40 protein-coding genes (2 of these 40 cut by a window edge) are annotated in these 57,671 nt (G+C 65.4%); 14 read left to right on the top strand and 26 right to left on the bottom strand.

The window, feature by feature from the left end; all coding sequences use genetic code 11:
• Positions 1-450, top strand: partial view of a peptidylprolyl isomerase gene (locus ACQR2C_RS15850; protein WP_315799860.1) — the 3' portion only. 15 nt of this gene lie to the left of the window's left edge; the window shows 450 of its 465 coding nt (coding positions 16-465); the start codon falls outside the window, past its left edge; it ends in the stop codon at positions 448-450.
• A gap of 198 nt (positions 451-648) precedes the next feature.
• Positions 649-1,743, top strand: a complete 1,095-nt coding sequence (gene queA, locus ACQR2C_RS15845) for a tRNA preQ1(34) S-adenosylmethionine ribosyltransferase-isomerase QueA (protein ID WP_316178612.1) — start codon at positions 649-651, stop codon at positions 1,741-1,743.
• A 111-nt stretch (positions 1,744-1,854) separates the two neighbouring features.
• On the opposite strand, the gene ACQR2C_RS15840 is transcribed toward queA, so the two are convergent.
• Positions 1,855-2,880 carry an aspartate-semialdehyde dehydrogenase gene (locus ACQR2C_RS15840; RefSeq protein ID WP_434881581.1) on the bottom strand — a complete coding sequence of 342 codons (1,026 nt, stop codon included), beginning with the start codon at positions 2,878-2,880 and terminating at the stop codon, positions 1,855-1,857.
• A 273-nt stretch (positions 2,881-3,153) separates the two neighbouring features.
• Here ACQR2C_RS15840 and tgt point away from each other — a divergent pair, with 273 nt between their 5' ends.
• Entirely contained in the window at positions 3,154-4,308 is a 1,155-nt protein-coding gene (tgt, locus tag ACQR2C_RS15835) for a tRNA guanosine(34) transglycosylase Tgt (RefSeq protein WP_316178614.1), read from the top strand.
• 174 nt (positions 4,309-4,482) lie between these two features.
• Here tgt and ACQR2C_RS15830 read toward each other — a convergent pair whose 3' ends face one another.
• On the bottom strand, positions 4,483-4,701 hold the full coding sequence (locus ACQR2C_RS15830) for a hypothetical protein (RefSeq protein WP_315711782.1): 219 nt from the start codon (positions 4,699-4,701) through the stop codon (positions 4,483-4,485).
• Between the two features lie 488 nt (positions 4,702-5,189).
• Between ACQR2C_RS15830 and cysK the strand changes: the two genes are divergently transcribed.
• A complete protein-coding gene (gene cysK, locus ACQR2C_RS15825) occupies positions 5,190-6,152 on the top strand; it encodes a cysteine synthase A (protein ID WP_434881580.1) in 963 nt (320 codons plus the stop codon).
• Positions 6,153-6,154: 2 nt separating this feature from the next.
• Positions 6,155-6,394: a BrnA antitoxin family protein gene (locus ACQR2C_RS15820; RefSeq protein ID WP_315799865.1), complete on the top strand. Its 240-nt coding sequence runs from the start codon at positions 6,155-6,157 to the stop codon at positions 6,392-6,394.
• 74 nt (positions 6,395-6,468) lie between these two features.
• Here the strand turns inward: ACQR2C_RS15820 and ACQR2C_RS15815 are convergent, their stop codons facing one another.
• Together ACQR2C_RS15815 and ACQR2C_RS15810 are read right to left on the bottom strand one after the other, a co-directional pair.
• Positions 6,469-7,929, bottom strand: coding sequence for a caspase family protein (locus ACQR2C_RS15815; protein ID WP_315799866.1), 1,461 nt, complete (start codon positions 7,927-7,929; stop codon positions 6,469-6,471).
• Positions 7,930-8,128: 199 nt separating this feature from the next.
• Positions 8,129-9,019, bottom strand: a complete 891-nt coding sequence (locus ACQR2C_RS15810; RefSeq protein ID WP_316178619.1) for a DMT family transporter — start codon at positions 9,017-9,019, stop codon at positions 8,129-8,131.
• 232 nt (positions 9,020-9,251) lie between these two features.
• On the opposite strand from ACQR2C_RS15810, the gene ACQR2C_RS15805 reads away from it, so the two are divergent.
• Entirely contained in the window at positions 9,252-9,482 is a 231-nt protein-coding gene (locus tag ACQR2C_RS15805; RefSeq protein ID WP_315799868.1) for a hypothetical protein, read from the top strand.
• Between the two features lie 6 nt (positions 9,483-9,488).
• Here the strand turns inward: ACQR2C_RS15805 and ACQR2C_RS15800 are convergent, their stop codons facing one another.
• The 9 genes from ACQR2C_RS15800 to ACQR2C_RS15760 form a co-directional block, all read right to left on the bottom strand.
• Complete coding sequence (locus ACQR2C_RS15800; RefSeq protein WP_315799869.1) at positions 9,489-9,956, bottom strand: hypothetical protein; 468 nt, start codon at positions 9,954-9,956, stop codon at positions 9,489-9,491.
• 22 nt (positions 9,957-9,978) lie between these two features.
• Positions 9,979-10,329, bottom strand: a complete 351-nt coding sequence (locus ACQR2C_RS15795) for a hypothetical protein (RefSeq protein WP_315751045.1) — start codon at positions 10,327-10,329, stop codon at positions 9,979-9,981.
• 298 nt (positions 10,330-10,627) lie between these two features.
• Positions 10,628-11,221 (bottom strand): formyltransferase family protein, encoded by a 594-nt coding sequence (locus ACQR2C_RS15790; protein ID WP_315799870.1) that lies wholly within the window; start codon positions 11,219-11,221, stop codon positions 10,628-10,630.
• A gap of 724 nt (positions 11,222-11,945) precedes the next feature.
• On the bottom strand, positions 11,946-16,172 hold the full coding sequence (locus ACQR2C_RS15785) for a sulfotransferase (RefSeq protein ID WP_434881579.1): 4,227 nt from the start codon (positions 16,170-16,172) through the stop codon (positions 11,946-11,948).
• A 227-nt stretch (positions 16,173-16,399) separates the two neighbouring features.
• A complete protein-coding gene (locus ACQR2C_RS15780) occupies positions 16,400-18,238 on the bottom strand; it encodes a hypothetical protein (protein WP_434881578.1) in 1,839 nt (612 codons plus the stop codon).
• 562 nt (positions 18,239-18,800) lie between these two features.
• Complete coding sequence (locus ACQR2C_RS15775; RefSeq protein WP_434881577.1) at positions 18,801-22,067, bottom strand: beta strand repeat-containing protein; 3,267 nt, start codon at positions 22,065-22,067, stop codon at positions 18,801-18,803.
• 552 nt (positions 22,068-22,619) lie between these two features.
• Positions 22,620-24,749 carry an autotransporter strand-loop-strand O-heptosyltransferase gene (locus ACQR2C_RS15770; protein WP_434881576.1) on the bottom strand — a complete coding sequence of 710 codons (2,130 nt, stop codon included), beginning with the start codon at positions 24,747-24,749 and terminating at the stop codon, positions 22,620-22,622.
• Between the two features lie 67 nt (positions 24,750-24,816).
• The gene (locus ACQR2C_RS15765; protein ID WP_316236433.1) at positions 24,817-26,772 is read right to left on the bottom strand and encodes an HlyD family type I secretion periplasmic adaptor subunit; all 1,956 of its coding nucleotides are present in this window, start codon (positions 26,770-26,772) and stop codon (positions 24,817-24,819) included.
• Between the two features lie 3 nt (positions 26,773-26,775).
• On the bottom strand, positions 26,776-28,638 hold the full coding sequence (locus tag ACQR2C_RS15760; RefSeq protein WP_434881575.1) for a type I secretion system permease/ATPase: 1,863 nt from the start codon (positions 28,636-28,638) through the stop codon (positions 26,776-26,778).
• Positions 28,639-29,415: 777 nt separating this feature from the next.
• Between ACQR2C_RS15760 and ACQR2C_RS15755 the strand changes: the two genes are divergently transcribed.
• The 3 genes from ACQR2C_RS15755 to ACQR2C_RS15745 are packed head-to-tail and all read left to right on the top strand — an operon-like array spanning position 29,416 to position 32,560.
• Complete coding sequence (locus tag ACQR2C_RS15755) at positions 29,416-29,598, top strand: hypothetical protein (RefSeq protein ID WP_315799877.1); 183 nt, start codon at positions 29,416-29,418, stop codon at positions 29,596-29,598.
• Positions 29,595-31,526, top strand: a complete 1,932-nt coding sequence (locus tag ACQR2C_RS15750; RefSeq protein WP_434881574.1) for an ethylbenzene dehydrogenase-related protein — start codon at positions 29,595-29,597, stop codon at positions 31,524-31,526. Before ACQR2C_RS15755 ends, ACQR2C_RS15750 begins: the two co-directional genes overlap by 4 nt.
• Entirely contained in the window at positions 31,526-32,560 is a 1,035-nt protein-coding gene (locus tag ACQR2C_RS15745) for a 2Fe-2S iron-sulfur cluster-binding protein (protein ID WP_315799879.1), read from the top strand. Before ACQR2C_RS15750 ends, ACQR2C_RS15745 begins: the two co-directional genes overlap by 1 nt.
• Before the next feature lie 39 nt (positions 32,561-32,599).
• Here ACQR2C_RS15745 and ACQR2C_RS15740 read toward each other — a convergent pair whose 3' ends face one another.
• Positions 32,600-33,457: a VOC family protein gene (locus ACQR2C_RS15740; protein WP_434881573.1), complete on the bottom strand. Its 858-nt coding sequence runs from the start codon at positions 33,455-33,457 to the stop codon at positions 32,600-32,602.
• 150 nt (positions 33,458-33,607) lie between these two features.
• Here ACQR2C_RS15740 and ACQR2C_RS15735 point away from each other — a divergent pair, with 150 nt between their 5' ends.
• Positions 33,608-34,918: an NAD(P)/FAD-dependent oxidoreductase gene (locus tag ACQR2C_RS15735; protein WP_434881572.1), complete on the top strand. Its 1,311-nt coding sequence runs from the start codon at positions 33,608-33,610 to the stop codon at positions 34,916-34,918.
• Here ACQR2C_RS15735 and ACQR2C_RS15730 read toward each other — a convergent pair.
• From ACQR2C_RS15730 to ACQR2C_RS15700, 7 genes are all read right to left on the bottom strand, one after another.
• Positions 34,915-36,543, bottom strand: a complete 1,629-nt coding sequence (locus tag ACQR2C_RS15730) for an ABC transporter ATP-binding protein (RefSeq protein ID WP_434881571.1) — start codon at positions 36,541-36,543, stop codon at positions 34,915-34,917. The two genes, ACQR2C_RS15735 and ACQR2C_RS15730, sit on opposite strands and share 4 nt — an antisense overlap.
• Complete coding sequence (locus ACQR2C_RS15725; RefSeq protein WP_315799883.1) at positions 36,540-37,370, bottom strand: ABC transporter permease; 831 nt, start codon at positions 37,368-37,370, stop codon at positions 36,540-36,542. The genes ACQR2C_RS15730 and ACQR2C_RS15725 overlap by 4 nt, the downstream gene beginning before the upstream one ends.
• Positions 37,371-37,373: 3 nt before the next feature.
• Positions 37,374-38,351, bottom strand: coding sequence for an ABC transporter permease (locus tag ACQR2C_RS15720; protein WP_434881570.1), 978 nt, complete (start codon positions 38,349-38,351; stop codon positions 37,374-37,376).
• Positions 38,352-38,375: 24 nt separating this feature from the next.
• Complete coding sequence (locus tag ACQR2C_RS15715) at positions 38,376-39,992, bottom strand: ABC transporter substrate-binding protein (RefSeq protein ID WP_434881569.1); 1,617 nt, start codon at positions 39,990-39,992, stop codon at positions 38,376-38,378.
• 276 nt (positions 39,993-40,268) lie between these two features.
• Positions 40,269-41,882: a HAMP domain-containing sensor histidine kinase gene (locus ACQR2C_RS15710; protein ID WP_434881568.1), complete on the bottom strand. Its 1,614-nt coding sequence runs from the start codon at positions 41,880-41,882 to the stop codon at positions 40,269-40,271.
• A complete protein-coding gene (locus tag ACQR2C_RS15705) occupies positions 41,879-42,580 on the bottom strand; it encodes a response regulator transcription factor (protein ID WP_315799887.1) in 702 nt (233 codons plus the stop codon). The genes ACQR2C_RS15710 and ACQR2C_RS15705 overlap by 4 nt, the downstream gene beginning before the upstream one ends.
• Before the next feature lie 23 nt (positions 42,581-42,603).
• A complete protein-coding gene (locus tag ACQR2C_RS15700; protein WP_434881567.1) occupies positions 42,604-44,082 on the bottom strand; it encodes a DUF4153 domain-containing protein in 1,479 nt (492 codons plus the stop codon).
• Between the two features lie 213 nt (positions 44,083-44,295).
• Between ACQR2C_RS15700 and ACQR2C_RS15695 the strand changes: the two genes are divergently transcribed.
• Positions 44,296-45,663 (top strand): glycoside hydrolase family 3 N-terminal domain-containing protein, encoded by a 1,368-nt coding sequence (locus tag ACQR2C_RS15695; protein WP_434881566.1) that lies wholly within the window; start codon positions 44,296-44,298, stop codon positions 45,661-45,663.
• A gap of 21 nt (positions 45,664-45,684) precedes the next feature.
• Here ACQR2C_RS15695 and ACQR2C_RS15690 read toward each other — a convergent pair whose 3' ends face one another.
• Together ACQR2C_RS15690 and ACQR2C_RS15685 are read right to left on the bottom strand one after the other, a co-directional pair.
• Entirely contained in the window at positions 45,685-45,972 is a 288-nt protein-coding gene (locus tag ACQR2C_RS15690; protein ID WP_315799890.1) for a hypothetical protein, read from the bottom strand.
• A 131-nt stretch (positions 45,973-46,103) separates the two neighbouring features.
• Positions 46,104-46,295: a DUF3072 domain-containing protein gene (locus ACQR2C_RS15685; RefSeq protein ID WP_315799891.1), complete on the bottom strand. Its 192-nt coding sequence runs from the start codon at positions 46,293-46,295 to the stop codon at positions 46,104-46,106.
• A 95-nt stretch (positions 46,296-46,390) separates the two neighbouring features.
• Here ACQR2C_RS15685 and ACQR2C_RS15680 point away from each other — a divergent pair, with 95 nt between their 5' ends.
• Complete coding sequence (locus ACQR2C_RS15680) at positions 46,391-46,624, top strand: hypothetical protein (protein WP_315799892.1); 234 nt, start codon at positions 46,391-46,393, stop codon at positions 46,622-46,624.
• Positions 46,625-46,704: 80 nt separating this feature from the next.
• Here ACQR2C_RS15680 and ACQR2C_RS15675 read toward each other — a convergent pair whose 3' ends face one another.
• Complete coding sequence (locus tag ACQR2C_RS15675; protein WP_434881596.1) at positions 46,705-47,061, bottom strand: hypothetical protein; 357 nt, start codon at positions 47,059-47,061, stop codon at positions 46,705-46,707.
• 166 nt (positions 47,062-47,227) lie between these two features.
• On the opposite strand from ACQR2C_RS15675, the gene ACQR2C_RS15670 reads away from it, so the two are divergent.
• Both ACQR2C_RS15670 and ACQR2C_RS15665 read left to right on the top strand, forming a co-directional pair.
• On the top strand, positions 47,228-47,788 hold the full coding sequence (locus ACQR2C_RS15670; RefSeq protein WP_434881565.1) for a type 1 glutamine amidotransferase domain-containing protein: 561 nt from the start codon (positions 47,228-47,230) through the stop codon (positions 47,786-47,788).
• 288 nt (positions 47,789-48,076) lie between these two features.
• A complete protein-coding gene (locus ACQR2C_RS15665) occupies positions 48,077-50,359 on the top strand; it encodes an FdhF/YdeP family oxidoreductase (protein ID WP_434881564.1) in 2,283 nt (760 codons plus the stop codon).
• A gap of 14 nt (positions 50,360-50,373) precedes the next feature.
• Here the strand turns inward: ACQR2C_RS15665 and ACQR2C_RS15660 are convergent, their stop codons facing one another.
• A complete protein-coding gene (locus tag ACQR2C_RS15660; RefSeq protein WP_316215912.1) occupies positions 50,374-51,867 on the bottom strand; it encodes an HWE histidine kinase domain-containing protein in 1,494 nt (497 codons plus the stop codon).
• A 13-nt stretch (positions 51,868-51,880) separates the two neighbouring features.
• On the bottom strand, positions 51,881-57,671 hold the 3' portion of the coding sequence (locus ACQR2C_RS15655; protein WP_434881595.1) for a HAMP domain-containing protein. 389 nt of this gene lie beyond the right edge of the window; the window shows 5,791 of its 6,180 coding nt (coding positions 390-6,180); its start codon lies off the right edge, out of view; it ends in the stop codon at positions 51,881-51,883.

Raw genomic sequence — 57,671 nt, 5'->3', positions numbered from 1 at the left:
AATACCTTGATCCTCGAGACCACCCAGGGCCCCGTCACCATCGAGATGCGTCCCGATCTCGCGCCCGGCCATGTCGCGCGCATCAAGGAGCTCGTCCGCGAGGGCTTCTACGACGGCATCGTCTTCCACCGCGTCATCGACGGCTTCATGGCGCAGACCGGCTGCCCGCAGGGCACCGGCACCGGCGGCTCCGGCAAGAAGCTGAAGGCCGAGTTCAACGCCGAGCCGCATGTTCGCGGCACCGCCTCGATGGCGCGTGCGGCCAATCCAGATTCAGGCGACAGCCAGTTCTTCATCTGCTTCGACGACGCCCGCTTCCTGGACAAGCAGTACACGGTCTGGGGCAAGGTCACCGAGGGCATGGAGAATGTCGACAAGATCAAGCGCGGCGAGCCGGTGCAGAACCCGGACAAGATCGTGAAGGCCTACATGGCCGCCGACGCGGCGTAACCAACGACCCTCTCCATGAACACGCCTCTCGGCGTGTTCATGGTCGGTGTGCAGTACCGCCCTCGGCTTTTGACCCTCATGGTGAGGAGCGTGCGCAGCACGCGTCTCGAACCATGAGGCCACAGTCGGGCCTCATCCTTCGAGACGCGCTGACGCGCTCCTCAGGATGAGGTTTTCGACGGTCGTTCCAGAACGACGATGCGCACAGACCTCTTCGACTTTCAGCTGCCCCCCGAAAACATCGCGCTGCGGCCGGCGAGCCCGCGCGAATCCGCGCGCATGCTGGTGGTGCAGGGCGATGGCGTGCTGCGCGACCGCACGGTCGCCGACCTGCCGGACTGGCTGGAGCCGGGCGATCAGCTCGTCGTCAACGACACCAAGGTCATCGCCGCTCAGCTCTCAGGACGCCGCATCAGCCGCGAGACCGAGGCGAAGATCGAGGCGACCCTGATCAAGCGGCTCGACGGCTCGCGCTGGCAGGCGCTGGTGCGGCCCGCCAAGAAGCTCGCGCCAGGCGATACGATCCGTTTCGGCAACGAGGGCAAGGTCTGCCTGCTCGGCCATCTCGACGCCACCGTCGAAGCCAAGGGCGAGGAGGGCGAGCTGACGCTGTCCTTTGTGTTTCATGGGCCCGCGCTCGACCAGGCGATCGCCGATCTCGGCCGGCCGCCGCTGCCGCCCTACATCGCCGGCAGGCGGCCCGCAGACGAGCAGGACGCGACCGATTATCAGACCATGTTCGCGGCCAAGGAGGGCGCGGTGGCGGCCCCCACCGCCGGACTGCATTTCACGCCGACGCTGGAACGGCGGCTGCGCGAGCGCGGCGTCGGGCTGCAGCGCGTCACCCTGCATGTCGGCGCCGGCACCTTCCTGCCCGTGAAGGTCGATGACACCGAAGGCCACCGCATGCATGCGGAGTGGGGCAGTCTGACGCCTGAGACCGCCGCTGCGCTGAACCAGGCCCGCGCCCAAGGCGGCCGCATCGTCGCGGTCGGAACGACGTCGCTGCGGCTGCTCGAGAGCGCGGCGCAGCCCGACGGCACGATCGCACCGTTCGAGGCGGAGACGTCGATCTTCATCACGCCCGGCTATCGCTTTCGCGCGGTCGACATCCTGATGACCAACTTCCATCTGCCGCGCTCGACCCTGTTCATGCTGGTCTCGGCCTTCGCCGGGCTCGAGACGATGCAGGCGGCTTACGCGCATGCGATTCAAAGCGGCTACCGGTTCTATTCCTACGGCGATGCGTGTCTGCTGTTCCGCCAGCCGGACGAGCGGGTCGTCGAGCCGTAGAGCGCAGAAACGTAGGGTGGGCAAGGCGGCGCCGAAGGCGATGCGTGCCCACCGTCTATCACCCGCTTTCGCGGGTGATGACAGTGTTGGTGAGGAGGGTGCGTGGCCGCCTCACGCCATGGCCTGCTCCGGCAAGAGCTCGGCGATCTGCACCGCATTCAGCGCAGCGCCCTTGAGCAGCTGATCGGCGGCGACGAACATCGCGATCGAGTGACCTGACGGATCGGACAGATCCGTCCTGATGCGGCCCACCAGCACGTCGTCCTGGCCGGAGGCGTCGACCGGCATCGGGAAGTAGTTCTTCGCGCGGTCGTCGACCACGCGCACGCCAGGCGCGGTCGCCAGGATGCGGCGGACGTCGTCCTCTGTGATCGGCTTCTCGCATTCGAAGGTGATCGCCTCGCAATGCGCGCGCAGCACCGGCACGCGGACGCAGGTGACGCCGACGGCGATCCCTTCATCCTCGAAGATCTTGCGGGTCTCGTTGATGACCTTGGTCTCTTCGTCGTTGTAGCCGGTGTCGGGATCGATGGCGGTGTTGTGGCTGAACAGGTTGAAGGCGAACGGGTGCGGCATCACCTTGGGCGCATAGACCTGGCCGTTGAGGCTCGCGCGGGTCGACTGCACCAGCTCGTCCATCGCCGCCGCACCGGCGCCGCTGGCGGCCTGGTAGGTCGAGATGATCATGCGCTTGATGCGGTTCTTCTGGTGGATCGGCCACAGCGGCACCAGCGCCGTGATGGCCGCGCAGTTCGGGTTGGCAATGATACCCTTGTGGTCGCGGATGCGGCGGGCGTTGATCTCCGGGATGACCAGCGGAACGTTCGGGTCCATCCGGAAGGCCGAGGAGTTGTCGACCACCACGGCACCGGAGCGGACCGCAATCGGCGCAAACTTCTTGGAGATGCCGCTGCCGGCCGAGAACAGCGCGATGTCGACGCCTTCGAACGAGCGCTCGTTGAGCTCCTCGATCACGATCGTCTGGCCACGGAAGGTGAGGGTCTGCCCGGCCGAGCGGGCGCTTGCCAGCGCCTTGAGCTTGCCGACGCGGGCATTACGGCGGTCCAGGGTGGCGATGAACTCGGCGCCGACGGCGCCGGTGACGCCGACGATGGCAATGGTGGGATCGTGAGGCACGTCTTCAAGTCTCCGGTTGGAATCTGGGCATAAAAAAAGCCCCGGACCTTCATCAGGCGGGGCTTCGGTTCGAAGATGGTCGCAATCGAGTTCGACTACGCGCGCACGCCTCCCGAGGCCCGCAAGGGCTTGGTGGTTTTCGTCGTGCGTTTGGTCGAGGTCGACATGGCGCCGGACCATAGGGGCGGCCGGAACCGCCGTCAACGGCCGAAAGGCACCAAAACAGCGCCATCGCGGTTGAATCGGGGGCGGTCCTGACGCAATAAGCCGGCCATGAGCTCCTCGGTCAGCGACCTTCCCAACCATTTCGAACTGCTCGGCACAGACGGCGCGGCCCGTACCGGCCGGCTGACGACTCCGCACGGCGTGGTGCGCACCCCGGCCTTCATGCCGGTCGGCACCGCCGGCGCCATGAAGGGCATCCACTGGCGCGACGTCCGCGAGGCCGGCGCCGACATCGTGCTGGGCAACACCTATCACCTGATGCTGCGGCCAACGGCAGAGCGCATCGCCGCCCTTGGCGGCCTGCAGCGCTTCACCGGCTGGGGCGGTCCGATGCTGACCGATTCCGGCGGCTTCCAGGTGATGTCGCTGTCGGGCTTGCGCAAGGTGACCGAGCAGGCGGTGACGTTCCGCTCGCACATCGACGGCGCGAAGATCGAGCTGTCACCGGAGCGCGCCATCGAGGTGCAGCGCCTGCTCAACTCCGACATCGCGATGCAGCTCGACGAATGCGTGCGGCTGCCGGCCGAGCGCGACGATATCGAGCGCGCGATGCGGCTGTCGCTGCGCTGGGCCGAACGCTGCCGCCGCGCCTTCGAGAAGGCGCCGGCAGGCTACATGCTGTTCGGCATCGTGCAGGGCGGCGATGTGCCCGCATTGCGCGTCGCCAGCGCGCAGGCGCTGGTCGAGATCGGATTCCACGGCTATGCGATCGGCGGCCTGGCCGTCGGCGAGCCGCAGGCGGTCATGCTCGAGATGATCGAGGCGACCGCGCCGGCGCTGCCGGCCGACCGTCCGCGCTACCTGATGGGCGTCGGCACGCCTGACGATCTCCTGGAGTCGGTCCGGCGCGGCATCGACATGTTCGACTGCGTGCTGCCGACCCGCAACGGCCGCCACGGCGTCGCCTACACGCGCTTCGGGCCGGTGAACCTGCGCAACGCGCGTCATGCCGACGATGACAGGCCGCTGGATGAGGAAAGCCCGTGGCCGGCGGCGCGCAGCTATGCCCGCGCCTATCTGCATCATCTGATCAAGGCGGGCGAGGCGCTCGGCGCGACGCTGCTGTCGGAAATCAACATTGCCTATTTCCAGCAATTGATGGCCGGGATGCGCGAGGCGATTGCACAGGGGCGGTTCACGGAATTCTACGAGCGCACCAAGGCCGATTGGGCGCGCGGCGACATCGCCTCGCGCGCCGGCTGACGGCCGCTTCAGGTGAAGGCCGTCAGCTTGTTGTGAGCCCGGCCTGTGCGCCGGCCCTCATGAAATTGTGCTGATCATGCACTGCCGACCGGCTCGATGGCCGACGGTTGCGTTATCCTCGGCCATCGAACGGCCGTGACATCACGTCGCGGAACTCTCTCGCCCTGGGGCCGTTCAGTTGCAGACGAAGCGGCTTTTCACGGAGTGCTTGGTGACGAAGCCATAGCCGCAGGTGTCGCAGGTCCAGAGATAGCTGATCGCATTGTCAGCCAAATATGCGGACGCCTCCGCGGCAATCATGGAGTCGGCGCAGACCGGGCATGTCGGCAGATCGCAGCCGCGGGGATTCGGGCGGGCGGTTGCGGTCGACACGAGATCAGCGAGTGCTGACATATTGACCTCCTGGACGATCTCTTTGTTGGCGATCTCTGCTTGAACGACGTCAATTTCGAAAAGGTCGATTTCGAACAAGTCGCGTTCGAACGGGTCTATTTCCGACGAGTCCAACTTTCGCGGATATCAAATCCGTCACACAAAGAGTTTTGTCTGGGTGGTCTGTTCTTATATCTATTCTACAACGGCGCTTTCGTTTGGCACGAACGCCCCGATTGTATCACTCCGAAGATGACATCTTGCTGATGTCCGCCCGGGTTGCAGTCGACCTGCACCGTGAATCTTCATCCGGCTGAAATCAAGCATACACCGAGTTTATTGACCTTGTCGCAACACAAATGCGTTGGTTTTTCGCAATTTAGCCACGACTTGTTGTGCGCCGCGATCGTCCTAAGATCGCGCAAACGTGCTTGCGCAGCGCAACAGGCTCGCTGAAGATGGTCAGAAGCGTTGTCGACGTCGCGCGGGGCGCGCAGAGGAGTGATTTCATGGAGTCGTCAGCACAGCGTCCCGGACGCGGGCGCGTATTTGATTCAATTGTCGACGCGTTCGGCAATACGCCGATTGTGCGGTTGCGAAAGCTGCCGGAGCAACATGGAGTCAAGGCGACCATCCTCGCCAAGCTGGAATACTTCAATCCCGCCGCGAGCGTGAAGGATCGGATCGGCGTCGGCATGATCCTGGCGATGGAGCAAGCCGGCGTGATCAAGCCCGACACCGTGCTGATCGAGCCGACCTCGGGCAATACCGGCATCGCGCTGGCCTTCGTCGCTGCGGCGCGCGGCTACAAGCTGAAACTGGTGATGCCGGAGTCGATGTCGGTGGAGCGGCGGAAGATGCTCGCCTTTCTCGGCGCTGAGATCGTGCTGACGCCGGCGTCGCAGGGCATGAAGGGCGCCATCGCCACCGCCGAGGAGCTGTTGCGGACGACGCCGAACTCGGTGATGCCGCAGCAGTTCAAGAACCTCGCCAACCCGGAGATCCATCGCCGCACCACGGCTGAGGAGATCTGGAACGACACGGCGGGCAACATCGATGTGTTCGTCGCCGGCGTCGGCACCGGCGGCACCATCACCGGCGTGGGCCAGGTGCTGAAGTCGCGCAAGCCCGGCCTCAAGGTCGTTGCGGTCGAGCCGGAGGAGAGCCCGGTGCTGTCGGGTGGGCAGCACTCGCCGCACAAGATCCAGGGCATCGGCGCCGGCTTCGTGCCGGACATTCTCGACCGCTCGGTGATCGACGAGATCGTCAAGATCAACAGCACCACCGCCATCGAGACCTCGCGCGCGCTGGCCCGCACCGAGGGCATTCCCGGCGGGATCTCCTCGGGCGCGGCGATTGCAGCCGCGATCGAGATCGGCAAGCGGCCGGAGAGCGCGGGCAAGACGATCCTGGCGATCGTGCCGTCGTTCTCGGAGCGCTATCTGTCCACCGCGCTGTTCGAGGGGATCTGATCATGGCCGACCAGCCGCGGCGTCCGCGCACGCTCGCTGACGCCCGTACCGAGGCCGAGGCCGCGTTCAAGAAGGTGACCACCAAGCCGGTGGAGGCGCCGCCGAAGAAGGCGGCGGTTCCTGGTGTGCGCGAGCAGGTGACGTTGCGGATCGACCAGGACGTTCTCGAGCACTTTCAGTCTCAAGGGCCGGGCTGGCAGGACCGCATCAACGCGGCGCTGCGCAAGGCGGCAGGGCTCTGAGGGGCGGCTGCATTCTAACGAACAAGCCCGGAGCTCGTGCTCCGGGCTTTTTTACGGGGGAAAGACGAAGTCGCTTACCGGCGCAGCGCGCTGCCGAGCACACCGCCCATCATGCCACCGATGAAGGCGGCGCCGGCGGCGTTGCCCGAATTGTCCTGCGGCGGCGGATTGCGATAGACCGGCGCACCCTGAGGCGGCGGGCCGCCGGCAGCCACGTTGCCGGCCGGCTTGGCGCGGCGCGGCCTGGCCTCGTCGCCGACTGCGGCGGTCGCCGGCGCGGGCTGCGGCTCTGCCAGCAGCGCCTTGTGCTGCAGCTTGGTCAGGAATCCAGTCGACGGATAGCCTCGGGCCGCCTGCCAGCGCTTCATGACGCCGCGGGTCTGGTCGTCGAACACGCCGGTCATCCTGGTGTCGAAGCCAAGACCGGTCAGCCGCCGCTGCACGTCGCGGCGCTTGGTCTTGTCGAGGCCGATCTGATCCTCGCTGACCTGAGTGCCTTCCTCGGTGTAGGTGGCGGGATCGACGCCCTTGGCGACGTTGCGAGTGGCGGTGTTGATGGCGCCGCTCTCGATCGCGGCGATGCGCGCCATCGCCAGCGACTTGAACTGTCCGTTCGGGTAGGTCGAGAGATAGGCGTTCAGCTCTTCCGGCTTGTTGGAGTCCTTCACCGAGCGCCAGAATTCGAGCTCGGCTTCGCCTGCGGTCACGGTGGCCGTCGCGACGGCCGGCGTCGTCCCGGCCGTGGCGGCCGTTGCAGCAGGGGCCGCCGCCGGGTTGAGGTAGACGGCGCCGATCAGGTTGGTATGCCCCCAGGGCAATTGGCCCTTGCTGGTCTCCTCATTGACCTGGGCGCGCACGGCGGTCATGGCCTGTTGGATCTCGATGCCGGGCTGGGCGATGTGCGAGATCAGCGCGCGGGTGAACGGGCTGTTGGCGCCGGCCTCGCCGTCGAGGGCGGTCTGGCCCGGGCCGGTGGCGAACGCGATCAGCGTACCCTCGCCGGACTTCATCTCGGCCAGGCCGGTCTGCACCGACACGCTGCGGGTCGGCGAGTTCGACTTGATCTTGGCGGCGAACGGATTGTCGCGGCAGGCATCGAGGAAGACGAGCTTGACCTTGGCGTCGCCCATCGTCTGGTCGAGCGTCACGTCGATGTTGATGGCCGAGCCCAGCTTGACGTCCATCTCCGATTTCAGGTCGGCGTCGACCGGCAGCAGGTAGTTGGTGCCGGCGATCGCAATGCCGTGTCCGGCGTAATAGAACACCGCGATATCGGCGCCCTGCGCCTTGCGACCGAAATCGAGCAGCTTCTCGGTCATCTTGTCGCGGGTGAGATTGGTGCCCTCGACGACGTCGAAGCCGACGTTGCGCAGGGTGGCCGCCATGGCCTTGGCATCGACCGGCGGGTTCGGCAGTTGGGCCACGCTCTTATAGGCGCCGTTTCCAACGACAAAGGCGACCCGGCGGTCGGCCTTGGCGGCTTCAGCGGTCAGCACCACGCAGAGCAGGGACAGGGCGACGGTGAGATAGCGCATCAGGAGATCCCCCAACGATCAAGCGAAGCGTTCACTGCAACATTTGTCGCGGATCGGCGCCAAAAGTCTTGTTCCCGGTCAAAAAATCACGCTTCCGCCATAAACCAGTTCGCGGGTGTTGCGCCAGATCCACGACGATCGCGTGTAGCGCGGCGGTTCCGTGATCCGGGTCACGCCGCTTGAGGGGATGCTCGGCGCCTCAGGTCCCTGCCGAACTGCCCATCGGCACCGGCCGAGGCTGCGGCGGACGCAGGTTCAGCAGGTTTCCGGCGAGAATCAACGCCGCGCCGACCACGGTCAATCCGTCGAGACGCTCCGCATAGACCAACCAGCCGACGGTGGCGGTCAGCGGAACGCGGAGGAAATCCATGGGCACCACGATGGTGGCGTCGGCGTAGAGCAGCGCCCGCGCCATGCAGAAATGCGAGAAGGTGCCGCAGAGGGCGACGAGCAGGATCCAGCCCCAGGCGGTGGCCGATGGCGGCGTCCAGAATACGAGCGAAGGGATGAGGCCGGCGACGGATTGCACCACCAGCATCCAGAAGATGATCGACACGGTGGGCTCGGTGCGCGTCAGCAGCTTGACCAGTGCGATCGAGATACCGAAGCCGACCGCGGCGGCCAGCGCGATGAGCTGTCCCGGATTGATCGCCCCGGTATCCGGGCGGACGATCACGACGACGCCGACGAGGCCGAGCCCGATCGCCGCCAGCTTGAACAGGGTGATGCGTTCGCCGAGGAAGGCCGCCGCCAGCAGTGCCGTCCAGATCGGCATCGTGAACTCGATCGCCACCACCTGGCCGATCGGGATCAAGGTGAGCGCGAAGAACCAGCCGAGCTGCGCGCCGTAATGGACGAGGTTGCGCGCCGCGTGCTGCTTGAGCCGCGAGGTGCGCAAGGTGGCAAAGCCTCCGCTGAGGGCGATGACCGGCGAGAGCATCACCAGGCCGATCAGGCAGCGCAGCTCCATCAGCTCGAACACGTTGAGCTCGCGCATCGCTTCGCGTCCGGCCACCGCCATCACCAGCATCAGGCTGAGCCAGCCCGTCATCCACAGTGCGGCAATCAGTTTCGAAGCGGGACGATTCATGCGGTGGCGGGGAGAGCGAGGACGGCGGCGAAGGCGGGCTGTATCACCTCGCGCGCAGAGCAATGCAAACGAAATCAACGGTGCAGCGCACCAACGCCGCTGCAGGCTTTGCTCGCGACGGACGCGCGTCATCGAGAAAAACGTGGAGTGTGGCTGTGTTTCGTCCTAAAGCGACCGCCGCGATACAGCCCGCGAACAGCACAACACAGTCTAAGGCAGCCAGAGACAAGACATGACCGAACGCGCCGCTTCAGCCGACTTCGTGACCGCCTTTGCCACTGGCTGGCCGGAGCGGGAGCCTCATCTCATGGTGCTGTCGCTGACCACCCATAAAGGTGTGCAGGACTTCGCCATGACGCGGGAGCAGGCGCTGCTGGTCGCCAAGACCATCAAGCGCACCGCCGCGCAGCTTGCTCCGCCGCCGTCCGCAGGTGCGGTCCCCGGCGCCAGGCGCGGCAGTTGATCGGGATCACCGCGACAGTGAAATGTTGGCTGCGCGGAACTGGCTGTCGGCCCGGATCGACACGGACTGCCTCTTGCCGCGGGTGGCGAGCGCGATGTTGGCGTTGAAGCCGGCGGTGGTCGCGAGCAGCTGGAAGTTGCCGCCGCCGCCACGGCCCTGCAGCACGCCATTGATGCCGCGGCTGGTCTCACTCCAGGTTCCCGAGATGGCCGAGCCCTCAGCGATCACCTCGGCCTGCAGCCCGAACTTGTAGGCATCGCTGGCGCAGGTCAGGACGAGCGTCATCCGCGGTCCTGAGACGCCGTAATTGGCCCGGCACCGGATGCGCTCGGTTGAGCCGTCCTCGAGGGCAACCGTGCCGCTGCCGCCCCATGTTCCGGCCATGCCCGTGAAGGGACCAGGGTCGGCATGCCCCGGCGAGGCGGTCACGCCCGCCGTCAAAACAACGGCGGTGGCCGCGACCCGCCGCACCATCTTCAGGAGCGTGTGCGCGCCGTTACAGGCGCGAAGCCTGCCAGCGGCCGCTGCAGGGGATGCCTGCCGAGGCGCCGTTCCACTTGCCCGAGCCAGAATTGCCGTTGAGCTGCCCATTCGCATATGCGCCATTGATGGAGACCTTGACGAGGCCTTCGCGTCCAATCGAACCCGACACATTGGCGCCAGCCGCAGAAATCTTACCGTCTGCGACGATCAAGGTCGAGCTGGCCGTGGGCTCGCAGCTGCCACTGTTGGTGACGATCGTCACCTGCCACTGCCCGTCATAGGGCGACTGGGCGAATGCGGGGGCGGCCGAGCTGCCCACCAGGATCGACGCGGCGAAAGCCATTCCAATGCGGTCGAGACGCATGAATCGTTGTCCCTCAAATGTCGTTGATCACGACCTTATTTGGAAGAATTGTGACGAAAATTTGCCGCAGCGCCACAACGGATTTTTATCGAGCAATTTCAGTCCATTAACGATTAATGCGGAGCCCGGCTTGGAGGCATTCGGGCGGCATTGTGCGCAAACTGCGCCTTCGCCCACGGCATAAGCGGGCGAACGCCCACATCTTTTCGCTGACCGCCCATGCTGCCGTTCGCAGGGCACCGCGAGGGCGCCAGCGGGGAGGATGTCCACAACTTATCAGGGCGATGCGATCAGATGCTCAGTGCGGGGTGAGGCTGGGCGCCTTGGTCGCGAACTGCTCGTCCTGCGGCTTGGCCGGAATCGCGCCGGTCGCCTTGGCCGATTCGACGACATCGCCGAGCAGCTTGAGCCCGAGCGGTGCGAGAGCGCGCTCCCACAGCTCGCGCGCGGTCTCTCCCTTCTTGACGAAGCACCATTCCTGGGCGGCGATGGCGCCCGCATCCATGCGGTCGGCGAGGTGATAGATGGTGCCGCCGGCGATCGGATCGCCTTCCTTGATGGTCCACTCCACCGCAGCGATGCCCCGGTGACGCGGCAGCAGCGACGGATGGTAGCCGATGCCGCCGAGCCGGGCGGCTGCGACCGCCTCGTGAGTGACGCGGGCGTGGCTATGCGCCGTGACGATCAGGTCCGTGCCGGGGGCGATCTCGCCGGCGGGCACGACCTTCGGATTGGCCTGGACCACGACCTCGATCCCGGCCGCCCGCGCCGCGGCTGCAAGCCGGTCCTCGCCATCATGAACGACGACCCGCGCGATCTCGATTCCTCTCTCGCGCAGCATGTTCAGTGTGGCGACACCGAAATGGCGGGAGCCGACGAGAGTGATGCGCATGGCCAGGGATCTTCCACGGTTGGGGGCTGGATCCGGTCGGAGGCTCTGACCGGGCGAAACGGGTCAAACCAAGCCTTGGCCTCCAGGTCAAGCGCCTGCTGGGCCGTCGTCACAGTCTGGCTTCGTCCGGCCGCCGGAGGCGCTGTGGGACCCAAACGGGAAAGGGGAAGGCCGCTCCGAGCCGGAGTTGGCGGGGCCCCTCACGCCTATTGGCGCGCCGATCGCCATGGTCGCCATCAACCTAGCCGCCATCAAGATGCAGGCCGAGACGACCGTGGCGGATGACACGCCCTCGTCGGTACCGGCGGCGGCCTCAGACGAACCGGGACGTCAGGACAGGTGCCGGAAATTCGCCTATAGGTTGTGTATAGACCGGTGCTGCATCACGGCATATTGCTCGACACAGCTCAACTAAAGGCGCCGAGCTATCAACTGTACTGATGAGGACAACCGAAGATGCCGCTCCTGTCGGCTCAACGGGCGCGATCTGGTCGGTCTTCGAACGCAATTTCCTGGACCCATGGCTGAAGAGGTCATCGAACTTCTGGTTGTGTTATCAGTTGGCGCGTCTGCGTAGTAAAACTGACGCTTCTGCGTATGACGAATATAATTTCTTAAAGCCCCAGGAGCACAATGCTCGAGCCGCTCCGCCGCGCGGCCGGATAGCCGGGTGCCGCGCCTGTCACCGATCCCTGGGCAACAGCACCCGGTTATTTGCCGGCGGTCATGTGGTTTCCGGCGGCGGAAGGTCGATGCCGAGCGCCGCGCACAGCGGCCCAAGATGTTTCTCGTAGCGGCGCCAGCTTCCGATCGAGCGGCGGTAGATCGGCTCGCGCACCTGCATCAGGCTCGCCGTGCGCACCATGCGCTCGGTGCGATGGAAGTCGAGGCAGGCATCCTCCCAGTCGAGCCCGCAATGGGCGAGCACGCGGCGCGACACGCCGTCGAGGTCGTCGACCAGATCCTCGTATTGAACGTCCATCAGGATGCCGGGCGGTAGCACCTTGTGCCAGTGTTCCATCACGCCCTCATAACCCCGGTAGTAGTGGCCGAGTTCGGTCAGGTCGTAGGCGAATGGCTGTGAGCCTGTGAAGAGCAGCGAGTAGCAGGAAATGCAATTGTCGAGCGGGTCGCGTCGCGCGTTGATGATCCTGGCGCGCGGGAACGCCGCATGGATCATCCCGACGAACAGGAAGTTCAGCGGCATCTTGTCGACGATGCGCTCGGCTTCGGGCGCCAGCGTCCGAACGCGGGCGGTGTACTCCTGACCGATCTTCGTCATTTCCTCGGGTGGCAGCAGCGTGATCAGATCGGGATACGCCGGAACGACCTTCTGGCGGTTGGCGCATTCGCCGACGAGATCCTTGAAGGTCTCGAGCTCGCCCGCGCCGAAGACCTTGGAATGGCTGGCCAGCACCTGCTCCATCAGGGTGGTTCCGGAGCGCGGCATGCCAACGATGAAGATCGGGGCCCAGGAATCGTCGCCGTGCCCCGCAACCATGCGAAAGAACTCGGGCGTGAAGCGCGTCGCGACGTTTTTCATCATGCCGAGCCGCTGCTCGGAGTCGTAGTCGAAGGTCTTGCGCTTGAGGGTGTTGGCCTTGTGCAGATGCGAGAAGGCCAGGTCGTAGTCCTTCAGGTCGGACAACGCCTTGCCCATCGCGAAATGGGCTGCGATCTGCTTCTCCTGATCGAGCTGGTCGACGCGTTCGATCAGCTGCCGCAGACCAGGAAGCCGGCTGTCGTCCGGCTTGAACTTCGACATGTTCGCGAGATTGAGGTGGATCGGCGCGTCGTCCGGCGCCAGCTCCAGGGCCTTCTGGAACGCCGCCGTCGCCTCGTCGAAGCGGCCGAGCGCCTGGTAGGCGACGCCGAGATTGTTGTAGGAGCCGAAGCGTTCCGGCTTGATCTTGATGGCCAGCAGGTTCTGCTCGATCGATTCCTCGAGCCGGTTGAGCTCGAGGAAGGCGTTGCCGAGATTGCCATAGGCGTCGGCATAGTCGGGCCGGCTCGCGATCGCCCGCTTGTAGTGCTCGATGGCGCGCTCGCGATGGCCCTGGCGCAGCAGCACGTTGGCGATGTTGTTGTGGGTCTCGGCATGCTCCGGGCTGAAGTCGAGGACCTTGAGGTAGTGTTTCGCTGCCTCGATGTCTTTTCCTGTCGTGTAGAGCAGGTTGCCGAGTGCGAAATGCGCATCGAGGTGTTGCGGCTTGTTGTCGATCGCCCGCCGGAGCAGGGCCATCCCCTCGTCGATCAGCCCCTGGTTCTGGCGAACCATGGCGAAGGCGTAGAGGATGCCGGGGTGGCTCGGCGCCAGCGCAAGTGCCGTCTCGTAATGCTGTACGGCCGTCTCATAGTGGCCGGCGGAGGCCTCGACGGCTCCGATGCTGCCATGGGCCTCGGCGGATTTGTCGTTCACCGCGACCGCGCGCACGAAGAAGTCCTTGGCCTCGTCGAGCCGGTTGGCGGTGGTGCAGATCATGCCGAGTCCGACCAGCGCGTCGAACTGGTTCGGCTGCCCCGCCAGGATCAGGTTGTAGATCGTCTCGGCATCCTTGGAGTCGCCGCGGCCTTGCAGCCTCTTTGCCACGGCAGCGGCGCCTTCGACCAACGTCTGCAACGATCCGGCCTGCTGCGAAGCGAAGGAAAGCGATGCTGTCGTCGGCGTCACCACGGGCGGGGCCACGTTCACGGGCTGGGGCGGCTTGGCGCCCGCGATCGCCTCGGCAATGGTCGGCCGCACGGCTTCGCTGCCGAGCGCATCGAGCAGCGGCTTCAGCCGGTCGCCATACATCCGCCAGCGGCCGACCGATCCGGAGAACAGCGGCTTGCGGACCTGGACCAGGCTGGCCGTGTTCACCGGACGCTCGTTCTCGTGGAACGACAGGCAGGCGTCATCCCAGTCGAGCCCGCAATGCGCCACGATCTTGCGCGCATGCGCATCGAAGTCGCGCACCACGTCCTCATACGCCACCTCCAGCATGACGCCGTCCGGCAGCACCTTGCGCCAATGACCCATCAGGGCATCGTAGGCGCGGTAGTAGCGGCCGAGCTCGGCGAGGTCGTAGGCGAAGGGCTGCGGCTCGGCGAACAGCTGCGTGTAGCAAGACAGGCAGGTGTCGATCGGATTGCGCCGGACGTGAATGATGCGCGCATTCGGTAGCGCGAGATGGATCAGCCCGGCGAACAGGAAGTTCGATGGCATCTTGTCGACGATGCGCCTGGTGTCCGCCGGCAGGTCGGTGAACCGCTCGAGATAGGCGCGCGCGAGGGCCTCAATGTCGGCGTCGGACAGCTTGGCGAGCATCTCCGGATAGTCGCCGCGGGCACGGTCCGTGAACAGTCCCGCGGCGGCCGCGAAATAGTTGACCTCGCCGGCGCCGTGCACGGCGGAATGGCTGGCGAGGAGCTGCTCGACCAGGCTGGTGCCGGACCGGGGCATGCCGATGACGAACACCGGCGCCGGCGATGGATCGCCATGGCCGGCGCGCGCCTGCAGCATGTCCTTGGAGAACACCGCGCGGATGCGCTCGATCTGGCGCAGCGTCTGGTTCTCGTCATAGTTGATGCGGCGGCGCTCGAGAGCATTGCCGGCGTTGAGGTGGACCAGCGACCGTTCGCCGTCCTTGATGTCGGCATAAGCCCGCCCGAGGGTGAAGTGCAGGGCGATGCGCGCATCCTCGGTGAGCGTCTCCGAGTTCGCGGCCAGATCCTGCAAGGGCGCCCAGCGCGCGTCGTCGACCGCGAACGGCTTGACCACGCCGTAGTTGAGGTGCGTGCCGATACTGCGCGGGTTGACAGCCAGGGCGGATTCATACGCGAGCGCCGCCTCGTCGAGCCGTCCCAGGATCATCAGCACGCCGGCGAGATGGTTCATCGTCGTCGCGTCGCGGGGATCGTGGGCGAGGGCCGTTCGATAGCTTGCGACGGCGTCCTCGTAGCGCTTGACGTCGCGCAGCGCATCGCCGCGGTTGCGGTGGGCGACGGCATAGTCGGGGCGCCGGCGCACCGCCTCGTCGTAATGCGCGAGCGCCAGGTCGTGCTTGCCGCGCGATTGCAGGGCATTGGCGAGATTGTTATGGGCCTCCGGGAAGTCCGGCCGTTCGGCGATGGCGCGCTCATAATGGAAGATGGCGGCAGGGACGCTCTTCATCTCCAGGTGCAGATTGCCGAGATTGTAGTGCGCCTCGGCGAGATGCGGGCTCAGGGCAAGGGCCTGCTGATAGGTGCGGATCGCGGCATCGAGCTCGCCGGCGGCCTGCTGGCAGCCGCCGATGTTGAGCAGCACGACCGGCGCATTGGGCTGGATCGCGAGCGCGCGCGTGTAGTGGGCAATGGCTTCCGAATGCCGCCCGAGCATGCGGCAGGCGTCGCCGAGGCTGGCGGCGGCTGCGGCGAAATCGGGCCGCGCGTCGAGCGCGGCTTCGTGATGCGCGAGCGCGCGCTCGTACTGGCCGAGGCGCTGCAGGGCAAAGCCGAGCGCCTGGTGCGCATCGGCGCTGCCCGCGTCCGCGGCCAGCACCAGCTCCAGATGCCGAACCGCCCCGGCGGGATCGCCAAGGCTGGTGAGCACGCTGCCGAGCAGCAGCCGGGCCTCGGCCGAGCGTTCGTCGAGCGCGACGGCACGCTGCAGATGCGTGCTCGCTCTGGCGAGGTCGCCGAGACCTGCGAAAGTCTTGCCGAGCGACAGGTGCAGATCCGCGGCGTCGCCGGCTTCCTCTGCGGCCTGGTCGAGCAGGGCGCGTGCCTCCTGCGTGTCGCCGAGCTGCAGGCGGACCATGGCGAGGCTGCACAAAGTGCGGAAATGACGGGGCTGAAGCGAAAGAACTTTCCGGTAGGCCTGCTCGGCGATGCGCAAGGCTTGATCGCTGAGCGCGGCCGCCGACGGCTGTCCGCCGTCGGACGCTGCGGGGACGAGGCGGGGGCGGAAGGCGACGGCGTGCTCGTTCATGATGGCAACTTGCTGAATGGTCGACAGAAGCCGTTGTCGGGGCGGATTGAAGCGAAACGGAGGCTTAGACGGGGCTGATCGCAAGCTGTCGGCTAGAACCGTTCGAGCAGCGCAAGGAGCTTGTCCGGCCACGTGCAGCGTTGATGGCTGGTGCGGCCACAACGCAACGAGCCGGCGTAGACCCGAGGGGTCTGCGCCGGCCACTGTTGGTCAGGTTGCCGAGGGCGTCAGCCCCACATGTGGTGCATCGCGTGGTGGTGGGACATGTCCGGACCGCTCGATGCTGCTGCAGCGGTTGCAGCCGGCGCCGCCGCCGCGGCCGCCGCCGTGTGATGGCTGCTATGATGGCTGTGGTGGCCGCCGCAGTGATGCGTCGTTGTGGTGTTGTTGTTGCCGGTGTTGTTGTTGCCGCCGGTGGTTCCTCCGCCGGCCGTTCCACCGCCCGTCGTGCCGCCACCGGTCGTGCCGCCACCCGTGGTGCCTCCGCCGGCAGTGCCGCCTCCGGTGGTGCCGCCACCTGTCGTGCCACCTCCGCCCATGCCGCCGCCGGGCGTGGTCGTGCTCGCAGGCGTTCCGCCCGTGCCGTTGGCGATGTTCGGCGTGGCGCCCGCCGGCATACCGGTGCCCTGGGCAATGCCATTGACCGCCGTCGCCGTCACGAAGCTCGTCGCGGACGTGACGTAGGCCGATCCGCCGATCGCGATATTGTTGCCCGCGATGTCTCCGGCATTGCCGATGTAGTTCGCGGCGGCAGCCTTCAACATCGCCTGATCGGTCGCCAGGGCGGCACCCGTGTCGCCGTTCATGATGCCCATCAGCGCCTTCGTGGCCATGATGGTGTCGGACTGCAGAGCACCGGCGGCGAGCTCGTCGTCGAAGCGTCCCTTGAACACCGCGCCCTGCGCCGCATCGAATGCCGCACCGAAGTTCTGGTAGTTGGTGATCTGGTCGATCAGGGCCTGCGACGCCGTCCCCGTTCCATTGGCCACCGCAACCAGCTTCGCACCCAGCGTGTTGCCCTCGGCGAGGAAATTGGCCCAGAAATTGGTCTGCGCCTGATTGTCCTGGAACTTCGTGACCGTGCCGGTCAGGCCGCCGGGCATCTCCGAGAAGCCGCCGCCGTGTCCCGGCATGCCGGTGCCGCCCGCCGCCGCGTTGAGGGCCGCGTCGTTCTGAAACACGTCGATCATGTCGACGATGTTGTCGGCGGAGCCGCGCAGCGCCGTCGGATTGGCCATCGTCTCGGCGACGTTGTAGTTGTTGATCTGAAGGTTTGCTTGGCTGAGCAGCGTCATCAGATGCAGCGTCGTCGTTTGGGCATCGACAGCGGTTTGACCTGCTTCAATCGCAGCGAGCTTCGCTGGATCGTTCAGGATCGCTTGGAGACCCTGCGCCACGGCCGTGAAGTCGGCTTGGACCTGGTTGATATTGTTGGCGCTCATGCCGCCCAGCGAAAGGTCAGCGACGGCATTGAACACCGTTCCGATGGCGGTCAGGTCGCCCGCGGCCGCTGCAGCGAGATTGGTGGCGCTGTCGTTGCCGGCGGGAAGGCTCTGGAATGCCACATCCATGGCACCCGTGTTGGCCAGGAAGGGAACGTTGTTGAGCGCGGCCGAGAGATGCGCGTCACCCTGGATCTGCGCCAGGATCTGCATCTGCACGTTGTGGATGGTCTGGTCGGCTTCGGCGAGGGTCGCCGGATTAGTCGTGTTCGGCGCCGCGTTGATCAGCGTCGTGATCTCGTTCGAGACCTGGGTGAGCACCGCGGTGTCGGTCGCGTTGAGCGTAAAGGCCTTGCCGCCGATCGTGACGTCTCCGGGATTGGCCAGCATCGCGTTGATGTCGTTCTGCACGGCATGCAGGTCGGTGGTGTAGCTGCCGAGGAACGGGTTCGAGTTGCCGCTGTTCTGCGGCGTCGACCACAGGCCGGTCGAGATGCGAACGGCGTCGTTGAAAACGACGCCGGCCTGCACGAGGTCGGTCGACAGGTTGAGCGCCGAGGCGCGAACCAGCAGATTGGACGTGCCATTCGCCAGCGCCGTCGGGTTGAAGGTATTGGCTGCCATTGATCATCTCCCCAAGTTTCAACCCGGCGTCTGCTGCTTGGCGGTTCGGCAGCACGCGGGCGTTGATCGGGCTGAGACATCTCGTTCACCTCCTCGCGGAGCGGGCGAAATGTCGCAGCCTCAGAGCACCTGGGAATTATTTGCTCCAATGGGGCCAAAAGAAGCGCCGCGGAGTCCTCAAATATGATGTTGTTCGGGCAAACGACGATTGTCGCAGCCGGGTCACGGCCGCGCTCGGAAGCGTACTAACTCCTTGAATTCCGTCGTTGCATCCTTGCAACATCACCGCTCAGCGAAGCTTCGATGCACGGTCCAGACAAGAAGTTGCCCCGATCTTGCGGCTGGTCGCCGATCTCTCCTTAGAAAAGTTCCAGCGTAACGAGGGTTCACAGTGCGGAACGGAACATGCATCTTTGCTGATCTTCAGAGGCTTCCTTTCTTCAACGCGTGTCGTCTCGCCCGGCTCATCGTCCTTCTCATTTCCCCCGGGAGCACTGCGTGAGTTGACCTCATCTGCTTGCTCCCGGGTATCCGATCCGCAGCAGCTGCTGCGGTTGCCTCATCAACCCCACATGTGATGCATCGCGTGGAGATGCGACATGTCGGGACCGGCAGCCGCGGCCTGGTTCGTATGCGCGCCCTGGCTGTGATCGTGATGATGATGATCGCTGTGATGCGCGGCGTTGCTGCCGTTGTTGGCCGTCGTACCCGTCGATGTGCCGCCAGCCGCCGCTCCGCCGGTCGACGTGCCTCCGTTCGCCGCGGTGCCACCGGCTGCCGCGCCACCGCCGGCGGTGGTTCCTGCCGCAGCTGTGCCGCCAGTGCCGTTGGCCAGGTTCGGTGTCGCGGTGACCGGAATGGTGCCGTGCGCGGTACCCTTGATGGAGGTTGCCGTCGAGACCGTCGTGGCCGTCCCGACATAGGTGCCGCCATTGACGGGAATGTTGTTGCCTGAGACGTCCATGGCGTCCGCCGCGAAGCCTTGGCCTGCCGCGGCGATCATCGCCTTGTCTGCCGCAAGTGCTGCGCCGGTGTCGCCGTTGAGGATGCCTTGCAGGCCCTTGACGGCATGGGCAGTGTCAGCTTCGAGCGTGCCGCTGAGCAGCTCGTTGTCGAACCGACCCTGGAATACGGCCCCCTGCGCGGCGTCGAAATTGGCGCCGAACTGCTGGTAGTTCTGGATCTGCGTGATCAGGGCCGCGCTCGCCTGCGCACCGCCGGTCGAGATCTTCTGCAAGGTGGCGTTGATGGTGTTGGCCTCGGCCAGGAATGCAGCCCAGAAATTCGTCTGAGCCTGATTGTCCTGGAATTTGGTGACCGTGCCGGTCAGTCCACCCGGATCTTCGGCGAAGCCGCCGGAATGGCCGGCATTGCCGTTGCCGCCCGCGGCCATGTTGAGGTTGGCGTCACCCTGGACGATGTCGATGATGTCGAGCAGATTATCGGCCGTGCCGCGCAGCGCCGCCTGATTTCCCGTGGTCGCCGCCGCGTCGTATTTGTTGAGCTGCAGGTTGATCTGACCGAGCGCGGTCTGTAGGTGGATCGTGGTCAGCGCCGCCGCGTTGGCGGTCTCGCCGGCCTCGATCTGCGCGAGCTGGGTCTTGTTGTTGAGGATGGCCGTCAGGCCCTGCGAGACCGCAGTCAGATCGGTGTTGACCTCCTGCAGGTGCGCCGCGTCGATGCCGCCGGAGGCGAGCTCGACCACCTTGTTGAAGACGAGGCCCACGTCCTTGAGGCTGGCGCCAGCGGTCGCCGCAGCAAGGCTCGCCGGATCGTCCGCGCCGGCGGGCGAGGTCTGGAAGGCGATGTCCTGGCCGCCTGTGTGGGCGAGGAAGGGCACATTGTTCAGCGCGTTCGCCAGATGCGCATCGTTGTGGATCTCGCCCAGGATCTCCTGCTGGAGCGCATGAATGGTCTGGCTGGCGGCAGCCTGGGTGGTGGCGTTCGCGAACTGCCCCGCCGCCTGCAGCAGCGTCCCCAGCTGACCCTCGACGTTGGTGAGGACTGCCGTGTCAGTGGCGTTCAGTGCGAAGGTGTGTCCGCCGAGCGTGACCTGACCTGGATTGGCCAGCATGGCGGCGATATCGGTCTGCACCGCCGTGATGTCGGCCTGATAGCTGCTCAGGAACGTCGGCGAGTTGCCGCTGTTGGCCAAGCTGAACAGGCCGAGCGAGGCGCGGACCGCATCGTTGAAGACGACGCCGGCCTGCACCAGATCGGTCGAATGCTGAATAGCAGTGGCGCGAGTCAGCAGGTTCGACGTGCCGTTGGCGAGCGCGGTCGGACTGAAGTTGACCGGCGTGGCACCACCGCCGCTGCTCGGCGGCGTCGAAGTGGTGCCGCCGGTGCCGTTGGCGATGTTCGGGGTCGCCGTCACCGGGATCGTGCCGTGGGCGAGGCCGTGCACCGAGGTCGCCGTCGAGACCGTGGTGGCCGTGCCGACATAGGTCGCGCCGCCAATCGCGATGTTGTTGCCGGAGACGTCCATGGCGTCAGCGGCGAAGCCCTGTCCGGCGGCGTTGATCGCCGCCTTGTCCGCGGCGAGCGCCGCGCCGGTGTCGCCGTTCAGAATGCCCTGCAAGCCTTTCACGGCGGCCGCCGAGTCGGCTTCCAGCGTGCCGCTGAGCAGCTCGTTGTCGAAGCGGCCACGGAAGACATTGCCCTGGGCGGCGTCGAAATTGGCGCCGAACTGCTGGTAGTTCTGGATCTGCGTGATCAATGCCGCGCTGGCTTGCGCGCCGCCCGTCGAGATCTTCTGCAGGGTTGCGTTGATGGTGTTCGCTTCGGCCAGGAACGCGGCCCAGAAATTGGTCTGCGCCTGATTGTCCTGGAACTTGGTGACCGTGCCGGTCAATCCGCCGGGATCCTCCGCGAAGCCTCCGGCATGGCCGGGCATGCCGTTGCCGCCGGCCGCCATGTTCAGGTTGGCGTCGTTCTGGATGATGTCGATGCTGTCGAGCAGGTTGTCGGCCGTGCCGCGCAACGCGGCCTGATTGCCGGTCGTTTCCGCCTTGGCATACTGGTTGAGCTCGAGGTTGATCTGTCCGAGCACCGTCTGCAGATGGATGGTCGTGAGCGCGGCCGCGTTCGCCGTCTCGCCCTTCTCGATCTGCGCGAGCTGGGTCTTGTTGTTGAGGATGTTGGTGAGGCCTTGCGAGATCGCGGTGAGGTCGGTCGTGACCTCTTGGAGGTTGCCGGTGTGGATGCCGCCGGAGGCGAGGTCGACGACCTTGTTGAAAACGAGGCCGACATCCTTCAGCGTGTTGCCTGCGGTCGCTGCAGCCAAGGTCGCCGCATCATCGGCGCCGGCCGGCGTGTTCTGGAAGGCGACGTCCTGGCCGCCGGTATTGGCGAGGAAGTTGACCTTGTTGAGCGCGCCGGACAGATGCGCGTCGCCGTTGATCTCCTGCAGGATCTCCTGCTGGACCGCGTGCAGCGTCTGATCCGCGGCTGTGATCGTCGCAGCATTCGTGGTCTGCGGTGCGGCCGTGAGCAGCGTCGAGATCTGCGCTTGCACGTTGGTGAGAACGGCGGTGTCGGTCGCGTTCAGCGTGAAGGCCTGGCCGCCCAGGGTCACCTGGCCGGGATTTGCGAGCATCGCCGCGATGTCGTTCTGCACGGCGTGGAGATCGGTCGTGTAGCTGCCGAGGAACGGGTTCGAGTTGCCGCTGCCGGCCTGCGAGAACAGGCCGAGCGAGGCGCGCACCGCATCGTTGAACACCACGCCGGCTTGGACGAGGTCGGTCGACATGTTGAGCGCTGAGGCGCGCACCAGCAGGTTCGACGTTCCGTTGGCCAGCGCCGTCGGGTTGAAGGTGTTATTCGCCATAGATCATCTCTCCCCAAGTTCATCCGACGCCCGGCAGGGCCCCGTACCGAAACTGGCCGGACGATGCGGAAGCGCATCGGCCCTGCGTCGGACGTGATGCGCCGCGCCTCACGCCCGTGCGCCGCTGTGTCGCGCGTTCTTCTGACGCGCGCTACTTTGTCGCACCTCGCTATATGCTCGGAGCAATCGGGCCAAAAAAGGCGTGGGGGAGTCCGCAAATATGTTGTTCTCGGGACATCGCGGATCTGTGACAGATGCGCCGCGATCGCGTGCCAAGTGATTGATTTCTGGCGGCAAGCAGCAACTGCGCGGTGCGGCGACCGGGCGCGAATTGCATCTTGTCGTCAAGATGCTGCCTGCATCTCGCCGGTGAGTGGCCGGTCTCCAGCGATCAGACGCAGGGTTGGTCTGATGCTGTCAAGGCTGCCCGGCGACGCGGGCGCGCGGCATTGTCGCAGCGCCATCGCTGGAAAAACGCCACGATGGATTGTCTGTCGGGGGAGTTGGAGGCAAAGGCGCCCGGGCGTGTCGGCCGACCTCGCCGTGCGCCGTTCAGGACGGCGGCGCGGCCTGGCGCTGCACCAGGAGCGCAGTCCTGATCTTCTGCAGCAGTGTGGTGTAGAGCTGATTCCAGGCCGGGTCATTCTGCCCGTTCGCGTCGAGCCCTTGCTTGGTCAGGCCCAGGCTGATCCGGTAGACGGCGAGGGCGCCGTCGATGTTGCCGAGCGGAAGGAAGGCATCGCCCAGACTCTGATAGGAATTTGCAAGCGCCTGCTGCAGCGACGGGTCGTTGGCGATCGTGTTGGCGAGATGGGTGATCAGCGCGGTGTTGGCGCGACGCTGCTCGAAGGCTTCGGCATGGCGGCCCTGGGCGGTGAGCACATCCGCCAGCAGAGCGTGGCACCAGGCGAGGTCGCGCTGAAAGCTGAGATTGCCGCGGTGGGCCGCGGTCAGCTTCCGGATGATGGCGAGGCTGGCGGAATAGGCGGCATGCGCAGCCTCGAGGTTTCGCTGAACGAACAACACGGCGCCGATGCGGTTCAAGGCGACCGAGAGGTTGCGTTGAAACCCGGCGTCGTCCGGATTGGCTGCGGTCAGGTACCTGACGATGGCGATGCTCTGCTTGTAGTTCTGCAACGCGTCCATGAGATCGCTGGCGGTGGCTGCGCGATCGCCTTCCGCGATCCCGGCGGCAGCCTGATCCAGCAGCCTGCCGGCGGCGACCGTGACGCCGACCGCAAGGCCCCCGCGGGCGACATCGCCGCGCGGGCGTTCCAGCAGCGCGGCGAGCGCGACCGGCTCGTCGCTCTCCACGGATTCCGGCGCAGACTCTGCTCTCGAGGCTCGATCCCGATCAAAGGGCGCAGGCGGCGCCTGCTGCTGAGAGGCGCGCGGTTGCGGACGCAATCCCCGTCCGAAGCCGGGAATTCGGCGCAACATGCCCTCGACCTGCGCGGCCGTGATCAGGCGCGTGCATTCGAACTGCCGGGACGTGCCCTGCCATCGCGGGCACCACAGAAAGTCCTCATGGTCGAAGCGATGACGGGCATCATTCCAGCAACTGTTGCAGGCGTGATGGTTGATGACCCGATAGGGGGTCGCAAACTCGTTGGTCGGGTGGGTGAAGCCGCTGATCAGCACGACCGGAGTGCCGACCGCCCAAGCCAGCCATGACAGCCCCGAGGAAAGGCCGATGAAGAACGCGGCGTGCTTGAGCCAGCGGGCGCGCTCGGGCAGCGGCCGGTCGCCGGTCTGATCCTCGGCTTCGGCAGGAATCTGCGTTCGGAAAGCGCCGTGGCTGCGCTCCGCGGTCTGATCGACGCAGATCACGCGATAGCCGGTCGCGCGCAGGAAGGCCACGAGGCTCTGCCAGCCCTCCGGATTGTTCCAGTGCTTGCATGCGGTCGTCGCCTGCACGGCGATGCAGACATAGGGGTCCTCGATGGGACGGCTCTCTTCGCTCAACGCGACGCGTGGCGGCTGCTCGGCCGGATCGACGCCGAGAATATGAGCTGCTGTCCGATGCAGACCGACCTGCCGGAAATCACAGGGATGATGCACGAACTCGGCATCGTCGAAGAACAGCGCGACCGAGTAGGTCGCGTAGTATCGCTCCGCCTGGACCGTGTCGTGGCTGAGGAACGTGATGTCTGGGTAGACGGCGCGGAACAGCGGGATCAGCGGCTCGCCCATCGCACAGCTCAGGCGGCATCGATGCAGGTCCCTGAACTTCACCACATAGCTCATCCAGCCGATGATGTCGCCGATCGTGCCGACCGGGAATTGGATCAGGACGTCGCGGTCGGTGGCGTCATAGTCGTGGCACAGCAGCAGCTCGGGCCCTGACCACACTTCCAGCCTGAACGGGACGAAGTAGCGCTTGCTGCTGTTGACGTGCCCAGAACGCAGGTCGATGTCGAACAGGACGTTGGCCGTCTCGAGATCGCTCAACCGGACGCGCCAGGCGTGTCCGGTGTCGGGCAGCATGACACGACAGCCGTCGTTGAAATCGAAGCGCAGCCCCTGGGGACCCTCCTGGGTCGGCACGGTCGCTGGCGGTGGCAGTCGCGGCTTGCGTGCCTGATCAGACGCCTCGGTGCGGGCGCCGGGCTGGGCGGACGGTAACGCACTCGTCGGCACCATCGCCGGGTCCGAGGAGCGGAGAAAATTTGCAACGTTCATGTTGAGGTGCCGACGCGGTCTGCGTTCATTCGTGAGCGATGGCGCCGACCGCGGCGGTTCGGTCTTGTTACTCCACGAAGGCGCGGCGCCACTGATCGAGAACCGGCTTCATCAGATAGCTGAGCATCGTCCGGCTGCCGGTTTGAACGTAGACTTCGGCCTGCATGCCGGGCATCAGGTTGACGTTGCCGAGCCGCTTGCGCTCCTCGTCGGATAGCGTGATCCTGACCGTGTAGAACGTAGAGCCGGTTCGTGGGTCATTGGTGATATCAGGCGACACGAACGAGACTTGGCCGCTCAATTTCGGCGTGGTGCGCTGGTTGAAGGCGTTGAAGTGGACCATCGCATCCTGCCCGGTGTGGACGTGATCGATGTCCTTGGGCTGGACGTGCCCTTCGACCTGCAGTTCGTCCGAATCGGGGACCAGCTCCATGACGGTCTCACCCGGCTTGATGACGCCGCCGATGGTGTGGATCGCGAGCTGGTGGATGGTGCCGGAGTTCGGCGCGCGCATCTCGATGCGATCGAGCTGGTCGCGCGCGGCGACGCCCTTCTCGACCAGATCGCCTTCCTTGGCCTGGGACTCGCTGAGATCCTTGACCACCTCGCTGCGGAAATCCTGATCGATCTTGACGGTCTGGAGCTCGGCTTCGCTGATCTTGGACCTCGTCTCCGCCACGCTGGACACCAATTGGCCGCGTTCACCGTCGATTCGAGCGGCTTCCCGCTGCAGCGTAGTCAGTCGCGTCAGCGGAACGAGCCGCTTGTCATAGAGCTCCTGCACGCCGGCCAGCTCGCCCTTGATCAACTCGATCTGCTTGTTCTTGGATTCGAGCTGGGACTCCATACCGCTGATCTCGTTGTTCAGCTGGACGATGCGGCCCTGCAGCAGCTCCTTCTGGCTCTTGCGGGTCGTGGCACGGGCCTTGAACAGCGCGTTCTCCGACGCGATCACGGTGCGGACATTCGGATCGTCCTGACGTGAGGTCAGAGTGGACGGATAGTCCGGCTGATCGAGACCGTCACGCTCGGCCGAGAGCCGTGCAATCTTCGCGCGCTGCTCGTTCAATTGCTTGGTGATCGCCTGGAGCTGGGCTTGGCTCTGCGTGGCGTCGAGCCGCACGAGCAGATCGCCCGCCGCAACGCGCGTGCCGTTGTCGACCTTGATTTCCGCGACAATGCCGCCTGTCGGATGCTGAATGGCCTTCACGTTGGATTGCACCACGAGATTGCCGGGGACCACGATCGCGCCGGCGAGCGGCACGAGGGTCAGCCAGCCGCCGCCGAGAACGGCGGCGACAAGCAGCACCCGCAAGCCGAGACGCAGCTCGTTCTCGAACATGCGGCTGACGCGCGGCACCAGCGATTCGTCCGAGCCGTCGTCGAGATCAGCCGCCGTTCCTTGCGTCGCAATGAAGGTCATGCCGGTGGTCAAGGCCGTGCCGGCGGTGCCGACCAGGCGGCCGACCCGGGTTTGCGGAACGACGGGCGCATGCGCCAGGCGGGCAGGGAGGTTCTGCTGTCCCATCGGTCGCGGCGCACCGACGCCGAAATTGCCGTCGCGCCGCGCATCCTGCAGGTCGAGCACGGGCGCCGAATTGCCGCCCGCCACGCGTGCAGGCGGATGGCGCGGCGGCGGCGATAGCTCCGGCTCGTAGCCACGCATCGGTGCGGGCTGCTGCCAGTCCATCTCGCGGATGCCTTCACCGCGGCGTGCCCGGGGCGCCTGGGCACCGAGACCGAACAGCGACAGCGACGCACCGAGGGCGCGGCCCATGGTGCTGCCCTTTTTCTTCGAGCGCGGCTTCGGCCTGCCCTGCGACGGCGGCGGACGCCGGCGCTTCTTGCCGCCGTCACGTGCACCGCGGCGTTGTCGCGGGTCCTCGTCGGAGCCGTCGTCGAATGCGCCCTGCAGCCGCTGCAGCTCGAGGATCAATGCGTCGCCCTGCGGACCGACCGCGCGAGTCTTCGGTCGTACATAGTCGTCGTCGTCGAACGGCCTGAAGTCGTTGATGTGTTTCATTGATCAAGCGCTTTCTGCTGGGGCGGCGCGACGAAGCGAGCGGGCGTTCGGATTTGGCGCCGCTGCGGGAGCAGCAACCCTGGGCGGAGCGGGGGCATGCGCGACGGCAGGTCCCGCGGCCTTGTTGGCCCCGGCGACTCGGGCAAAGATCTCCTGGCAGGGACCGAATGCGATCGCCTTGCCCTCGTACAGCACCAGCGCCATGTTGAGCGCATTCAGCGCGCTGGGACGGTGCGAAATCACGATCACGATGCTCTGGTTCTGCTGCCGCATGATCTGAATGGCGCGGCTGAGCGCGTTCTCCCCGTCGGTGTCCAGATTGGCATTCGGCTCGTCGAGGACGATGAGAAACGGATCGCCATACACCGCGCGGGCCAGACCGACGCGCTGCCGCTGACCGGCCGACAGCGACATGCCGCCTTGGCCGATTCGCGTCGAATAGCCCTCCGGCAGCCGCAGGATGATGTCGTGCACGCCGGCGATCTGCGCCGCCTTCAGGATCGCATCCGAGCTCGCATTCTCGTCGAAGCGGCAGATGTTGTCGGCGATGCTGCCATCGAACAGGGCAACGTCCTGCGGCAGGTAGCCGATATGGCGGCCGAGATCCTCGTTGCTCCATTGGTCGAGCGCTGCGCCGTCGAGGCGGACGGATCCATGCTGTGCAGGCCAGATGCCGACCAGCGCCTTCGAGAGCGAGGTCTTCCCGGAGGCACTCGCGCCGAGCAGCGCCAGACCCGTGCCTGCCTTGATCGAGAACGACACGTTTTGAACGATCGGCCGATCGGTGCCCGGCGCGGTGACCGTCAGCTCCTGTACGGTCAGCTCGCGGAATGGGCGGGGCAACGCGACCGGCGGCGCTTCCGGCCTGGCCGTGGCCTTGCAGATATCACGCAAACGCGCGATGCCCTGGCGCGCGGCGACCAGCTGTTTCCAGCTGCCAAGTGCGATCTCGATCGGGGCGAGCGCGCGGCCCATCAGGATCGACGAGGCCATCATCACGCCGCCGGACGCCTGTTCGGAGACGACCAGCGCCGCGCCGATACCGAGCATGCCCGACTGCAGGATGAAGCGCAGCACTTTCGCGGCGGCCCCGAGATTGGCGTAGACATCGCTGGCGCGAATATTGTCCTTCAGATAGCGCTCGTTGACGGCGTTCCAGCGTGCCGAGAAGCGATCGAGCATTCCGAGCGCGCGAATCACCTCGGCATTGCGCTGGGTGGCATCGGCGAGGACCTGCCGTGCGGCGCTCGTATCGCTGGCGGATTTGCTCGCCTGACGCGACAACCGGTCGGTCACCAGCGTCATCGAGATGATTCCGATCGTGCCGATGACGGCCGTGATGCCGATCAGCGGATGAAACAGGAACATCCCGATCAGGAAGATCGGTATCCACGGCATGTCGAGAAAGGCGGTCGGTCCCATGCTCGACATGAAGGCGCGGAGCTGGTCGAGATCGCGCAGCGGCTGCTGCATCAGCATCGGCTTGGTGCCGCGCAGGGGCAGGGTGGCCAGAGCGTGATGAATCGCGTCCTGCAGGCTCGCGTCGAACACGGTCGCCACCCGGCACAGCATGCGGGTGCGCAACGCGTCGAAATAGCCCTGAATCAGATAGACGGCCAGAATCATCACCGACAGGCCGACGAGCGTGGCGAGATTTTTGCTCGGAACGACGCGATCATTGACCTGCATCATATAAACCGAGCCCGAGAGCATCAGGATGTTGATGACGCCGCTGAACACGCCGATGCCGGCCATGCGCTTCACAGCCTGGCGCAACCCGCGCGTCACCGGATCGTCGCTTCCCGAGAGAAGGTCGTTGAGGGCAGCCGCGGCTTTCGTTCTCGGGCGCTCTTGAGCCAGACTCATCCAGGCGCGTCTCCCAAAACACAGTGCTTCACTCCGCGCTATTGACAGTCGATACCGACGATTTTCCGGCAACAATTGGACATGTGGGCAATTCCGTCGCAGCGTCGCGGGCACACGACCGGCGCGAGACGCAATGCGCCGGGTCGGCTCTGAAAAGTTGTGGCGTCGTTCGGAGCGATCGGGTCTGTGCGAAATCTGTCCGCGATCGTCGATGGTTGCAGCGTGATAACAGCCATCGGCACGCGACGCGTGTCACACATTCGTCCGTCTATCACCTTGGTTCCGTACTCATTGGTCGCGGTCCGGGCCGAATGACGCCACGAAGCCGAATAAATCTTCCTGCGGTGCAACGCACAGGCGTTGTCATCTCGATCATGCGGTATTCGATGATGGTGCGGAGAACGATGATGATGGCGGCGGCAACACGAGGACATGCGGCCCCGCGCACCAATCCAGGACGTGCAATCAGCTCGGCCAGGCATGGCGGCCGACGATGTGTTCTATCATCGAACGTGCGGCCGCTGTGGAACCAGTGACCCGTCAAGCATCGGGCGCACGAGATCAACATCAGCTCCAGGGAGGACGAAGCAGATCAGTCCGCGTGCAATCCGAGCAACTCGTCACCGGCTCGGGCCACGGCAGTTGATCAACCATAGGCGTGATCCAACCGGTCACGCTCAAGCGTAGCGGGGCAACGAACGGGTGAAGAACGGCGCCGTAACGCCGAAGTCGGACGAAGTTGCTCACTTAGTAAAGCGTATCCGGGGGACGACAAAGTTGCTGAACGACATCACCATCGAGACGCGTGATGCGGGAATGGATTCGGGTCGAGGGGCGGCCCGCAGGAGTGAATACTTCATCATCCTGCGCCGGATCGGTCCGCTGAGACGAAATACGGTCGCCAGGTCGGCGGTAAATCGCGCCGATCGCGTGCGCGCAGCTCTGGAGGCGCACGCATGAAGATCCGCAGGACCGACTATGGAACGATCATCCTGCACTGGACCCTGGTTGGGGCCACTGTGATCGCGTTCTTGACGGGGCTTCGCATGGCGACCGAAGCGCCTGGACACGCGTGGATCGCCAACAATCTCGACTGGCTGCTGCCCCGGCACCGGACCTGGACCTGGCACATGCCGGCTGGGGTCGTGCTTGCGAGCGTCGCCGTCGCCTACATGATTTATATCTCGAAGTCGGGGCTCGGTCGCCGCGTCACCATCGACAAGATGCGCTTCAAGGGCCTGCTCGGCCGCCGGCCGGCGCGGCTGGGCTCGATCAGTGTGATGCTGCACTGGGTGCTTTTCATCTCCATGGCGATCCTGATCGTCACCGGAGGCATGCTCTTCTTCGGCGTGGCCTCCGGCTACGTCACCATGATGATCCACTGGTACGCGACCTGGGTGATCCCGGCCTTCGTGGTGCTGCACGTCCTGGTTCATTTCAGCATCGGCGGAAAGATGCAGCTCTATCGCGTGTTCCGGCCGGCGCCCTTGCCGCCGCCGCCGCCGAAGCTCGATCCCGTCGAACTGCTCACGATGCTGGTCGAGCAGTCGGAAAAGCTGGAGGAGGCGGAGGCGCCTCCGAAGCGGCCTGCGCCGGCCGCGCGGCCTGCAGCGCGTGAGCCGATGCCGGCGCCGCGGCGCATGGAGGAGCCGCTGCGGGCGCGCTCCGAACCGCGGGTGCCGCCAGGCCGCATGCGTCCGCCGCCGGCACCTGCCAAGGGCAACTCCCGTCGCCGCAATCCGAGCTTCCAGTCCAACCCGTTCATGGTCGCGATCGCCGCGGCCATCGTGATCGGTTCGGCGATGTTCGCCGCCGACTACTACGCCGAGGACACCGTCACGGTGTACCGAATCGCGACATCGGATGCGCCGACGCTTGACGGCGATTCGTCGGATCGTGTCTGGCGCAACATCCAGCCGCACATGGTGACGACCAACCAGGGCGACAATTTCGACGGTACCGGCGAATCGCGCGTCTGGATCAAGGCCGCGCATGACGGCACGTGGGTGTATTTCCTCGTCATCTGGGAGGACCCGACGCGGTCGCTGAAGCAGTTGCCGCTGATCAAGAAGGCCGACGGCTGGCATCTGCTGCAGAACGGATTCGACAAGGGCGACGAGAACGACTTCAACGAGGACAAGTTCTCGCTGTTGTTCACGACGCTGCCGATCACCCTGGCCGCGGACCGAACCTTTCACATGAGCTCGCAGCCGATGCCGGACAAGCCGCCGACGCTGTCGGGTCGCGGCATCCACTACACGCCTGCGCCGAATCTCTATGCCGACGCCTGGCTGTGGAAGGCGACGAGCGGCGGCCCGACCGGATGGATGGATGATGATCATTTCGGTCCGCCTGCAGAACCCACGCCGGATCAGGTCAAGGGACTCACGCCCTACAAGGGCGGGTTCGCACCGGATCCGGGGACCGCGAACTATTCCGACAATTTCGTGATCGACAGGGAGGCCGCAAGACTGGGGAATCGGGGCGTGAGACCGAAGCGCCTTCCGAAGGACGTCGCCGCGATGACCGCGGCGATGGGCGAGATCAATCTCGATCCGAACATCGGCGAGAGCGAAGGCGCACGCTGGTTCATGACCGAGGCCGAATCGGTGCCGTATTCGGCCGAGGCGGATGCCCAGACGCCGATCGGGACCGTCGTGCCCGGTGTGCTCGTCAGCGGCGAGTTCACCGGCGATCGCGCGGACATCCGTTGCGCAGCGCGTTGGGCCGCGGGCCACTGGACGCTCGAAATTGCCCGCAAAATGGACACGAAAAGCAAGTACGACGTCCCGATCAAGAACGGTGTCTTCATGCGAGTCGCTGCGTTCGACCACACCCAGATCCGACATACGAGGCAGATCCGGCCGATGCGACTTGAGGTGCAGTGATGGGTAAGATTTGCAAAATCCAGTACAACAGGGAAACGTTCTACGCGAATGTGGGCGATATCCTGCTCGACGGCGCCATCAACAGTGGCGTGGATCTGCCCCATGACTGCCGCAGCGGAATCTGCGGCTCCTGCAAGGTAACGGTCGTCGACGGCAAGCTGTTCGGCGGGATGGAAGGCGACATGGCGCATGCGTGCCAGGCGCGTGTCGTGTCCGACCTCAAGATCATCACCGAGCCCGTGCCGGATACGGTGACGATGAATTGCGAGGTGGGCGATCTCGTGCGGCTCGCGCCCGACGTCGTCGGCGTCACCCTCGAGATGCCGAAGCCGCTGCGATTCTTCCCCGGGCAATACGCCAAGGTGCAGTACCGCGGTTTTCCGACGCGCTGCTACAGCCCGACCTACCCGATGGTTGGCGCGCCCGACAGCCATTTGCTGTATCTGCACATCCGCATCCTGAAGGATGGCCTGGTGTCGTCGGCGCTCGGCCGCGACATCCAGGTCGGCCATCGCGTCAAGCTGACGGCGCCGCTGGGCACCGCGTTCTTCCGGCAGAAGCATCGCGGCCGGATTATCCTGGTTGCGAGCGGCACCGGCTTCGCGCCAATGTGGGCGATCGCTGTCGCCGCCATCACCGAGAATCCGAAGCGCGAGATCGTCTTCATCGTCGTGTCGCGCACCTTGCAGTCGTTCTACATGCATCAGGCGTTGTGCCGCCTGGCGCGCTTCCCGAACGTGAAGATCATTCCGATCGTGTCGGAGCCGCAGAACGTCTCGCCCGCGATTCGCAGCGGCCGGCCGACCGAACACATGCCGGAGCTCACGCCCAACGACGTCGTCTACACCTGCGGCGCGCCGGCCATGACCGAGGCGGTCGCGAAGATGTCACGCGCGGCCGGCGCGAAGTGTCATTGCGATCCGTTCGTGTCGTCGGCGCAACCTTCGGAGACCCGCGGCGGACTCATGGATCGTCTCGCCGGATGGCTCGACAGCCAGCGCGGCCGGCCGGCGATGTTCCAGCCGGCCGAATGACATCGAGGCAGCCACGGCCCGTGGCCGCCTCGCGAAAGTCTAGCCGGCCACGAAGCTGAGCAGGGTGCCCGTCGCTGACGCCGGCGGAACAACGAGGCTCGCGCCGCTGCGCACCGCCGCCGCGCCAAGCGCCTTTTCCGTCGTTGCGAGATCATGTGAAGCCAGCACCAGGCCGGCGCCGCCGCGCTCCGGCAGGCCGGCGAGCGACACGCCGGGATAACGCGCTGCGAGCTGCTCCCGGGTCAAGAACACGAAATCGGCGCGATCGCCGCCCGAGGTCACGGTCACGGCGCCGTCGGCCTCGGCTCGCCCGTCGCGATCGATCAGGCGCGACAGATGGGCTGCGTCCTTGGTCGGATCCGGCGTCACGATCAGGGCCTGCTTCAGCTGCTTGGCGGCGTTGGCATGGCGCATCAATTCAGGAATCCAGACTGTTTCGCGCGTCTTGTGCTGGCATGCGAAGATGCGCAGGCCGCCCGGAGCCTCCGCGACCGGCCATTGAAACACCCGGAATTTCGCTGCCGAGATGGAGCCGTCGGGCAGGGGCACCGGCCGTTCGAAATCGATCGGGCCAATCGGCTCAAAACCCTTGGCGCGGATTTCCTCGGCGCCGGCCGCCGAGTCGATCGCGGTGAAGGCGATGCGCTCGATGCCTTCGCCGCGCTGGGCGAGGAAATTGCGGGTCGGAACGTTGTGGTCCGTCTCGGCGAGGATGCCGAGCAGCTCGATGTAATCAGGATCGAGCATGATGGTGTAATTGCCGGACCCCATCTTGGCGCTGTGCGTGCCGCGCGGAGACAGCGTGAAGCCCAGCCGCCTCCAGGTCTCCGCCGCGGCGTCGAGATCCTTCACCACGACGACCGCGTGATCGATACCGATGACATTCTTGAGGGCCACGCGTTTGTCTCCTTGCAGCGAAGTTGGCATATTGGCGGCCGAACTATGCCCAATCGACCTATGCGCCGCAACCGGCGCGGATGGGCGCTCGGCGCAAGGCAAGACCGTCTTCCTGGAGGGCGGTTGATCAGCAGGGATGAGCTGTTCACGATGAGCATGACGATGGAAAACGTTCAATGGCCGCCGTCCCTGTGGGCTGCGCAGACCCCGTCTGGACCTGACCTGTCCGAGCTTCAGGGCAGTGTGCAGGCCGATGTCGTGATCATCGGCGGCGGCTTCACCGGATTGTCGACGGCGCTGCATCTGCGCGAGGCCGGTGTCGATGTCGCGATCGTCGAAGCCATGGAGCCGGGCTGGGGCGCCTCGGGTCGGAACAACGGCCAGGTGATCCCGACACTGTCGCGCCCGGATCCCGAGGATCTCATCGCCCGTCACGGCGCCGCCGGCGAGCGCTTCGTTGCGATGCTGCGCGACAGTGCCTCAGCGCTGTTCGAGACCGTCAGGCGCTACGGCATCGACGCCGAGCATGAGCAGGCCGGCTGGGTCCAGCCGGTGCATACGCCCGGCCGCATCAAGATCGCCGAGCGCAGGTTCAAGCAGTGGTCGAAGTTCGGCGCGGAAGTCGAGCTGCTGTCACGCGACCAGACGCGCGACATGCTCGGCTCGGATGCATGGTATGGGGGCTTCTGGAACAGGACCGGCGGTCACATCAATCCGCTGGCGCTCGCGCGCGGGCTGGCGCGAACCGTGCTGAGCCTGGGGGGCCGCATCTATGCGCGCTCGCCGGCGATCGATTTCGAGCGGCGCGGGAATCGTTGGATCGTCCGCACCGCGCAAGGCGAGGTGTCGGCGCGCGCGCTGGTGCTGGCGAGCAATGCCTATAGCGGCGAGTTCTCCAAGGCGCTCGCACCGGATATCGCGCACGAGGTGATGCCCGTGCTGTCGTGGCAGATGGCGACGCAGCCGCTGTCGGACAATGTCCGCAAGACCATCATCCCGGCGCGGCAGGCGATGTCCGATACCCATGGCGAACTCTATTTTGCGCGTTACGACGCCCGCAACCGACTGGTCACCGGCGGCGCCGTGATCGGCCCCGGCAACAAGGCCGAGCGGCTGAAGGCGCGGGTCGCCGAACGCCTGCAGCGCCTGTGGCCGCAGATCGGCGAGGTCAGGTTCGACTACGTCTGGAACGGCTATGTCGGCATGACCACGGACTACATGCCGCGGATTCATCGCCTCGGTCCTGATGCCTATGGCTGGACCGGCTGCAACGGCCGGGCGGTCGCGCTCACGATCCCCCTCGGTGCGGAGCTTGCGAAAGCGGTGCGCGGCGTGTCGGTGAACGAGCTGGCGCTGCCGTTCACGGAGCCGGTCACCATTCCGGCGCACGCCCTGCTGCGTCCGTTCGCGCCGCTGATGCTGCTCTTGTACCGATACCGCGACGCGCGTGAGATCGGCTAAGACGTGGGACGTTCGGTCCGGGCGAAGTCGCCGCCCGGAATGGCCTCGAGCAGAGCCTGCGTATACGGATGCTGCGGGTTGCCGAACACGTCGTGCGTGGGCCCATGCTCGACGACGACGCCGTCCTTCATGACCGCGACCAGATCGCAGATCTGGGCTGCGACCCGCAGGTCGTGCGTGATGAAGATGATCGACAGGTCGAGCCGTTCGCGCAGGCTGGTCAGCAGCTTCAACACCTGCGCCTGAACGGAGACGTCGAGCGCGGACACCGGCTCGTCCGCGACCAGCACCTTGGGCTTCAGCGCCAGCGCACGCGCAAGCCCGATGCGCTGGCGCTGACCTCCGGAGAACTCATGCGGAAAGCGGTCGGCGGCGGACGGGTCGAGCCCCACCAGGCTGAACAGCTCGCGCGCCTCGGTCAGCGCCTGCGCTCGCGCGGTGCCGTGCACGATCGGTCCCTGCGCCACCAGCTCGACCGCCTTGCGCCGCGGATTCAACGAGGCGAACGGGTCCTGAAACACCATCTGCATCTGCTGGGTTCTGTTTCTGACCTCGCTGCGCGAGAGGCGTGCCCAGTCCTCGCCGTCGAGCAGGATCGTTCCTGTGTCGGGATCGATCAGGCGAATGATGCAGCGGGCGAGGGTGGATTTGCCGGAGCCGGACTCGCCGACGATGCCGAGCGTTGCCCCCTTCGGCAGTGAAAGCGAAACGTCCCTGATTGCATGGGTAGTGCGCTCGCCGCGGCCGAGGAAGCCGCCGGTGCGATAGGTCTTCGAGACACCGGAGATGGTGAGGATCATCCGGTCCGACAGCTTGCGTGCCGGGGGCGCTGCTACCGGCGGCACCGCGGCGATCAGTTGCCTGGTGTAGTCATGCTGCGGCCGTTGCAGGACATCCGCCGCCGCGCCCTGTTCGACGACGCTGCCATGTTGCATCACGACGACGCGGTCGGCGATCTCGGCGACGACCCCGAAGTCATGCGTGATGAACAGCACCGCCGTCCTGCGCCGCTGCTGCAGCTCTCGGATGAGCTTGAGGATCTGGGCCTGCGTCGTGACGTCGAGCGCCGTCGTCGGCTCGTCGGCGATCAGCAGCTTCGGATCAAGCGCCAAGGCCATGGCGATCATGGCGCGCTGGCGCTGGCCGCCGGACAGCTCGTGCGGATAGGCCTTCGCCGCGCGCGGCGGATCGGGAATGTTGACGTCGGACAGGAGCGACAGCACGCGCGATTTGATCTCGGCTTTCGACAGATCGGTATGGATGTCCAGCACCTCGCCGATCTGGTCGCCGATCGTGCGCAACGGATTGAGCGCGGTCATCGGCTCCTGGAACACCATCGCGACCTCGGCGCCACGCATGCTGCGCATCTCTGCCGCCGTGGCGGTGCAGAGATCGCGCCCGGCAAACAGGATGCGTCCGCCGTCGGTGCCCACACCGTCCGGCAGCAGCCGCATGATGGCATTGGCCATCATCGACTTGCCGGAGCCGGATTCTCCGACGATGCAGACGATTTCGTTCTCGGCGACCGAAAGCGAGACCTCGGAGATCGCATGCGTGCGGTCGGCGCCCTTCGGCAAACGCACGCTGAGGCGGTCGACGGTCAGAATGGGCTGTGCGGGACTCATCGCTGTTTCAGCCGGGGATTCAGTGCGTCATTGAGCCCCTGGCCGACCAGCGACACCGCGAGCACAGTGACGAGAATGGCGACGCCCGGGATCGCGGAGACGTACCACTGCACGCGCAGCACGTCGCGCCCGAGCCCGATCAGGTTGCCCCAGGAGGCGACATTGGCGTCGGACAGCCGTAGGAAGGCGAGCGCGCTCTCCAAGAGGATCGCGACCGCCATCACGACACCGGCATAGACGATCACCGGCGGCAGCGCGTTCGGCAGGATCTCGCGCAGGATCAGCTGGGTGTCGCGCATGCCGAGGGTGCGGCCGGCCTGGACGAATTCGCGGCTCCGCAGCGACAGGAACTCCGCCCGTGTCAGCCGGGCCGGTGCCGGCCAGGAGACGATGCCGACGGCAATCGTCACCGTCGTCAAAGTCGAGCCGAACACCGCGACCAGGACCAGCAGCAGGACGAAGTTCGGCAGCGTCTGGAAGGCTTCGGTGATGCGCATCAGGATGTTGTCGACCCAGCCGCCGTAGTAGCCCGCGAGCGCACCGACCAACACGCCGATCGCCACGGCAATGAGCGTGGCGACGCCGCCGATCAGGAGCGAGATGCGGGCGCCGTAGAAGATCTGGGCGGCGATGTCGCGGCCGGAATTGTCGGTGCCGAGCAGGAAGCGCGGATTGGCGAGCGGCCAGATCAGGGGCCGGCCGGCGAGCGCGAGCGGATCGCGTGGATAGAAATAGCCGGCGCTGAGCGCCATGCCGATGACGATCAGCAGGAGCACGAGGCCCAGGACGGCAGCGGGACTGCGGAAATAGCGTTTGACCGCGTCCATGCGCTAGCTCTCCGCCGTGATGCGCGGATCGAGCCGCGCGTAAAGCAGATCGGTCACGAAGTTGACGGCGATCACGAGCAGCGCCGAGACGAAGACGATGCCGAGCAGGGTGTTGAGGTCGCGCTGGACGACCGACTCATAAGCGAGACGTCCGAGGCCGGGCAGCGAGAACACCGTCTCGACCACCACGGAGCCGCCGAGCATCGTGCCGGCCTGGAGTCCGATCAGCGTCACCATCGGCAGCAGCGCGTTGCGCAGCACGTGGCGGGTGACGATGCGGGTCTCGTCGAGGCCCTTGGCGCGCGCGGTGCGGACGAAATCGAGGTTCAGGACCTCGAGCATGGAGGCGCGCATGATGCGGAGATAGATGGCGAGGAAGATCAGGCCGAGTGTAAAGGACGGCAACACCAAGTGTCGTGCGATATCGAGCACGCGCCAGACGCCGGTCGTGACCGCGCCGATATCCTCGAAGCCGCCGGCGGGCAGCCACTGCAGGTAGATCGAGAACACGACGATGGCCATCAGTCCGAACCAGAACGACGGGGTGGCATAGAAGATCAGGCCCACCGTGGAGATCAGCGTATCCGGCCAGCGGTTGACGCCGCGCGCGGCGATCACCCCGAAAACAAGACCGAAGAAGAAGGCAAAGGACAGCGCCGATGTCATCAGCAGCAGCGTCGGTGGCAGCCGCTCCAGGATCACGGCAGCGACGGGCTTGCCGTAGATCGCGGAGAACCCGAGATCGAGACGCACCAGCCGCCACAGATAATTGGCGAGTTGCATCGGGACCGACAGGTCCAGTCCATAGAAGCGACGCAACTCGCGAGCGGTGGCGGCATCGCCGCCGCCCATCTGCGCCATCATCGCGTCGACCGTATCGCCGGGCGCGAGTTGCAGCAGCAGGAAGACGCCGATCAGGATCAGGAACAGGGTGGGGATCGAGGCGGCGAGCCGCCGCCCCGCAAGGCTCAAGATGCGCATGGCCTCATCCTGACGGATTCCGGCTCAGGCGGAAAGCCACAGATCGTGCCAGCTCGACGATCCCCAGCGCGGCGTGTTCGAGTGGTTGCGCGCCTTGGCCGTGATCACGGTGACGAAGATCTGCTCGATCGGCATCCACACCGGCAGCTCGGTATTGGCCTCGCGCACGAAATCGGCATAGAGCGCCTTGCGCTTGGCCGGATCGACCTCGGTCGCCGCGTCATCAATGATCTTGTCGATCTTGGGATCGTCCCAACCCCACTGGTTGGTCCACGGCGCGCCCTTGGGCTGGCCGGAGCGATACCAGACCGTGGTCGAAACCGCGGGGTCGTTGCGGTACTGGTGCCAGCCGGTCGCGAGATCGAAGGCGTGCTCGTCATAGACCTGCTTGAGAAAGCCGCCGCCATCGTTGCGCACGATCTCGATCGCGATGCCGACCTCGCCCAGCGACTGCTGAAGGAAGGTCGACCACAGCGAGATGTCCTCACCCCACGGCGCAGGCAGCAGCCGCAGCGAGAAGCGGGTTCCGCCGGCGCCGGGCTTGTAGCCGGCTTCGTCCAGGAGCGCCGCCGCCTTGGCCTTGTCGTAGGGATATTGCGGCGTATTGGCGCCGGGGTAGAAGTCGGTCGAGGTCGACGGGATCGGACCGGTGCCCAGCTTGGCGAAATCGCCGAGGAAGTTCTCGATGAAGAAGGGAACGTTGATCGCATGCGCGATGGCACGGCGGACCTTCACGTCCGCCAGCTCCTTGCGGCGGACGTTGAACTCGAGCGTGTTGGTGCGCGCGTTGCCCTCATTGCCCTTGGTGGACACGATGAAACGCTTGTCCTTGCCGAGCCGCGCCATGTCGGAGATCGTCAGGCCCGAGAACGGGCTGTAGTGCAGCTCGCCAGCCTCCATCTGCGCCGCCGCCGCGGCACGGTCGGTAATCACCTTCCACACGATGCGGTCGAGATAGGGTGCGTTCGGCCGCCAGTAGTCGGCATTGCGCTCGGCGATGATATACTGGCCGCGCTCGTACTTCACGAATTTGAACGGACCAGTGCCGATGGGGGCGAGGTTGGCGGGGTTCTGCCTGATGTCGCCGCTCTCGTAGATGTGCTTGGCCGAGACGTAGCCGAGATCGGGCAGGGCGCGCAGCAGCAGGTTGAGCGGCATCGGCCGCTCGTAGCGGAAGATCGCGGTTTGCGAATCTGGCGTGTCGACCGCAGTCAGGAACAACTGCAGGGTCGATCCGTAGTTGAGGATCTTCTTCCACATGTTCATCGCGGTGAAGGCAACGTCCTCCGACGTGAACGGCTTGCCGTCATGCCAGGTGATGCCCTTGCGCAGCTTGAAAGTGACGGTCTTGCCGTCCGGCGTCGCCTCCCAGCTCTCGGCCAGCACGCCGACCGGCTGGCCATTGGCGTCGAGGTCGACGAGGTTCTCCTGGATCTTGCCGCCGATGATGTAGACACCGGTCGAAGCCTGGAGGCTCGGATTGAGCTGGCGCTGCTCGGCGCCGTAGTGAACGTTGAACACGCCACCCTTGCGCGGCGTCTCCTGGGCGAAGGCGCGGAATGGATTGACCACGTTCGCTGCGATGGCAGCGGAGGTCAGGAGGGCGGTCCGGCGGCTGATCTCGAAACGGCTCGAATTCATCAAGGTCTCCCGAAGGCCAAGCGGGACGCTGGCCGATGGTGCAATCGGGGCGAAGATTACGCGGATCGCGGGTCCAAGTCATTTGCGAATTGCCATGCAGTTCTGCGGCATTCTCGTGCGGCCCATGCAGCCGGCGGCACCGTGGCATACATTGCTCGTATACGAACGAATGGGAGAAGACCTTCGTCGACAAGGCCCTGAATGTGGTGGGGATTGCCGGCGGCGATTGAGCGACCGGAAGCAACTTTGAAGTGGCACCGCAGAGAGCACGCTATCTTAAGTCGGCGTCCCGCGTTTGCATTCGATCGGTAGCCGCAGCACGAATGCGACACCGGTCTCGCCCGGCTGCAGCGAGATCTCGCCGCCATGGTTTGCCACGATGGCGCGCACGATCGCCAGCCCCATGCCGGTACCGCCGCTGTCGCGCCGGGTCGTGAAGAAGGCGTCGAAGATGCGGTCGCGGTTGTCAGGCGAGATCGGATCGCCGTCATTGCTGGCGATGACGATCAGCATCTCCTTGCTCTCCCCGGCCTCGAGGCGGATGCGCAGGGCGCCATGCCGGACGGCGTTGTCGACGAGATGCGTGAGCACGATGAGCACGGTTTCGTTCGGCAATGTCGTGCTACGTTCGACCGGCCCTGATGTCTCGATGACAACCGACGGGAAACGCGATCGCAGCGTGCCGACGGCCTCGGCGATGCTACCGGCCTCGACCGCCGACACCGTCTCCGCCCGTGCCAGCTCGCGCAAGCGCTGGGCCAGTGCCGCGAGGCGGTCGGCGTCGCCAAGGATGTTGGAGAGGAACGTCTCCTGCTCGGCGTGCGTCAAGGTCTCAGAAGGGCTGGCCAGAGAGTCGAGCAGCAGCTCGGCTGCGCCCTTGATCGAGGTGAGCGGTGATTTGAGTTCGTGGGTCAGATGCGCGGAAAAGCTCCTGATGTAGTTGGAGCGTTGCGCCAGTTGCTCGGCCATGGCGAAGAAGTGCTCGGCGAGCTCCGCGAAGTCGCGGGTGCCGTAATGGGCGAGCGGACGGAAGCCTGCGGGATCGTTGCGTCCGATCCGGCCGGCGCGATCGACCAGCTCGCGCATCGGGCGCGTGATCGTGCGCGCCACGATGAGGCCGACCAGCAGCGTCGTGAGGACAATGGTGGAGCCGGCCGCGATGAACTTGCCGCGCTCCTGATAGAGATGCTCGAAGATGTTGCGCGGCGTGCGCGAGGTATAGATGACCCCGGCGACGTGATCGTCGACGATCACGGGCATGGCCGAGAACACATGGACGCCGACGCCGCGGCTGATCGAATAGATCGGTGGTGGGGCCTTGTCGGGAATGCGGATGCGGAGCGCGGCGCTGTAGCGTCCCTTCAGGGCGGCGGCCACCTCGTCGATATGGGCGAGGGATTTGCCCATCTCGTCGCGGCCGGCGATCACGACGCCCTGGGGATCGAGCACGCGATACCCGGCCAAGGTGACCTTCTGCGTCTCCCTGACGATCGGCAGCAGGCGCGCGCCGATCGCGACGTAGGCCGGATCCGCAGGATGGACCGCATCGCGTGCGTCGGGCCGGCGGACGAACAGATCGTTGGCCAGGAGATCGAGCAGGGGGCGAATCGGCGTCACCTCGTCGGAGGCATCCGGACGTGACTCGGGCGGGATCTCGGCGCCGAGCGGCACGCCGGCGGCAAGGCGCGCGGAAACCTCCTCGGCAAAGACCGCCGCCAGCACGCGGCTCTGCGCGATCAGCTCCGCCTGGGTCTGGCGGATCAGCTGGTTGTCATAGATGCGAAAGAAGAACAGCCCGACCAGCGGCAAGGTGCCGACCAGCGCCAGAACGCCGAAGACGATCTGTCCCAGCGACGGCCGCCATTTTGCCTTGGGCTTGGGCGCGATCATGGGGCGCCGCAGCGGCCGAGCCGGAAGCCGACGCCATGCACCGTCTCGATGGCGTCCTCGCAATGCGCGGCTGCCAGCTTGGCCCTGATGTTGCGGATGTGGCTGTCGATGGTGCGGTCGGAAACCTGGATGTTGAGCTGATAGGCGGCGCTCATGATCTGCTCGCGGCTGAACACGACGGCAGGGCGCGTCATCAGCGTGCGCAGGATGCTGAATTCCAGGGCGGTAAGTGTCAGCGGCGCGTCGCCGAAGCGCGCCAGATGCTGCTGCGGGTCGAGACGAAGCCTGCCATGCGCCAGCTCCTCCGGTTCGGGCGCACGATCCGCCCCACCGGATGAGACCCTGCGGAGAATGACGTTGACGCGGGCGACGAGCTCGCGCGGACTGAACGGCTTGGTCACGTAGTCGTCGCCGCCGATCTCGAGCCCGAGAATACGGTCGATCTCCTCGTCGCGCGCCGACAGGAACAGGATCGGCACCTGCGAGGTCCGGCGAATCCGCCGGCAGACCTCGAGGCCGTCGTACTCCGGCATGCCGACGTCGAGCACGATCAGGTCCGGACGGTCTTCGGCGAACCTGGCCAGCGCGGCGCGGCCGTCGGCGGCTTCCTTCACCGCCATGCCGGCCTTGCTCAAGGCCACGCGCAGGACCTCGCGGATATGCGGGTCGTCGTCGACGATGAGGATTCGGGGAGACACGTGCTTTCCTCCGCGGCGAGGCATCAGCTTGGTTTCTGCGACACGGGATGTGTATCGAGATAGCGCTGCAGGCGCCAGCCGCGAAAACTCCAGGATCGCCAGGACGCCATGCTGCTTTGCTGTTGCGCGAGGAGCCGATCGCGGTCGCTCGCCAGTCCCCGGTCCGTCGGTCGCAACAGCATCGCCCGCTCGATGGCCGGCAGCGCCTCTGGCCCGAGCCAGACGAGATAGGAGCCGTCGATGAGAGGGCCGCTCTGCCCCGCCTCACGACTATGGGAGACATTGAAGTCTGCGATCGGCCGGTCGAAATTGATCAGTGCACAGCCGTAAATGGTCGCCGAGAGCACCAGGATGTTCATGCGGACGAGCCACGCGTTGGACTTGGCGAGAGCGATCCTGAGCACGATGAGGATCAGGCCGATCGCAACCAGGATCATCCATATCAAGGCCGCGATCCGCCAATAGGTCAGAGCATAAGTCTCGATATACATGTGAAGCCGTTGGATCGAGGATACGACCAGCATCACGTTCTGTGCCACCCAGAGATAGACCAGCGGCCGGACCAATCGCGACTCGTTTGCCGTGGTCTCGGAGCGGACGGCGACGATGACGAAGGCCGCCGCGAGCAGCGCCGTGACGATCAAGGGATAGGCGCCCCGGTGCGCATAGGCCGCATAGGTCATGCCGTCCGGAAGCGCGGCATGTCCCCACAGATAGGCGCCGTCGAGCGCCGTCTGGAGAGCAAACAGGATGTTGAACAGGATCAGCGCCCGAAGCACCGTTTCAGGGCCGAGCACGGTCGCCAGGAGTGACGGCTGATCGGGCTCGCCTTCGATCGGCGGGCTCCAAGTCTTGGTCCGCTCGCGCCAGCGAAGATTGATGAATGGCCAGACCATGGACAACGTGACGAGCCAGAAGATCGCGCGCCCCATCGTGAGTTGGGAGGCGACGTGCTCGGGACTGAGGACGGCGAACCAGCGCTCAATGACCGGATTGGCTACCGCGAACAGAGCCAGGAACACGCAACCGAGTGCCAGCGGGATGCTCCAGACAAGGAGAGTTCGCATGACCATGTTCGTGCGTAGCGTCACGATCGCATCCGGTATCAGCCGAAACGGTCCGATGAGCAGCAATTGCCGTGCGGCGGTCAGCGGAAGCCGGAAGCCGCGCGCGGATCGGTTGGTCGCCAGCGCGACGGCCGACAGCGTCGTGAGCAGCAGGACAGGAAAAGAAAGCAGGTTCAGTTCCTCGATGGCGGGAGCCAGGCCGGCACCGAAGAGAACTGCGGCTCCGACCAGACGGCCTCGATTGGTCTTGGCGAGGTTGGCAAGAACGCTGGCGGAGGCGAGCGCGGCGAAAAACAGCGGGAATGCCAGGCCAATCGGCCGGCCGTCGTACAGCAGCGGATCGGCGAGGCCGACGAGGCCTGCAGCGATGGCGAATTTGAGCCACATGGAATCGGGCGCGACGGGTGCAGCCGTCGGCTCGGCAAGGGTGGTCATGGAGGAATCCTTGGTTTGGGTCATCGCTCGGGCCGGAAGGCACAAGCCGATGAGCCCAGCATGACGCCTGCCTATGCAGCGGCTCACGAGGGGATCTGCAGCATTTCAGGATTTGTTTGCAGATTTGGTGCAGACGCGATTCTGCTGCTGGCGCGGGCGAAACGTGATTGTTACGCAATGGCCGTCTTTCCCCTGGGATGATCGGCTGCACACATGCTTGGACGTATCAGGACCGCGGTTCTCTGGATCCTTGCTCTGCTCTTCATTTTCGTCACGCTGAACAGCAACGAGCCCTATCTGGTTCGGCTACGGGGCAGCGGCCATGTGGCCCTGCTCCTCATCGGGCTTGCTGTCCCGCTGCTGCTGATGCTCGGCGGCCGGTGGCGGCAGGGGGCCGCCGGACGCGCGCTCGTGCTGGCATGGTGCGTTCCGCTGATCATGCTGACGTCGACGCAGTTCATGTTTGCCTGGCGCAAGTACGAGACGTTCCGAACGCCCCCGGACGTGGCGCGTCTGCTCGGCCGGCATTTCATCGTCGGCTACACGGCCGTGGGCGACGCAGCCGCGTTGGCGCGGCAGGGGTTGATCGCGGGAGTCTATGTCACTCACCACAACGTCCGTGGCCGGACCGAGCCGCAACTCCGTGCCGAGATCGCGCGGTTGCAGGACGCGCGCCGGAGTGCCGGGCTGCCGTCCCTGCTGGTCGCGGCGGATCAGGAGGGAGGCTCCGTCGCGCACCTGTCTCCGACACTGCCGAACATGCCCGGCCTCGCCACGCTGGCCGATCTGCCGGCCTCGCGGCGCGCGCAGGATGCGTTCGCGATGGGGCGCGCCCAAGGTGAGGCGCTCGCGGCTGCCGGCATCACCTTCAACCTGGCGCCTGTCGTCGACCTTCGCCCGAGCTGGACACGCAACCGACTGGACTTTCACACCTTGATCGGCCGCCGCGCGATCTCCAACGATCCTGCGGTGGTTGGCGACATTGCGCTCGGCTACGTCCGTGGCCTGGAAGCTAGCGGTGTCCGCGCGGCCATCAAGCATTTCCCTGGTCTGGGTCGCGTCGCAGCCGATACGCATCATTTCTCGGCACAGCTCGGCACACCGGCAGATGTCCTGGAACGGTCGGATTGGCGGCCATTTCGACAGGTGCTGCAGGGCTCGCACGCGGCGATGATGGTCGGTCACGTGACGGTCGATGCGGTCGATCCGGAGCGGCCTGCCTCACATTCCAAAGCCGTGCTCGAGGGACTCATTCGCGGCCGCTGGAACTATCAGGGTGTGATTGTGACGGATGATCTCGTGATGGGGGCGATCTACGGCCGCGATCTCTGCAAAGCTGTCGTGGAGGCTCTGAACGGCGGTGCCGATCTGTTGCTGGTGGCCTATGACGGCACCCAGTTTCATCGCGTGCTGGCCTGCGCCAAGGAGGCTCTGGCGCAAGGACGCATCGACCTCGATGCCCTCAGCCGAAGCGATGAGCGGCTGAAGCGCTGGGCGCCGGCGGTTGACAGATCAGAGCCGTCGAATGTGTCCACGGTTCTGCAAGAGACTGGAGCCGAGCATCAGAAAATCGTCGACTGAAGGGCAGGACAGCGCGAGTCCTCAGCGCGGGCCGTTGCCGGTCCAGTTGCGCCAGGCGACGTTCGAGAGGCTTCTCAGGTCGGTCGCCAGCGGGCGTCGTACTTGTTTGTCGTGCTGGGCAATGAGGTGCTCGGACTCGCGTATCTTGAGCTGGAGTTCCGCGACCTGCCGCTTGGTGTGTTCGAGCGCCTTCGCATCGGCGCTCTCGCCCACCGTGAACCGCGCCGTCTCAATCTGCTTCAAGGCAGCACGATTCTTTTTGAGCTGGGCGCGATGCCAGGCAACCTTGCTGTCACTGTCCGCAACCATGGTGGACTCCCGCGAAATGCCGCGAAGACTAAACGACCGATTTCTGATTCGCGACAGCCTAGGCCCGGCATCGGCAACATCGGAATACCGATCTGCCGATTCATCGTCTCGATGACTTGAACTTGGCCAGCTCAATCCAACCTCGCGGCGCGTCTCATCTCATCGATCAGTTCGGACGCTTCAGCCTTCGTCATCTCCGCTTGCGTGGGGGCAGGGCGACCGGCCTGCTCGCTGAGCGTCTTCAAGCAGGACGCGTGGGCATCGGTCATCGGATCGGCTCCGGAACCCCAGTCCTCGGGTTCTTTCTGCAGCCGTTCAGCCATGGGGCTCTGCCGTTCTTGGCGGGCTCAATGCGCCAGCTTGCAGAATGTTCCCATTTTGTTCTATGGTGTAATGATCATCGTCTGAGGGGGGCTCCATGCGCGATCTCGATCTGGTTCGAGCCGAAATCGACCGTCTGCGCCTTCAGGTCGGGCGGCAGCGTCGCGAAATCGTGCAACTGCGGCGGGCCGGCGTGCCGGCGGCGGCGGCCGAAGCGCTGTTGCAGCGGATGCTGGGAACGCTCGAGGGACTGCGGCAACAACGCGAGCAGCTCAAGCTGGAAGAGGCGAGCAGGCTGCCTCCCAGGCAGAGAGGGGCCCGGCACGCATGACATTCCGGCGACAAGGTCGAGCGATCCGCTGCTCGTCGGTATTCAGCTCGCCGAGACGGGCCATGCGGGTCCGCGCCCGGTCATGAGGAGGTCCGCGTCCTTGACTTGGGCAGCGAGGGCAAAGGTAGGTCGGCGGTCCCGTGCCCCTCGCCAACATGGGGCGTGTGAGCTTCGGGCAATACGATGTCCGGCGGTACGGCCGTCAGCTCTTCCGGAGTGGCCTCGCATGATTTGATCTCGAAATTGTTGTCCAGAATTTTCTCGCCATGCGTGCCGAACGTGATGAGATCGGCCTGTTCCGCGGCCTCCCAGACCTCGCGCTCGGTGCGAAACGGGCGGGTCATCTGTTCGTCATTCTCAAACAATGCGTAGGGCACGAGCGCCTCCAGATTGCGATCCGCCGACGCAGCGATGCCGTGCCGCCCGACGCCGCCCATCCATTTCAAGGCAGGGACGTCCAACAAACTGCGGCACGTGCGGGCTGGTTCCACCCCCCGGGAGAGCGTCAAGCGATTGACCAGTTGTGACGGTCCTCGCGCTTTCCAGGTGGAACATGCCTGCCAGCGGGAGGTTGCCCGCGGTGCGAATGGCCAGGAGAGTTCAATGGATATCAAGGGAAAGAAGATCGCGATCCTCGCAACCAACGGGTTCGAGCAATCCGAGCTCGAAGTGCCCCGCGATCGCCTCAAGCAGGCGGGCGCGACCGTCGAGATCGTCTCGCTCGCGCCGGGCGAGATCAAGGGATGGAATGAGAAGGACTGGGGACGGCCCGTCAAGGTCGACAAGACGTTGGACCAGGCTTCTGCTGCGAACTACGACGCCGTCGTGCTGCCGGGCGGCCAGATCAATCCGGATCTGTTGCGGCTCGAGCCGAAGGCGCTGCGGTTCATCAAGGAGATCTTCGAAGCCAAGAAGATCGTCGCGGCGGTCTGTCATGCGCCGTGGCTCCTGATCGAGACCGGCATCGCCAAGGGGCGCAAAATGACGTCGTACAAATCGATCAAGACGGACGTTGCCAATGCCGGCGCGCAGTGGCAGGACGCGGAGGTCGTCGTCGATCAAGGCGTGATCACCTCGCGCAATCCCGGCGATCTGGAAGCCTTCAGCGCCAAGATCATCGAGGAGGTCAGGGAAGGCCGCCATCTCAAGCGCAGCGCGGCTTGAAGCTGAGATCGGAAGCCGGGAGAAATCCCGGCTACCTCAGGAGGGACAGGCCCAGCGCCCGAGGGGTCGAACGCTGGGCCGCAGTCCACACGGAGTGCCTCCAGCGAGATGGGGGAACGCCGCCAGAGGCACGGACATGACTCGCGGCGGGCTGGGTCGTTCCTAATTCCTATGTTCGGCCCTTCGCCCGCGTGACTTCGATGATAGCCTCGCAAGGTTCAGTGAGGAATCGGAACTTCGCTGCTCATCCCGGGTTTGCCGCTTTTGGCCAGGCCGCGGAGATGCGTCGTGAGCGAGAAGGCAAAAATCCAGGACTACAAATCTCCGGCTGGCGGTTGGGGGTCGGTGCACGCGGTCGCGAGCATCCTCACGCAGGAGGAGGTGACGCTGCTCGGCAGCGAGATCCTGCTGAAACAGAACAAGCCGGGCGGCTTCATGTGCGTCAGCTGCTCTTGGGCCAAGCCGGCAAAGCCGCACCCGTTCGAATTTTGCGAGAATGGCGCCAAGGCGACCGCGTGGGAAATCACCGGCAAGACCGTCGGACCGGAGTTCTTTGCTCGGCACAGTCTGACAGAGTTGCGAGGCTGGTCGGATCATCAGCTCGAAGAGCAGGGGCGTCTCGCTCATCCCATGCGCTACGACGCTGCGGCGGATCGCTATGTTGCCGTGAGCTGGGACGAGGCCTTCCGCGACATCGGGGCGGAGTTGAACAAGCTCGATCCACGGTCGGTCGTGATGTACACGTCGGGCCGGGCCTCGCTCGAGACGAGCTACATGTATCAGCTGTTCGGCCGGATGTACGGCACCAACAATTTTCCCGACAGCTCCAACATGTGCCACGAGTCGACGTCGGTAGCGCTGCCTGAGGTGATCGGCGTGCCCGTCGGCACGGTGCTGCTGGAGGATTTCGACAAAGCGGATTGCATATTTTTCTTCGGCCAGAACACGACGACGAACTCGCCGCGCATGCTGCATCCGTTGCAGCGGGCGGCGCAACGCGGCGTACCCATCATCACCTTCAACCCGCTGCGTGAGCGGGGGCTGGAGCGCTTCACCGATCCGCAGAACCCGATTCAGATGGTGCTGACCGGCGGGACGCGGATCAGCACGCAATATCATCAATTGCGCGTCGGCGGAGATGGGGCGACGCTGCTCGGATTGTGCAAGGCGGTCATCGAGGCGGATGACGCGGCGGTCGCCACGAAGAGCCCGCGTGTGCTGGATGTCGTCTTCATCGAGCAGCACACGTCCGGCTTCGAGGCCTTTGCGACCTTCTGCCGGCAGGCGTCGTGGAGCGATATCGAGCGGTCTTCCGGCCTCGAGCGCGCCGCCATCCTGGAGGCTGCCAAGGTCTACGCGAACTCGCACGCCGTGATCGCCAATTACGGCATGGGAATTACGCAGCATCGGCATGGCGTCGAGACGGCCAAGATGATCGTGAATCTCCTGCTGTTGCGCGGCAATATCGGCAAGCCCGGGGCCGGCATCTCGCCTGTCCGCGGCCATTCCAACGTGCAGGGTCAGCGCACCGTGGGAATCTCCGAGAAGACCAAGCTGGTGCCACTCGACAAACTGGCCGATCTCTATTCCTTCGAGCCGCCGCGATGGGACGGTCTCAGCACGGTGGATGCCTGCCAGGGCATCATCAAGGGCGACGTGAAGGGCTTCATCAGTCTCGGCGGCAACTTCCTGCGCGCCGTCCCGGAACGTTCGCTGATGGAGCCGGCGTGGTCGAAGCTGCGGCTGTCTGTGCAGATCGCAACCAAGCTCAATCGCAGCCACATCGTCGCAGGCGAGGTGACCTATCTGCTGCCGTGCCTCGGCCGCATCGAAATCGACCGGCAGGCCAGCGGAGATCAGGCGGTCTCGATGGAGGACTCCACCACCTGCATTCACGGCTCGCGCGGGCAGCGCCAACCCGTCGCCGAGACCTTGTTGTCCGAACCAGCCATTGTCGCCGGTCTCGCCAAGGCCACCCTGAAGCCAAATCCGCGCGTCGACTGGGATGCCTGGGTTGGCGACTACGCGCGCGTCAGAGACGCGATCGAGCGGACCTATCCCGAGCAGTTCAAAGATTTCAATAAGCGCCTGTTTGAGCCCGGCGGCTTTCCGCGGCCGCTTGGCGCCCGCGAACGCAAATGGAAGACACCGACCGGCAAGGCGAACTTCACCGTGCCCAGGGCGGCGCTCAATCCGCCAGAGGAAGGCAACGGCGTGTTTCAGCTGATGACCTTGCGCGCCGACGGCCAGTTCAACACCACCATCTACAACGAGGACGACCGTTTTCGCGGCGTCACCGGTGGCCGTCAGATCGTCTTCATGAACGCGAGCGACATGGCTGATCTGGGCATCAAGCAGGGCGAACCGGTTCGGCTCTCGACCGAGGCCGATGACGGCGTGGAGCGCTCGCTGGGCGGGCTCCAGGCAGTGGCGTTCGACATTCCGCGTTACAGCGTTGCGGCCTACTACCCCGAATGCAACGGATTGATTCCGCTATGGCACTATGCGGAGGGCAGCAAGGTGCCCGCCGCCAAGTCGATCCCGGTCCGGATCTCGCGCGACATGGCCTGAGCTACCCGGGGCGGTCAGCCCGCAGCCCGTTGTCGTGCGTCGTCCGGAGCCGCCGTTGCGCAAGGGCTCGTGATCTCCGGCGGGGTCGCGCCGGGGCGGAGCGGGACGACCAGCCGGCACACCAATCCCTCTGGACGCCAGTCGAAGGAGGCGCGCCCACCGAGCTGGCTTTCCACACTGGCCATCAGGCTGCGCGTGCCGAAGCCGCGCGAGGTCGGTGCGCGCACCAAGGGACCGCCGGTTTCAATCCAGATCAGATCCAGGCGCTCATCCTCGATGGTCCATTTGACCGAGAGATGTCCGGAGCGGACCGACAGCGCGCCGTATTTGGCCGAGTTTGTCACCAGCTCGTGCAGCGCCAACGCCAGCGTCTGTGCGGTCGCAGGCTCGAGTTGCAGCTCGGCACCGTCAAAGGCGACCTGGCCGCCCGGTGCATAGGGTGCAAGTTCTTCGGCCACCAACCTGCTTATCTTCGCACCTTCCCAGCTTGATAGCGAGAGGATGGTGTGAACGCGGGCCAGTGCGCTGATGCGCCCCTCTACCGCGTTGACATAGGTCTTCACGCTGTCCGCCTTGGTGAGCCGCACGATCGACTGGGCCAAGGTCAGCGCATTCTTGGCACGATGATCCACCTCGCGGGTCAGCAGGTTCTGGCGTTCCTCGGCGCGCTTGCGCTCGGTGATGTCGATCGTGACCCCGCTGACGCGGATCACGCGGCCAGTCCTGTCGGTGGTCGCCGCGGCCGTTCCAACGCACCACCGCTCTTCGCCATCGGGCCGGTTGATCCGGAACTCAGCCTCATACGAAGCCGTGCCACGGCTGAATTCCGCGACCACCTGGCGGGCGCGCTCGGCATCCTCCCGGTGCAGCAGCGCCATGATGTTCACGGTGTTCAGCTCGAAGTTCTGCGGCGTGACGCCGAAGATGCGGTACTGGCCCTCGTCCCACATCCAGTCGCCATTGACACCGTCCCAGTCCCATGAGCCCATCCGGCCGGCCGCGATCGCCATGCTCCGACGCTGCTCGCTCTCGACGAGCTTTGCTGTTGATCGCTCAAGCTCGGCCGTGCGAGCCCGTACCCGGTCCTCCAGCTCAAGGTTCAGATGTTCGAGCTCGCGTGTCTTGCGATAGAGCTCGGCAAAGACCTTGATTTTGGCGCGCAGCACCTCCGGCACGACGGGAACCGGCACGTAATCGACGGCGCCCATCTCATAACCACGCAGGCGATCGAAGTCGCTTACCTGGATGGCGGAGATGAAGATGATCGCAATCTTCTGGAACCTCGGATGCTCACGGATCATCTGCGCCAGCTCGAAGCCGTCGAGCTCAGGCATGCAGACGTCGACGAGGATCACGGCGATCTCGTTCTTCAACAGAATTTCGAGCGCCTCGCGACCAGAGGTGGCGACTACGAGGTTTTCGCCGAGTTCCTTCAGGATGACCTCGTAGGCCAGCAGCTTCGCCGGCTGATCGTCGACCAGGAGGATGTTGACCTTCGCATGTTCCATCATGATGAGCCGTTCAGCGGTGCAGCCACATGCGAATCGCAAGGAGCAGCTGCTCGGTGTTGACGGGTTTTGCCAGATAATCGGAGGCGCCGGCTTCGAGACACTTTTCGCGGTCTCCCTTCATGGCTTTCGCGGTCAACGCGATGATGGGGAGCCGGACGAAGGCGGGGTTTTGCCTGATGACGCCGATCGTCTGATAACCATCCATCTGCGGCATCATGATGTCCATGAGCACGATCGCGATTGCAGAATTGCTCTGCACCAGGTCGATCGCTTCGCTGCCGGTGGTCGCCGTCAGCACTTTCATGCCGCGGCGTTCCAGCACGCTGGAGAGAGCAAAGATGTTGCGGGCGTCGTCGTCGACCAGCAGCACCGTCTTGCCGATCAGATCCTCGTCGGAACTGTTCAGCTTCTCCAGCATGCGCTGCTTCTCGAGCGGCAACTCCGTAATCACGCGGTGCAGGAACAACGCCGTCTCGTCGAGCAGCCGCTCCGGCGATTCGACGCCCTTGACGACGATGCTCCGCGCCATCGTATGCAGTTCCGCATCCTCCTCGGCCGACAATTCCCGCCCGGTGAAGACGACCACCGGAACGCTCGACAAGAACTCGTCGGAGCGCAATTGATCGAGGACGTCGAACCCGCTCATGTCGGGCAGCCGGAGATCGAGAACCACGCAATCGCACGGCGCGCTGCGCAGCGTCTCGAGCGCAGCAGCCCCCGTATCCGCCGCGATGATCTCGATGTCGTCGTGATCCAGGAGCTGGCGGATGCTGAGCTGCTCGGCCGCGTTGTCCTCGACGATCAGCAGCCGCTTGCGTCGCGGCTTGGCGTATTCCTTGATCTGCGACAGGGCGGCGCTGACGCCCTCCGTTGTCGTGGGCTTGCTGACAAAGGAGAAGGCGCCACGCGCCAAAGCGTGCTGGCGATCTTCGTCGAGCGTGATGATCTGCACCGGGATGTGCCGCGTCAGCGGATTATGCTTGAGCTGGCTCAGAACGGTCCAGCCGAGCATATCCGGCAGGAAGACGTCCAGAGAGATCGCGGCTGGTTGATACTGCTTGGCGAGATCCAGCGCTTCGGCGCCGCGGCCGGCGATCAGGACCTTGAAGCCCTTGTCGCGCGCGAGGTCGATCAGGACGCGCGCGTAGTGTGGATCGTCCTCGACCACGAGCAGGATCGTATCGCCGGGTTCGAGATCGAGGCGATCGTCCGGCGGCGGCTCGATCCCGCGCTCCGGTGCGGCCGCTTGCTGCAGGGCTGGAGGTTGAACGTAGGGAACGGGCGATGCGGGACTGACGCGCGGCGTCGTTGCGGGACCTGAATATTTGAGCGGCAGATAGAGCGTGAAGGTGCTGCCTTTGCCGGGGGCGCTCTTGAGATGGATCTCGCCGCCCAGGAGGTTGGCGAGCTCGCGGCTGATCGCGAGCCCGAGACCGGTGCCGCCATATTTGCGGCTCGTGCCGGCATCCGCCTGCTGGAACGCCTCGAAGATCAGCTTCTGCTTGTCTTGCGGAATGCCGATGCCGGTGTCCGAGACCTCGAACGCGATCACGGCCGGCGCAGTGTTGAGCACCGGATGTTCTGCGCTCCATCCGCCGAGCGCCGCAGACACCTTCAAGCGCACCCCTCCTTCGGCGGTGAACTTGAAGGCGTTCGAAAGCAGGTTCTTCAGCACCTGCTGCAAGCGCTTGGAATCCGTGACGATGCTGCGGGCCAGGTTCGGGTCGACGTCGATGTTGAAGGCGAGCAGGCGGTTTTCTGCCTCGTGGCGGAACGGACGTCCCACGGTATCCAGGAGGTTGGTGGTGAGGATCTCCTCGGCATCGACCGTCACGGTGCCGGACTCGATCTTGGAGAGATCGAGGATGTCGCTGATCAGATTGAGCAGATCGGTGCCGGCGCCATGGATGGTGCGGGCGAACTCGACCTGCTTGAGAGTGAGATTGCCGTCCGGATTCTCGGTCAGCTGCTGGCCGAGGATCAGGATGCTGTTGAGCGGCGTGCGCAGCTCGTGCGACATGTTGGCGAGGAACTCGGACTTGTACTTGGATGTCAGCGCGAGTTCGGTCGCCTTTTCCTCGAGCGCGCGGCGGGCCTGCTCGATCTCCTGGTTCTTGCGCTCGACCTCGACGTTGCGCTCGGCGAGCTGTTGCGCCTTCTGCTCGAGCTGTTCGTTGGTCTGCTGCAGCTCGCGCTGCTGGGTCTGAAGCTCCGCGGCGAGCTGCTGCGACTGCTTCAACAGTCCCTCGGTCTGCATCGTGGCTTCGATCGAATTGAGCACGATGCCGATGGAGTCGGTGAGCTGCTCGAGGAACGTCATCTGCGACGTCGTGAATGGGCTGAGCGACGCCAGCTCGATCACCGCCTTGACCTGGTTCTCGAACAACACCGGCAGCACCACGAGGTTCTTCGGGACGGCGCGGAGCAGGGCGGAGCCCACGGGGATGACGTCGGCTGGGATCTCCGAGACCAGCCGCTGGCGTTTGTCGATCGCGCATTGCCCGATGAGGCCCTCGCCGAACTGGACATGCGTCCGGTGAGGATAGATGCCGTCATCGGCGTATGAGGCGAGCAGGCGCAGCTGTGGCGCGGACTCAGTCTCGACCTGATAGATCACACCGCGATGGGCGTTCACCAGCGGCGTCAGCTCGGTCAGCAGCAGGCGGCCGACGGTGGTCAGGTCGCGCTGGCCCTGCAGCATGTTGGTGAACTTGGCGAGGTTCGTCTTGAGCCAATCCTGCTCGGTGTTGAGGTCGGTGGTGAGCCTCAGATTGGTGATCATCGTATTGATGTTGTCTTTGAGCTCGGCCACCTCGCCGCGGGCATCGACCTGGATGGAGCGGGTGAGATCGCCCTTGGTCACGGCCGTCGCGACCTCGGCGATAGCGCGCACCTGGGACGTCAGATTGGCCGCGAGCAGGTTGACGTTGCCGGTCAGGTCCTTCCACGTGCCGGCCGCGCCGGGCACGTTGGCCTGACCGCCGAGCCTGCCCTCGACGCCGACCTCGCGGGCCACGCTCGTCACCTGGTCGGCGAAGGTCGCCAGCGTCTCCGTCATGTTGTTGATGGTGTCGGCGAGCGCTGCGACCTCGCCCTTCGATTTGACCGTGAGATTCTGCTTGAGATCGCCGTTGGCGACGGCGGTCACGACCTTGACGATGCCGCGGACCTGCTCGGTCAGGTTCGCGGCCATGAAGTTCACGGTATCGGTGAGATCCTTCCAGGTGCCGGCAACGCCCGGCACCTGCGCCTGCCCGCCGAGCTTGCCTTCGGTGCCGACCTCGCGCGCCACGCGCGTCACCTCGCCGGCGAAGGCGTTGAGCTGATCGACCATGGTGTTGATGGTGTTCTTCAGCTCGAGGATTTCGCCCTTCACGTCGACGGTGATCTTGCGCGACAGGTCGCCGCGCGCCACCGCGGTGGTGACCTCTGCGATGTTGCGGACCTGCGTGGTCAGGTTGGCCGCGAGCAGGTTGACGTTGTCGGTCAAATCCTTCCAGGTGCCGCCGACCCCGGGCACAACGGCCTGGCCGCCCAGCCGGCCCTCGGTGCCGACCTCGCGCGCGACGCGCGTCACTTCGGCCGCGAACGAGCGCAACTGCTCCACCATCGTGTTCAGGGTGTCCTTGAGCAGCAGGATTTCGCCGCGCACGTCGACCGTGATCTTCTTCGATAGGTCGCCGCCGGCGATGGCGGTCGCGACCTCGGCGATGTTGCGGACCTGCGCGGTCAGGTTCGAGGCCATGAAGTTGACGCTGTCGGTGAGGTCCTTCCAGGTACCAGCGACTTCGGGCACCTCGGCCTGGCCGCCGAGCTTGCCTTCGGTGCCGACCTCACGGGCGACGCGCGTCACTTCGGACGCGAAGGCGTTGAGCTGGTCCACCATCGTGTTGATGGTGTTTTTCAGCTCGAGGATTTCGCCCTTCACGTCCACGGTGATCTTGCGGGAGAGGTCACCGCGCGCCACGGCCGTGGTCACCTCGGCGATGTTGCGGACCTGGGCCGTCAGATTGCCGGCCATCGAGTTGACGCTGTCGGTGAGATCCTTCCAGGTGCCGGCGACGCCGGGGACGTTGGCCTGGCCGCCGAGCCGGCCCTCGGTGCCGACCTCGCGCGCCACGCGCGTCACCTCGCCCGCGAAGCGGTTGAGCTGATCCACCATCGTGTTCAGCGTCTCCTTGAGGCTCAGGATCTCGCCGCGGACGTCCACCGTGATCTTGCGCGACAGGTCGCCGCCGGCGATGGCGGTTGCGACCTCGGCGATGTTGCGCACTTGGGCGGTCAGATTGCCGGCCATCGAGTTGACGCTGTCGGTGAGGTCCTTCCAGGTGCCGGCGACGCCGGGCACCTCGGCCTGGCCGCCGAGCTTGCCGTCGGTGCCGACCTCGCGCGCCACGCGGGTGACTTCGCCAGCAAAGGCGTTGAGCTGGTCGACCATCGTGTTCAGCGTCTCCTTCAGTTGAAGGATCTCGCCGGAGACGTTGACCGTGATCTTCTTCGACAGGTCGCCCTTGGCGACGGCGGTGGCGACCTCCGCGATGTTGCGGACCTGGCCGGTCAGGTTCGAGGCCATCGAGTTGACGCTGTCGGTGAGGTCTTTCCAGGTGCCGGCGACTCCGCGCACCATGGCCTGGCCGCCGAGCTTGCCCTCGGTGCCGACCTCGCGCGCCACGCGCGTCACCTCGCCGGCGAAGGCGTTGAGCTGGTCGACCATCGTGTTGATGGTGTCCTTCAGCTCCAGGATCTCGCCGCGCACATCGACGGTGATCTTCTTGGACAGGTCGCCATTGGCGACGGCGGTCGTCACCTCCGCGATGTTGCGGACCTGCGCCGTCAGGTTCGACGCCATCGAGTTGACGCTCTCGGTGAGATCCTTCCAGGTGCCGGCAACGCCGAGCACGTTGGCCTGGCCGCCGAGCCGACCGTCGGTGCCGACCTCGCGGGCGACGCGCGTGACCTCGCCGGCGAACGCGTTGAGCTGGTCGACCATCGTGTTCAGCGTTTCCTTCAGCTGAAGGATCTCGCCGGAGACGTTGACCGTGATCTTCTTTGATAGATCGCCGCTGGCGATGGCGGTCGCGACGTCGGCGATGTTGCGGACCTGGGCCGTCAGGTTCGACGCCATGAAGTTCACGTTGTCGGTGAGATCCTTCCAGGTGCCGGCAACGCCCGGCACCTGCGCCTGGCCGCCGAGCTTGCCCTCGGTGCCGACCTCGCGCGCCACGCGCGTCACCTCGGAGGCGAAGGCGTTGAGCTGGTCGACCATCGTGTTGATGGTGTCCTTCAGCTCCAGGATCTCGCCGCGCACGTCGACCGTGATCTTGCGTGACAGGTCGCCGCGAGCGACCGCAGTGGTGACGTTGGCAATGTTGCGGACCTGAGCGGTGAGGTTGCCGCACATCGCGTTGACGGAGTCGGTGAGGTCCTTCCAGGTGCCGGCAACGCCGGGAACGATCGCCTGGCCGCCGAGCTTGCCGTCGGTGCCGACCTCGCGCGCCACGCGCGTCACCTCAGAGGCGAACGAGCGCAACTGATCGACCATCGTGTTGATGGCTTCCTTCAGCTGCAGGATCTCGCCGCGCACGTCGACGGTGATCTTCTTCGACAGGTCGCCATTGGCCACCGCGATCGTCACCTCCGCGATGTTGCGGACCTGGCCGGTGAGGTTGTTGGCCATCGAGTTGACGCTCTCGGTCAGGTCCTTCCAGACGCCCGTGACCTCGGGAACCTGGGCTTGGCCGCCGAGCTTGCCCTCGGTGCCGACCTCGCGCGCCACGCGCGTCACCTCGGAGGTGAAGACG

The sequence above is a fragment of the Bradyrhizobium sp. HKCCYLRH3061 genome, assembly GCF_051168015.1.
Taxonomy (GTDB): Bacteria; Pseudomonadota; Alphaproteobacteria; order Rhizobiales; family Xanthobacteraceae; genus Bradyrhizobium.
The sequence above is the reverse complement of the archived record's forward strand: the minus strand, read 5'-3'. Positions and strand labels throughout refer to the sequence as shown.

Excerpts from the sequence above, each read along its gene's own strand:
- ACQR2C_RS15680 (WP_315799892.1), top strand. The coding sequence starts at position 46,391 with ATGCGCGATCTCGATCTGGTTCGAGCCGAAATCGACCGTCTGCGCCTT.
- ACQR2C_RS15730 (WP_434881571.1), bottom strand. The coding sequence starts at position 36,543 with ATGAGTCCCGCACAGCCCATTCTGACCGTCGACCGCCTCAGCGTGCGT.
- ACQR2C_RS15750 (WP_434881574.1), top strand. The coding sequence starts at position 29,595 with ATGAAGATCCGCAGGACCGACTATGGAACGATCATCCTGCACTGGACC.
- ACQR2C_RS15775 (WP_434881577.1), bottom strand. The coding sequence starts at position 22,067 with ATGGCGAATAACACCTTCAACCCGACGGCGCTGGCCAACGGAACGTCG.
- ACQR2C_RS15765 (WP_316236433.1), bottom strand. The coding sequence starts at position 26,772 with ATGAAACACATCAACGACTTCAGGCCGTTCGACGACGACGACTATGTA.
- ACQR2C_RS15780 (WP_434881578.1), bottom strand. The coding sequence starts at position 18,238 with ATGGCAGCCAATACCTTCAACCCGACGGCGCTGGCGAATGGCACGTCC.
- ACQR2C_RS15790 (WP_315799870.1), bottom strand. The coding sequence starts at position 11,221 with ATGCGCATCACTCTCGTCGGCTCCCGCCATTTCGGTGTCGCCACACTG.
- ACQR2C_RS15795 (WP_315751045.1), bottom strand. The coding sequence starts at position 10,329 with ATGCGTCTCGACCGCATTGGAATGGCTTTCGCCGCGTCGATCCTGGTG.
- cysK (WP_434881580.1), top strand. The coding sequence starts at position 5,190 with ATGGAGTCGTCAGCACAGCGTCCCGGACGCGGGCGCGTATTTGATTCA.
- ACQR2C_RS15675 (WP_434881596.1), bottom strand. The coding sequence starts at position 47,061 with ATGGGCGGCGTCGGGCGGCACGGCATCGCTGCGTCGGCGGATCGCAAT.
- ACQR2C_RS15785 (WP_434881579.1), bottom strand. The coding sequence starts at position 16,172 with ATGAACGAGCACGCCGTCGCCTTCCGCCCCCGCCTCGTCCCCGCAGCG.
- ACQR2C_RS15830 (WP_315711782.1), bottom strand. The coding sequence starts at position 4,701 with ATGTCAGCACTCGCTGATCTCGTGTCGACCGCAACCGCCCGCCCGAAT.
- ACQR2C_RS15710 (WP_434881568.1), bottom strand. The coding sequence starts at position 41,882 with ATGATCGCGCCCAAGCCCAAGGCAAAATGGCGGCCGTCGCTGGGACAG.
- ACQR2C_RS15820 (WP_315799865.1), top strand. The coding sequence starts at position 6,155 with ATGGCCGACCAGCCGCGGCGTCCGCGCACGCTCGCTGACGCCCGTACC.
- ACQR2C_RS15660 (WP_316215912.1), bottom strand. The coding sequence starts at position 51,867 with ATGGAACATGCGAAGGTCAACATCCTCCTGGTCGACGATCAGCCGGCG.
- ACQR2C_RS15735 (WP_434881572.1), top strand. The coding sequence starts at position 33,608 with ATGAGCATGACGATGGAAAACGTTCAATGGCCGCCGTCCCTGTGGGCT.
- tgt (WP_316178614.1), top strand. The coding sequence starts at position 3,154 with ATGAGCTCCTCGGTCAGCGACCTTCCCAACCATTTCGAACTGCTCGGC.
- ACQR2C_RS15815 (WP_315799866.1), bottom strand. The coding sequence starts at position 7,929 with ATGCGCTATCTCACCGTCGCCCTGTCCCTGCTCTGCGTGGTGCTGACC.
- ACQR2C_RS15745 (WP_315799879.1), top strand. The coding sequence starts at position 31,526 with ATGGGTAAGATTTGCAAAATCCAGTACAACAGGGAAACGTTCTACGCG.
- ACQR2C_RS15690 (WP_315799890.1), bottom strand. The coding sequence starts at position 45,972 with ATGGTTGCGGACAGTGACAGCAAGGTTGCCTGGCATCGCGCCCAGCTC.
- ACQR2C_RS15805 (WP_315799868.1), top strand. The coding sequence starts at position 9,252 with ATGACCGAACGCGCCGCTTCAGCCGACTTCGTGACCGCCTTTGCCACT.
- ACQR2C_RS15810 (WP_316178619.1), bottom strand. The coding sequence starts at position 9,019 with ATGAATCGTCCCGCTTCGAAACTGATTGCCGCACTGTGGATGACGGGC.
- ACQR2C_RS15685 (WP_315799891.1), bottom strand. The coding sequence starts at position 46,295 with ATGGCTGAACGGCTGCAGAAAGAACCCGAGGACTGGGGTTCCGGAGCC.
- ACQR2C_RS15760 (WP_434881575.1), bottom strand. The coding sequence starts at position 28,638 with ATGAGTCTGGCTCAAGAGCGCCCGAGAACGAAAGCCGCGGCTGCCCTC.
- ACQR2C_RS15670 (WP_434881565.1), top strand. The coding sequence starts at position 47,228 with ATGGATATCAAGGGAAAGAAGATCGCGATCCTCGCAACCAACGGGTTC.
- ACQR2C_RS15715 (WP_434881569.1), bottom strand. The coding sequence starts at position 39,992 with ATGAATTCGAGCCGTTTCGAGATCAGCCGCCGGACCGCCCTCCTGACC.
- ACQR2C_RS15800 (WP_315799869.1), bottom strand. The coding sequence starts at position 9,956 with ATGGTGCGGCGGGTCGCGGCCACCGCCGTTGTTTTGACGGCGGGCGTG.
- ACQR2C_RS15700 (WP_434881567.1), bottom strand. The coding sequence starts at position 44,082 with ATGACCACCCTTGCCGAGCCGACGGCTGCACCCGTCGCGCCCGATTCC.
- ACQR2C_RS15720 (WP_434881570.1), bottom strand. The coding sequence starts at position 38,351 with ATGCGCATCTTGAGCCTTGCGGGGCGGCGGCTCGCCGCCTCGATCCCC.
- ACQR2C_RS15695 (WP_434881566.1), top strand. The coding sequence starts at position 44,296 with ATGCTTGGACGTATCAGGACCGCGGTTCTCTGGATCCTTGCTCTGCTC.
- queA (WP_316178612.1), top strand. The coding sequence starts at position 649 with ATGCGCACAGACCTCTTCGACTTTCAGCTGCCCCCCGAAAACATCGCG.
- ACQR2C_RS15725 (WP_315799883.1), bottom strand. The coding sequence starts at position 37,370 with ATGGACGCGGTCAAACGCTATTTCCGCAGTCCCGCTGCCGTCCTGGGC.
- ACQR2C_RS15770 (WP_434881576.1), bottom strand. The coding sequence starts at position 24,749 with ATGAACGTTGCAAATTTTCTCCGCTCCTCGGACCCGGCGATGGTGCCG.